This is a genomic window from Andreprevotia chitinilytica DSM 18519, from assembly GCF_000711875.1.
GTDB lineage: Bacteria > Pseudomonadota > Gammaproteobacteria > Burkholderiales > Chitinibacteraceae > Andreprevotia > Andreprevotia chitinilytica.
The window spans coordinates 1-42398 of record NZ_JONM01000028.1 but is presented as its reverse complement, the minus strand read 5'-3'; the positions used below and the strand labels follow the sequence as shown (position 1 = coordinate 42398).

Below are 42398 nucleotides of genomic sequence, written 5' to 3'. Positions count from 1 at the left end.
CACGGGCGGGAATCGAAAACTCGGGCCAAGGCCCTCAAACACTCGATCCCCGAAACCCCCGTGCCGGTCTGGCTGGCGGGGCGCTTTTGAAAGGGGGGCAGACCATCCGCACCCCGGCCCTCTCCTGTGAAGGAGAGGGTGACTTGGTGTGGTGCGGCAGTGTTTCTTCTTCAATTGCGCCGCGCTTTGGTTTTGCTCCCCTCGCCCACTTGTGGGAGAGGGGCCGGGGGAGAGGGCACTACCACGGGCCGCGTTCTTTTCACCACCCTCTCCCACCAGTCTGAGAGGGGATATGCGGCGCAATGCCCTGCGGATTGCGCCTGATGAAACAGCTCGTAGGATTGTTTGAGCTTGCGATACCCATCGCCCATGTCGAGCAAAACCGCATGGGTATCGCTTTGCTCAACCCATCCTACGAGTGCTGCAGCGTCAACATCCACTAACGCCGCATGAGAAAGAGAAAAAATGACCACCACCACCCTCGACCCCGCCCTCGGCGTAGCCCTCACCATCCGCACTCTGTCGAAACGCTTCGGCGATCAGACCGTGCTGAAAGCCCTCGACCTCGACATCCGCGCGGGTGAATTCGTCGCCATCGTCGGCCGTTCCGGCTGCGGCAAATCCACTTTGCTGCGACTGATCGCCGGGCTGGAAGCACCGTCCACCGGCACGATTCGCGCTGATGGCAGTCCGCTCGATACCGGGCATTTCGATACTCGTCTGATGTTCCAGGATGCGCGGCTTTTGCCGTGGAAGACCGTGCTGCAAAACGTCGGCCTTGGCCTCACAGGCAAATGGCATGACCGGGCGCAGGCCGCATTGGCCGAGGTGGGGCTGGCCGAGCACGCCGACAAATGGCCGAGCCAGCTCTCCGGCGGCCAACGCCAGCGTGTGGCCTTGGCGCGGGCGCTGATCCATGAGCCGCAGCTTCTGCTGCTGGATGAGCCACTTGGTGCGCTCGATGCCCTGACCCGGATCGAGATGCAGCAGCTGATCGAACGCGTCTGGCTGCGGCATCGTTTTACCGTGCTGCTGGTCACGCACGATGTGGAAGAAGCCGTTGCGCTGGGCGATCGGGTGTTGCTGGTTGAGGATGGGCAGGTCGGGCTGGATTTGCCGGTGCATCTGCTGCGCCCACGTTCGCGTAGCACCAGCGGGTTCGCTGCGCTGGAAGAACAAGTGCTGTCACGCGTGCTGTCGCATCCAGGTAAGGAGGTAGCGCCTGAGTTGCCGCCAATCGCGCCGGCTGCATTGCGCTGGGCGTTGTAACGCTAATATTAAAAAGTAATAACAAATAAATATCAAATTACTTTGAGAGATATTTGCGGCTTGTTAAGGTGGTCTCGTCATCACCCCCGGTGATTCAAACGTACCTACAGGAGCTTCAAATCATGGCGATCCAATCCATCAATGTTCGCAACCAGTTCCGCGGCACCATCAAGGAAATCATCGAAGGCCCGGTGTTGTCCGAAGTCGATGTCACCACACCGTCCGGCATTGTCACCTCGGTGATCACCACGCGTTCGGTCAAGGAGCTTGATCTCAAGCCGGGCCGCGAAGTGATCGCTTTCGTGAAGTCCACGGAAGTATCGATTGCCACGCTTTGATCACCATTAACAAAACCCTGCTGGCGTCGTTGTGCTTGCTTGCCGTACCAGTTGTACTGTCTGCGCTTCGCACGCCTAGCCAGCACCGCTACGCTGGGTTTTGTTGACGGTTCTTAAGGGTTTGTAATACCGAACAGGGGCGCATACCGCGCCCCTGTTTGTTTATGCAATTGGGCTTTAATGATCTAACCGGAACGTCTTTGTCGTTCTAAGCGCTTCCACCACAATCCAGCCATTGCTTACAGGATGTTCATCATGCCCAGATTGCTTGCCGCTCTCCTTGCCGCCGCGCTTTCATTGCCCGCTGTAGCTGATACCACGCTGCTGAATGTTTCCTACGATGTCATGCGTGATTTCTACAAGGACTACAACCCGGCCTTCACCAAGCACTACGAGCAAAGGTTCCGGGAGAAGGTCACGGTGCAGCAGTCGCATGGCGGGTCGTCCAAACAGGCGCGTTCGGTCATCGATGGGTTGGAGGCGGATGTGGTGACAATGAACCAGTCCACCGATATCGATGCCATCGTCGAGAAGGGCAAGCAGATCAATCCGGGTTGGGAGAAACGCCTGCCGAACGACTCGGCGCCGTTCTCCAGCCTGCAGGTGCTGATCGTGCGCAAGGGCAATCCGAAGGGCATCAAAGATTGGAGCGACCTGCTGAAGCCGGGGGTACAGGTGGTGGTGCCGAACCCGAAGACCTCCGGCAACGGCCGCTATACCTACCTCGCCGCGTGGGGCTATGCGCTGAAACAACCGGGCGGCAACGAGACCAAGGCGCGTGAGTTCGTCACTGGCCTGTTCAAGAACGTGCCGGTGCTCGATTCCGGCGGTCGCGCCGCGACGACGACCTTCATGCAACGCAATATCGGCGACGTGCTGGTGACGTTTGAAAACGAGGCCGAAATGATCGCCCGTGAATTCGGCCGTGGTGGTTTCGAAGTGGTGTATCCGTCCATCTCGATCGATGCCGATCTGCCGGTCGCCGTGGTCGACAAGGTGGTGGACAAGAAGGGCACCCGCAAGGTGGCCGAGGAATACCTCAAGTACCTGTGGAGCCCGGCCGGTCAGGACATCGCCGCGCAAAACTACCTGCGCCCGCGCGACCCGAAAGTGTTCGCCAAATACGCCAAGCAATTCCCGGATGTGAAGCTATTTGGCGTGAACGAATTCGGCGGTTTGCAGAAGGCACAGAAGGTGCACTTCGACGACGGCGGGGTGTACGACCAGATTGCGGCGAGCATTGCCAAGAAGTAAGAGCCACTAGCAAAACCCTCCTGGCGTTGTTGCGCCTCCTTGCCGTACCACTTGTACTGTCTGCGTCGGCGCGCCTAGCCAGGACCGCTTCGCTGGGTTTTGCTAGTGGCTCTGAACGGGGGTTTCCCGGCGGCAAAAAAAAGGGGCAGAACTGCCTTCCTCAGACTCCGCGGTCAGCACTGAATAGCAGTATTGAATAGCTAAAAAGGACTCTCTCTACACATGGCCTTCAAACAACACAGCGTGCTGCCGGGGTTCAACCTCGCGCTGGGCTACACGCTGCTTTATCTCTCGATCATCGTGCTACTGCCCTTGAGTGCGCTGGTGTTCAAGAGCAGTCACCTCGATCTGGCCGGCTTCTGGCATGCCGTGGCCGAGCCGCGCGTGGTCGCCAGTTACAAGTTGACGTTCGTCGCCTCCGCACTGGCGGCATCCATCAATCTGGTCGCCGGTCTGCTGATTGCCTGGGTGCTGGTGCGTTACCCGTTCCCCGGCAAGCGCTTCATCGATGCCTTGGTTGATCTTCCCTTTGCGCTGCCGACGGCGGTGGCGGGTATCGCCCTTGCGACGATCTACGCACCGAACGGCTGGATCGGCCAGTACTTCGAGCCATTTGGCATCAAGATCGCCTTCACGCCGATTGGCGTCGTGATCGCCTTGACCTTCATCACGCTGCCCTTTGTCGTCCGCACCGTGCAGCCGGTATTGCAGGAGCTGGAAAAGGAATTGGAAGAAGCTGCCGCGAGCCTTGGTGCCACACGCCTGCAGGTCTTCCAGCGCGTGATTCTGCCGACCTTGCTGCCGGCGTTGCTGACCGGTTTTGCGTTGGCCTTTGCGCGGGCGATTGGCGAATATGGCTCGGTGATCTTCATTGCCGGCAATATGCCCTACGTGTCGGAAATCACCCCGCTGATGATCATTTCCAAGCTGGAGCAATACGATTACCTTGGTGCAACCGCGATTGCGGTGGTGATGCTGGGCGTGTCCTTCCTGCTGCTGTTCGTGATCAACGGGCTGCAATGGTGGTCGGCAAAACGACTCGGACGGAGGCGCTGACATGGCGGGTGCATCCAATAACGTTCACCGTTCCATCGTCACCACCGAATCGCGGTCGGTGCGTTGGCTACTGACCGGGCTGGCGCTGCTGTTCATCGCGCTGTTCCTGGTGGTGCCGCTGGCCAGCGTGTTCTACGAGGCGCTGCGCAAGGGCTTCGGTCTGTATTTCCAGGCGCTGGTCGAGCCCGATGCCCTCTCGGCGGTCAAGCTCACGCTCATCGCCGCCTTGATCTCGGTGCCGCTCAACCTTGTGTTCGGCGTGGCCGCGGCGTGGGCGATTGCGAAGTTCGAGTTCCGCGGCAAGAGCGTGTTGATCACGCTGATCGACTTGCCGTTCTCGGTGTCGCCCGTCGTCGCCGGTCTGATCTACGTGTTGATGGTCGGCGCGCAAGGCTGGTGGGGGCCGTGGCTGATCGAGCACGACATCAAGATCATCTTCGCCATTCCCGGCATCGTGCTGGCCACCGTGTTCGTCACTTTCCCCTTCGTCGCGCGTGAATTGATCCCGCTGATGGAAGCGCAGGGCAGCGAGGAAGAACAGGCGGCGATGACCTTGGGCGCATCCGGCTGGCAAACCTTCTGGCGCGTGACGCTCCCCAACATCAAATGGGGCCTGCTGTATGGCGTGATCCTTGCCAATGCGAGGGCGATGGGGGAGTTCGGTGCCGTGTCGGTGGTCTCCGGCCACATTCGCGGCGAGACCAACACCATCCCGCTGCACGTCGAGATTCTTTACAACGAATACAACTTCGTCGGCGCTTTCGCCTGCGCCTCGCTGCTGGCCTTGCTGGCACTGGTGACACTGGCGTTGAAGTCCTTCGTCGAATGGCGCGCCGAAAAACAGGCCGAAGCCGCCCGCCGCGACGCTACTGAATGACCGGAGTGAGGCGAGGAGATGAGGCGTGGTTTTAACCCCTCACTCCTCCCGCCTCACCCCTCACAGGGGAACCCCATGAGTATCGAAATCAAGAACATCAACAAGCGATTCGGTGACTTTACCGCGCTGGACAATCTCAATCTCGACATCGCCTCTGGCGAGTTGCTGGCATTGCTCGGCCCGTCCGGCTGCGGCAAGACCACGCTGCTGCGCATCATCGCCGGGCTGGAAACGCCGGATCAGGGCCAGATTCTGTTCCACGGTGAAGATGCCACCGACACCCACGTGCGCGAGCGCCAGGTGGGCTTCGTGTTCCAGCATTACGCGCTGTTCCGCCACATGACCGTGTTCGAGAACGTGGCTTTTGGCCTGCGTGTACGCCCCAAGAAGACCCGCCCGACCGAAGCCGTGATCAAGAAGAAAGTGCACGATCTGCTCGGGCTGGTGCAGCTCGACTGGCTGGCCGACCGCTACCCGGCGCAACTATCCGGTGGCCAACGCCAACGCATCGCGCTTGCCCGTGCACTGGCGGTTGAACCGCGCGTGCTGTTGCTGGATGAGCCATTCGGCGCGCTGGATACCAAGGTGCGCAAGGAGCTACGCCGCTGGCTGCGCCGCCTGCATGACGAAATGCACATCACCTCCGTGTTCGTCACCCACGATCAGGAAGAAGCCCTCGAAGTCGCCGACCGAGTGGTGGTGATGAACAAGGGCAAGATCGAGCAGATCGGCACGCCCGAGCAGGTCTACGACACCCCGGAAACGCCGTTCGTGTACCAGTTCCTCGGCGACGTAAACCTGTTCCATTCCCGCGTGCACGAAGGCTGGGCGGAAATCGGCGGTGCTCGTATCGAAGCGCCGAATAGCCCGAACGAAACGACGGCAACCGTCTATGTGCGCCCGCATGAAATTGACTTGTCCCGCGATGCGAGCGACTCCGCCATTGCCGGCGTGATCACCCACATCCGCCTGCTGGGCGCGACGGTGCGGCTGGAGGTGGAAGTCGCCGGGCACGAAGCAGTGGAAGTCGAACTGACCCGCGAGCGCTATCAGGACGGTGCTTGGCGGGTGGGCGACCCGGTGTGGCTGAATCCGCGTGAGGCGCGGGTTTATACGGCGGGGTGATTGCTTGTTCTCGGTCGCTTGCACCAACAAAAAACCCAGCAAATGCCGGGTTTTTTGTTGGTGCTGATGCTGGTCAAGTCGATCAGATATTGCCGTACAGCACGCCGGAGCGAACGACACCGGTGGTGTCGCGCACCATCCCCATGTGCCAGTCCTTATAGCTACCGTTATTGCCGTCTTCCGAATAGCTTTGCCGCACGATGCCCAGAGTCGGGACTAGCCACTGCGTTTCACCGGTCGTTGTCGTATAGCCGGTGCGTGACTGGATCGTATTTGTCTGCAACTTGCACGCGCTGAACGTGCCGAGCGGCGTGGTGACGGTATCGCGTCCGGTATACGTAATCGTCATGTTCTGGCTGGTTGCCTGGGTACCGGTGATCCAGCTCGCTTCCGTATAGCGATCACTAATGTCATGTGCTGCCACACCCTTGCGCAGTCCGTTGTTCCAGAATGCAGGACGCGACGAGTTGATCGACGTATAGACGCGCTGGAAGTAGCTTGTACCCACATTCAGGTCGGCAGGGTTGGCGCCATCGCCATCTTCTTCCCAGCCCAGATAAGCACCCGTCGTCACATCATTGAAGAGCTTGCCATTGATGTACCAAGGGCGAGTATCGGTCGTACCGGCCAGATTGGTATTGCTGGTCACGGTCAGACGATAGGGCGTGGATTTGGCCGGCACAGTAGTGCGTACACCATTGCTCAGGTAAAAGCTATCGCCGGCGGTCTGGGTATCCTGCACCATGATTGTGGCATTGCGGTTCGATTGCCACGTTGCCTTGCCGGTTGCATCCAGACTTTGCTGCAGATACGTGGTGTAGATTTGCCGGTGCTCATCAGCTGCGGTGGAACTGCCCGTTGTCAGTGCTGGTAGCGTTGCGGTCTTCAGGCAAGAACCCAAAGTTTCGTCGCTCGGTACCAGCGAATCGCCATAGTTTACCGTGCCGACCAGTTTGCCGTAGAGCTCCCGGCTAGCTGCAGAGTCATAATTTTTTATGGTTGGACTGCTTGCTGGACGGCTGATTTCCGTATCGTCCCGACGGATCGTTCCGAGCGTTTTAACATCCCAATGTGTTTCGGTGAATGAGATTATGCTCCCCACTGAGTCAACTACCTTTGTGCCGATGATGGCAATCTTGCACGCATTGAAAGTACCGAGGTGTGTCGTGATTTGCTCCATTCCTTGGTAAGTGGTGGTGTATTGGACTGGCTCGGTGGTTTTTACCATCAAAGAACCTACCGAATAGCCATTCCAGCTGTATTTAACCCCCACGTTTTTTGCTAAACCGTCCAGGGCGGCATCTGACCCTTTCTTAGAGTTGTAATAGAAATTCCAGTTGTAATTGGACTGCGCAAACGAGTCGCTCGGATTGTCGTTACTGCCCACAATGGATTGTCCAAGATAGGCTCGCCCAACCGGTGAGTAATATTCGGTTTGAAGCAGATAATACGGTTTGTCATAAACAGTGTTATGAACGGTATCAGTTTGACGGTTGATCACTTTTTTCGACGGTAGGCCGATCGCAGTCTTAGTCCCGGTTTCATCAAGCCAACTTGTGCTGATTTCTTCTTGCTCGCGCAATTCGGAATCACTGCTAGTCCCATATACGCGCGTTGCGCCCCCTCCGTAGCTGTTGAAACTGTCTTGGGTGTAATGCCATAACGACAGCGTTTCCGGTAAATGGCTAGCTAAATCCGTTGCCGCTAGTCCCGAGGGAAGCGTGCTCAACGCCATACACCCTCCATAGGTTGCGTCGCTCAGCGTGTCAGTTGGGGCCTTGCCGTTGGTTGGCACCTTGCCATTGTTCTTGGCGATGGTATCGGTGGCCAGCGTCGTTGCGACATCAGTCACGCTGGAAAGCTTGGTGTTGAGCTTGTCGAGCAGTTGGTCGGTCGCATCCGTCGCGTCACCGGCCTTGATGGCAGTCTTGATCAGGTCTTTTAGCGCGGAAACATCGATGCCCAGCGCTTGCAGTTTGGCGAGCACGTTGGCCTGGGCGGCAGCAACGTTCTGGTCGGTTACGACCGTGGTCGAGGCACCATTGCCGATGGCGGCAAAGAAGTCAGCCGGCAATTGGCCGGTGAGCGATGCCAACAGCAGGTGGGAGAGCGGCGTGATATTGGCAATGCCGCCGGTGGTCGATACCGAATACAGCTCAACGCTGTTGGCTTGACCGCCAACCGTACCGCCGGAGACTTTGATGATCAGCGGCAGTTTGAGGGTCGACAGTGTTTTTGTATCAAACGTGTAGCTGCCATCGTTGCCGGTTTGGATGGTTGCTGTCGTGCCGGCTGCATCCTTGATCGTGACGGTCGCGCCAATGATCGGCAGGCCTGTTGCTGCTACACCGGACAAGGTGGACGCGCTGGGGGCTGAACTGCTAGTTGTGGACGAACCGCCACCGCCGCCGCACCCGGCAAGGGGCAAGGCCAGCGCGATCGCTACGGCGATCAGGCAGGCCACGAGAGGCTTGTTTTTGCTCATCGATGTGTTCTCTATTCAGGATGTTATTTAGTTAAAGCGGCGCAATTATGCCGGATGATTTCTGAATAAACACTTACAAGCCTTTCTTTTTTGCATGGAAAAAAGGGCGACTCATGCGAGTCGCCCTTTCTGCGGGAAATCATCAAAAGCGTGGCTGCCAGCGTGATTGGCTGCTGCTAGTCATGATGGATGTTTGTCAGTTTTTCGCTGTCTTTTCTCCAGCCACAGCCTTATCCCCCTCAACCTTGTACCCATCATTCAAGGTCTTCATAAACGCCACCACATCGCGAATCTCTGCCTCGGTCAGCGCCGGTTTACCGCCGGGCTTGCCACCGAACGGGGGCTCGTTGTTGATGTTCGCTTGATACTGAGCAGGCAGGTCGTCGTATTTCTGCACTTTGCCGTGTGCGTCTTTCGGATACCACTTGCCGGGGTTGGTGTCGCGGGTGACATAGAAGCGCACCACCTCTTCCAGTGAATGGAAGCTGCCGTTGTGGAAGAACGTCTGCCGCGTGGCGACGTTGCGCAGGCTTGGGGTGCGGAACAGGCCGCAGTATTCGGGGTGGTTTTTCAGGTCGGTGCGGTCTGGGCCGCACAGGCCGAGGTCGAAGTAGTGGGCGTCGGCGTTGACCGGCAGTTTGTGGTTGCGGGGTACGCCGACGGCGATGTGGCCGAAGTCGCTGAATTGCGGGAAGGCGCCGTCGTTGGTTTTCTGGCTGATGTGGCAGGAGGCGCAGTTGCCCTTGTCGCCATCGTTGAACAGCGCCAGGCCGTGCAGCTCCTGTTTGGAGAGCGGCACCTGACCGCGCAGGAAGGCGTCGTACTTGCTGGTGTAGGGGTAGAAGTCGGCCGGGTTCTGCTGGTAGACCTCCAGCGCCATGGTGGCCCAGCGGAAGGCGGTGTCGTTGTTGTTGAAGATGTCTTCGCCGAACACTTTGCGGAACTGCGTGGCATTCGGGCCGGCCTTGATCTTGGCAACGACATCGGCGGGTGAGGCATTAGCCATTTCGTTCTTGGAGAGCAGCGGCAGCCGGGCTTGTTCGTGTGCCGAGCGAGCGCGGCCGTCCCAGGTGTGGCCACCGGTCGGGCCGGCATCGACGCTGTCGTCGCCATCGTTATCGAAGAAGTGTTCGGTGAAGGCCGGTACGGTTTGCAGGTAGCGCAGCGATGGCGCGGCGCGGGTGCCGAATAACTTGCCGTCCGCGCCGCCGAATTGCACATCCAGCTTGTTGGGCGGGCCGAAGGCATGGTTCGGGTCGTGGCAGGTGGCACAGGCCATCTTGCCGGAGGCGGAGAGGGTGCGATCGAAGAACAGCGCGCGGCCAAGGTCGGTCATTTCTGCGGCGCTGGGCTGGCGTTTGAGCGTGGGGGCGTAGTCCGCATTGGCACCGGCCGGGACGCTGGCCGCCTGGGCCACTGATGTGGCGTGATCGTTGCAGCCGGCCAATCCGACGACCAAGGCGAGCGCTGCACCAGCCGCTAACAAGGTGGAAATGAGTGCCGGTTGATGCAGGCGGGAGGACGCAGGAAAAGGCAGGAAGGGCATGGCAGCTTCGATGGGAATCATTCTCAGCCAGCGAGTCTAGAGGTCGCAGATGAAGGAAAAGTGACAAGTCTCTACTTTCGTCCAAACAAAGCGCCATAAAAGCGAAATGCCCACGTAATAGTCGCACTTACATAATCACCGCGTTCTTCCAGACCAAAAGGTTTCTAAAAATGAAGCGCATGTTTACCCTGATTCCGCTGGCGACCGTGTTCGCGGGCGGGCTCTACGGCTGTGTTGGCGAAAGCTCGCCCACAGCGTCGGCGACGACCAATGGCGTTGTGACCGGTAGCTATTTCCGTCACGCCAAGGTGTGCCTGGATATCAACAACAACGGTCGTTGCGATGCCAATGAGCCGAGCACCTACACCGACAGCAATGGCGTCTATTCGCTGAGCGGCCAAGGCGCCATCGTGGTCGAAGTCGGTACCGATGCGACCCGTTACGACCCGGATACCAGCAAAGAAACGGCGATCACCGATCCGCTGGTGTTCCGTGCGCCGGCCGGTGCCAATGCCGTGGTGAGCGCGATTTCGACCGAACTCGCTGCCACCATGGAAGACAGCGGCCTTGATCTGAAAACCGCCCGCGCCGCGCTGGCTGCCAAGTTGGGCGTGACCGAAGATCAGTTGCTGTCCGATCACAACAAGCTGACCGACGCGAACGCCAAGAAGATCTTGAAGAACGAGATCGACCAAGCCATTGCCCGCATTACCGAGGCCGTTGCCGAAGCCGGCAAGGATGGCGATGTCACCAAGGCGCTGCGCAACCGTCTGGCGCTGGACAAGATCAACACCGTTGTCGTGATCTACGCCGAGAACCGTGGCTTCGATAACCTCTATGGCCTGTTCCCCGGCGCCAATGGTGTTCCGGGCGTAAACCCGACATCGTCGGCCAAGACGCCGGATGCGCAGAAAGACTTCGATGGCTCCACGCTGGCCGTCCTGCCGCCGACCTGGGGTGGCCTGACCGCCGCTGGCCAGACCGTGACCGTGACGCAAGCACAAACCGTGAACTGGCCGAACAAGCCGTTCCAGATCGATGCTGCTGCCGGCGTGAACGGCACCGGCATCGTTGTGCCGCAATCGGTGATCACGCGTGACCTGGTGCACCGTTTCTACAACGATCAAATGCAGATCAACGGTGGCAAGAACGACCAGTACGCCGCGTATTCGGATGCCGGTGGCCTGTCGATGGGCTACTACGACGGCAGCAAGATGGCGATGTGGAAGCTCGCCCAGCAATACACGCTGGCGGATAACTTCTTCATGGGCGCGTTCGGCGGTTCTTTCCTGAACCACCAATACCTGATCTGCGCTTGTGCGCCGACGTATCCGAACGCGGATGCCGCCAGCTCGCCGGCCAAGAACAGCATTTCGGCTATCGATGTCGATGCCAAGGGCAACTTTGTTCGCCTGACCGCCGGCACCGGCAACCCGACGTCAGTCCTGAATGGCGCGCCGGTCTACCTGAAGGACAGCACGATCACGCCGAAGGATGCTTCCGGCATGTTCTACGCGGTCAACACCATGCAGGCGCCGTATCAGCCGAGCGGTAACACGGCTGCTACCGGTGGCACAGCGACCTACGCCGATCCGAGCAAGGCGACGACCCTGCCGGCGCAAACGCAGACCACCGTCGGCGATCAGCTGACTGCCAAGGGCATCAACTGGGCTTGGTATGCCGGTTCGTGGAACGCTGCGGTTGCCGATGCACCGAACGCATCGCGTAGCGTGATCTACTCCGGCAAGATCCAGTTCCAGCCGCATCACCAGCCGTTCAACTACTACAGCCGCTTCGACCCGGCTTCGACGACTGGCGCTACGGAGCGTACTGCGCACTTGAAGGATTACGATGCTGCCTTCCTGCAAGACGCCGCCGCCGGCAAGCTGCCTGCTGTGACGTTCTACAAGCCGCAAGGCAACCTGAACCAGCACCCTGGTTATGCCAACGTGGCCGATGGCGACGCGCACATCGCCGACGTGATCGCCAAGCTGCAAGCCAGCCCGCAGTGGAAGAACATGCTGGTTGTGGTGACGTACGATGAAAACGGTGGCTTCTATGACCACGCCACGGTGCCGAAGGGCGACCGCTGGGGCCCGGGCACACGGATTCCGGCCATCGTGATCTCGCCGTATGCCAAGAAGGGCTTTATCGATCACACCCAGTACGATACGGCTTCGGTCCTGCGCTTCATCACCCACCGCTTCGGCCTGACGCCGCTGAATGGCTTGGTGGCACGTGATGCCGCACTGGTCGCCAATGGTTTCAAGCCGATGGGCGATTTGACTGCGACGCTGGATTTCACGCAGAAGTAATTGTTAGCCGTCTGGTTAACGCGCAATGCAAAACGGGCAGCTTAGGCTGCCCGTTTTTGTTTGGTTTTTGTAGGAGCGAGCTTGCTCGCGATTGCGACCTTGAATATCCAAACAGGGCCATCGCGAGCAAGCTCGCTCCTACATGTAGCCCGGACGGCTTGCTGGCCGGGGTTATATGGCCACCGAAGTCACCCCGGCCGGCAAGCCGTCCGGGCTACGAGGGGCTGGATTTCACGCAGAAGTAATTCCGGTCGTAAACGGTTTTACCGCAATGAAAAACGGGCAGCTCAGGCTGCCCGTTTGTGTAGACGCGTAGGGCGGGTTAGCAGCTTGCTGCGTAACCCGCCGCATGTGTGATGTCATGGCGTGGATCCGGCGGTTACGACACGATGTGTCTAACCCGCCCTACATGGCTTTGTCGGCGCTTGCTTCCTCAGCATACGGATCGGTGATGCCAAACGTTGCCAGAATCTTTGTTTCCAGCGCTTCCATCTCGTCGGCTTCGTCGTCCTCGATATGGTCGTAGCCCTGTAGGTGCAGTACGCCATGCACGATGAGGTGGCCGTAGTGGTTGGCGAGCGGCTTGCCTTGCTCGGCGGCCTCACGCTCGACCACGGGCGCGCACAGCACCAGATCGCCCAGCAACGGCATGCCTTCGATGGCCGGCATGTCCTCATCGAAGGTGAAGGTCAGTACGTTGGTGGCGTAATCCTTGCCCCGATAGTCGCGGTTGAGCGTCTGGCCTTCTTCGGCATCGACGATGCGGACGGTGATCTCGGCTTGCTTCACACCGGCTTGCAGCGCCGCTTCGGCCCAGGTTTTGAACTCGGATTTGGCGGGTAGACCTTTGGCATCGCTGGCGATTTGCAAGGATAGCTTCAGACGACGACTCATTCGTGGCTCCCTCTTTCAGCGGCACGGGCGGCATCCCGCTCGGCATCGCGAACCGCTTTTTTCTGCGCCGCTTCGACTTCGCGTTCCTTGGCCTTCTTGTCGTAGGCATCAACGATTTTTTGCACCAGCGGGTGGCGAACGACGTCGGCACTGGTGAAGTAATGCAGCGCGATGCCACGGATGCCTTGCAGCACTTCCTGCGCATCGACAATGCCGGACTTCTGGTTCTTCGGCAGGTCGATCTGGGTCGGGTCGCCGGTGATGACGGCCTTGGAGCCGAAGCCGATCCGGGTCAGGAACATCTTCATCTGCTCCGGCGAGCTGTTCTGCGCTTCATCCAGAATCACGAAAGAGTGGTTGAGCGTGCGGCCACGCATGAAGGCGAGGGGGGCGATCTCGATGATGCCTTTCTCGAACAGCTTGGTGACCTTGTCGAAGCCCATCAGGTCGTACAGCGCGTCGTACAGCGGGCGCAGGTAGGGGTCGACCTTTTGCACCAGATCGCCGGGCAGGAAACCGAGCTTCTCGCCAGCCTCGACGGCCGGGCGAACCAGTACCAGTCGCTTTACCGCATCCCGCTCCAGCGCATCGACCGCACAGGCGACGGCCAGATAGGTCTTGCCGGTGCCGGCCGGGCCGATGCCGAAGGTGATGTCGTGATCCATCACTGCCTTGATGTATTGCGTCTGCCGGGGCGTGCGGCCGCGCAGGTCAGCGCGACGGGTACGCAGCACCGGGGCATCCGGGTCGATCGGCTCGTCTTCCGGCGCGCGGGTCAGTTCGATGATGCCGAGCTGGATGTCGTCCAGCTCCAGCGGGTCTTGCGCCTGGTTGTAGAAGTATTCGAGTGCATCGAGTGCCAGCTGGATTTGTTTCGGTTTGCCGGCGACCCGGAAATGGACATCACGGCGAGCGATGTTCACGTCGAGCGCGTTCTCGATCTGCTTGAGGTTTTCATCGAGCGGGCCGCACAGGTTGGCCAGTCGGGTGTTATCGGCGGGGAGGAAGGAAATCGTATCGTTAGGCAAAGCGGAATCTCACTCAGAGGCAGACTTGACCAACGGCATCCGGCTGGCCAGATGCAACGCAGTCAGTTGGTGGCCGGTATATAGCCATTGCTCGCGGCTGGCAAAGGCTGATTCGGGCCAGAGATAGGTATAACCGAATTCGAGATGCACCAGCACGAACCCAGGCAGGCGGCCGGGTGGTTGCCGGAGTACGACGGATTCAATGGCAGACCAAGGATGGATATTGTGGCTGTTGCCGCGCAGTACATGCAGACCTTCCGCATCAAAGCGCACGGCCAATTTGTGGGGCTGCACCCCTTGCTGGGTTCGCTTGGCGAGGCGGGCGGCAAGCAGGACGAGCATAGGGAGTGTCGCACCGAATTCAATCAGGAGTGTGTTTCGGCCCAACGCATCCACGAAACCGGTATTGGCTAAGTCCGCGATGCTTGCAATCAGGTGCCGATAGGCTGGCAATGCCTGCAGCTGTCCGATCTCCGGCTGATCCAGCGCGGCTGAGATGGCCCGGAACGCCGTTCGGCTTCGCCACTCGATGGACATCATGCTGGTGGCGGCCCAGATGAGTGCACAGATTGATGCACAAATCGCAACCCAAGGCATGACCAGTGCGAAGGGCAGCCATTTATGGCGTTCAAAGGCGACTTGCAAATTTGCTTTGCGCAGCAGCTTCGGCGTGAGATTGATTTCGATCGTATCGAGAGTGGCAACGTCAGATTGCAAGTTTGAATTCCCCAATGCGCCGCCTATTTCAGCGTCAGGACCAGAAAACCGCCGACGATCAACGCGCCGCCGACTGCAACACGCCAAGAGAGCGGCTCGCCCAGCACCAGGAAAGACAGCAGTAGCGTGATTAGCACGCTGGATTTGTCGATCAGCGCCACGCCGGAAACCGGGCCGAGTTTCACGGCGCGGTAATAGAACAGCCAGGACAGCATGGTGGCCGCGCCGGAGAACACCAGGAAGCCCCATTCGCGGCCGCTGAGTTTGTCAGCCTCAACGTAGTGCCGACCGAGCACGGTATTGAAGGCGACCAGGATGAAGATCACCCCGGTGCGGATGCCGAGCGCCAGATCGCCACTGATATTGGCTAGCCCGATCTTGGCGGAGACCGCTACAAGGCCGGCAAAGCCGGCGGAGAGCAGGGCGTAGAGAACCCAGCTTTCCACGTGGCTTTACCGCCGGCGGCCGGGAGCGCGCTTCGGTGCGGGCGCGCGGTCGAGCCAGTAGGCGTGGATGGCCGGTACGATTTCCGGCAGCGCAGCGGCGAGGTCATGCTCGAACTGGGCGATGTCGTCGCCGGCTTCTTCCATGCTGGCGCGGGCTTCGTCGTCGGCACAGTCCAGAATCGGCGCGATCAGCTCGATGCCGTCATCGTCGTCCAGCATCTCTTGCCAGCCTTCGGCGTTGACCGAGGTGCCGAGCATGAAGCCATAGCACCACTGCTGGGCGATATCGAGCTGGCGTTCTTCGTCCTGATACACCATCGGTGTAAAGGTCGGCGGCTCGCTGCGCAGCTCGTCGGAGAGCTGGTTATAGAGGCGCAGGATCAGGTCGCCGATGTGTTCTTGCTGTGCGGGCGACTCCCACTTCGGGCGCTCGCCGTTCTCACCCCAGACCAGACCAAACCACGCATCCGGCAGCGGCTCTTCCGGGCCGACGAGTTGCGCGGTCAGGAAGCCTTGCAGCATCGATAGATCCATCGCTTGCTCTGGCGAAGCATCGGATTCAAGGAAGCTGGCCAGTTCGTCCAGTTCGGTTTCGGTCAGTGGCGCAATCAGTTCCTGGTCTTTAGCCATGCTTGGCGTCCCTTGGTGGCGCGGTAGCCGGCTCGCTCTTGGGCTTGTCGGCGGTCGCAGTATCGGAAATTTTTTCGACCAGCAGTTTTTCGCAGGTCTTGAACAACAGGTAGAACAGCAGTGCGGCGACGCCGCTGAACAGCAGGCCGATCAACTGCTCGAGCGCGCCAAGGCGCAGGGCAAACCAGCCGTGCTCCCAGATGAACGACAGATTGGCATGCAACACCATCAGCAGGTTGACCGAGAACGAGGCGAAGCCAATGAAGGCCACGGCCATGACGATCAGTGCAACGACGCCGTGGCGTTTCAGGTAGCTGATCGTGCGGCGTCGCATGGTGTTCGCTCCGGTTGGGCGGCTCAGGCGTGGACGGTTTCCCGCGTCACGATCTCGCCGCGCAGGCTGTGCGGATAGGCCTCGGTAATGACCACTTCGCAGAACTGGTTCAGCAAACGGGCCGGGCCGGCGAAGTTGACGATGCGGTTGTTATCGGTGCGGCCGGCGAGTTCTTCGGCGTTCTTACGCGCAAAGCCTTCGACCAGCACGCGCTGCACGGTGCCGACCATGCTGCGGTTCACTTCCTGCGCCAGCGCTTCAATGCGGGCTTGCAGGCGCATCAGGCGGCGGGTTTTGACTTCCGGCGGCACGTCGTCCGGCAGATCGGCGGCCGGGGTGCCGGGGCGCATGCTGTAGATGAAGCTGAAACTGGCATCGAATTGCACGTCTTCGATCAGCTTCATGGTGCGTTCGAAGTCGTCTTCGGTTTCGCCGGGGAAGCCGACGATGAAGTCGGACGACAGGCAGATGCCCGGCCGTGCTTCTTTCAGTTTGCGCACCAGCGATTTGTATTCCAGCGTGGTGTAGCCGCGCTTCATGTTGACCAGCGTGCGATCCGAGCCCGCCTGCACCGGCAAGTGCAGATGCGACACCAGCTTGGGCAGCTTCTTGTAGCAATCGACGATGCGCTGGGTCATTTCGCGCGGGTGGCTGGTGGTGTAGCGGATGCGCTCCACGCCGGGGATTTCGTGCACGTATTCGAGCAGCATGGCGAAGTCGGCGATGTCTTTTTCTTCGCCATCGAGGCCGCTATCGTGAATCACGCCGCGATAGGCGTTCACGTTCTGGCCCAGCAGCGTGATTTCCTTCACGCCTTGCTGGGCGAGGTCGGCGACTTCGGTCAGCACATCTTCGAACGGGCGGCTGACTTCCTGGCCGCGGGTGTACGGCACGATGCAGAACGAGCAGAACTTGGAGCAGCCTTCCATGATCGAGACAAACGCCGACGCGCCTTCGACCCGTGCCGGCGGCAGGTGGTCGAACTTTTCGATTTCAGGGAAGGAGATATCCACTTGGGCGAGGCCCGAGGCGCGCTTCTTGGCGATCAGGTCGGGCAGGCGGTGCAGCGTCTGCGGGCCGAACACGACATCCACATAGGGGGCGCGCTTGACGATTTCCGCGCCTTCTTGCGATGCCACGCAGCCGCCAACGCCGATCACGAGGTTGGGGTTGGCGAGCTTGAGCTCCTTGACGCGACCAAGATCGGAAAACACTTTTTCCTGCGCTTTCTCGCGCACCGAACAGGTGTTGAAGAGGATGACGTCCGCTTCTTCCACCTTGTCGGTCTTGGTGAAGCCTTCGGTAGCGTGCAGCAGGTCGACCATCTTGTCCGAGTCATACTCGTTCATCTGGCAACCGAAGGTCTTGATGAATACTTTCTTGCCCGCGTTCTCAACCACTTTGTTTCTCGCTTTTGCTGCTTATTGCGTCGTGACGACGTCTTTCAGACGCTGTTTGATACGAGCCGCTTCCTCATCGGACAGCAGCCAGAGTTTCCAGACGTAACCGTTTGGCTCCAGCTGGAACCACACCGAATTGGCCTGCGGCACAGTGCCGGGCTGGATGATCATGTTCTGGGTGTTGAAGACGCGTAAACCGGGGCCGCTGCCGTAGGTTTTGTCGTCGATCTTGATTTCGCCGGGGGCGAACGACTTCATCTCGCCGTAGATGCCGTTTGGTGGCAACGGGCGCTCGAAGCTCCAGGCAAAGCCGGAGACCAAGCACAACAGAATCAGTAACTTGCGCATCGTGATTTCTCCACGGAAAAGCGCGTTCGCATGGGCGGACGGGGACGAACCCCCATCGTAGCACGCCGGCATGGGGTCGCCGGGCAATGCAAAAAGCCCGAGTCCGGGGACTCGGGCTTCACATCTGGTGGCTATGACGGGACTCGAGCCTGTGACCCCAGCATTATGAGTGCTGTGCTCTAACCGACTGAGCTACATAGCCATGCACCAAATGCGTTAAGCAGGTGTTGATACCCGAGGCGCTACGCAATCCCTTGAATTTCAAGGGGTTCAAATTGTAGCCGAAATTGGCTAAAGAGGGTGACCGCTTGTCAATTATGGCTAGTGGGCATCGTGAGAGTGAGGCCGTCCTTGGGCTGGGTGGTGCAGCGCCGGCCTTCGCTGAGTGCCGATTCGTATCCGGCGACTCCTGAGGCATCGTTGAACCTATGCTTCAAGCCTTTCACTACCAAGGACAATATGCCCTTAACCACCGCATAATTCGCGACTTGTCTCATTGCTGTTGTCATTAAAAGATCCCATGGCCATCAAGAAATCCGAACTGTATTCATCCCTCTGGAAAAGCTGCGACGAGCTGCGCGGCGGGATGGATGCTTCGCAATACAAGGACTATGTGCTGGTCCTGCTGTTCATGAAATACGTGTCGGACAAATACGCCGGCAAGCGGGATGCACTGATCGACGTGCCTGCAGGCGGCAGTTTTGCCGACATGGTCGCGCTCAAGGGCGACAAGGAGATCGGTGACCATATCAACAAGATCATCGCCCGGCTCGCTGAAGCCAACGAGCTCAAGGGCGTATCGACGTTGCCGACTTCAACGACCCGGAAAAGCTCGGCAAGGGCAAGGAGATGGTTGATCGCCTCTCCAATCTGATTTCTATCTTCGATACGCCCGGGCTCGATTTCAGCGGCAACCGCGCCGAGGGTGACGACATCCTCGGTGATGCCTACGAATACCTGATGCGCCACTTCGCCACTGAGTCGGGCAAGAGCAAGGGGCAGTTCTATACTCCGGCCGAGGTCTCGCGCATCATGGCGAAGGTCATCGGCGTCGGCGATGCCAACTCGCCCGACCAGACCATTTATGATCCGACTTGTGGGTCGGGTTCGCTGTTGCTCAAGGCCCACGATGAAGCCAAGCATGGCGCGCGGCGCCTCGACCTCGCCATTTACGGCCAGGAAATGGACAACGCTACTAGCGCGCTGGCCAAGATGAACATGATTCTGCACGACTGCACTGCTGCCGTGCACGATATATACAAAGACAACACGCTCTCTACGCCTCGCCTCAAGCAGCCAAACGGCGCCCTCAAAACCTTTGATTTTGTCGTTGCCAACCCGCCGTTCTCGACCAAAGCATGGAGCAACGGTTTCGACCCGGCCAACGACGAATTCGGCCGTTTTGAATACGGTATTCCACCGGAAAAGAATGGCGATTATGCCTTCCTGCTACACATCCTCACGTCGCTCAAAAGCACCGGCAAGGGTGCGGTGATTCTGCCGCACGGCGTGCTGTTCCGTGGCGGAGCCGAAGGCGCGATTCGCAAGCGCATCGTTGAGCAGGGTTACATCAAAGGCATCATCGGTCTGCCCGCCAACCTGTTTTTCGGCACCGGTATCCCTGCCTGCATCATCGTGCTCGATAAGGCGCACTCAGCGGTGCGCAAAGGCATCTTTATGATTGATGCCAGTCGTGGCTTTGCGAAAGACGGCAACAAGAACCGCTTGCGTGAGCAAGACATCCACAAGATTGTCGATACCTTCATCAACGAGATTGAGTGCGACAAATATTCCAAACGCGCATCGTTGGCCGATATCGAAGCCAATGACTTCAACCTCAACCTGCCGCGCTACATCGACGCTAGCGAGCCAGAAGACCTGCAAGACATCGAAGCCCACCTAAAGGGTGGCATCCCCAATGCCGACATCGATGCGCTCGATGCCTACTGGCAGGTTTTTCCCAACCTCAAGGCAGCGCTGTTCGCACCAGACCGCGCTGGTTACAGCCGTAGTCGCAATACGGCCAGCGAAATCAGGCCGGTGATCTTTCAGCACCCGGAATTCGTCGTGTTCCAGTCGCAAGTGAACGATCACTTCAATGCATGGGCTGATATGGCGTGCATCCATTTGAAAGCGATCGTTATCGGCAGCCACCCCAAGACCCTGATCAACACGATCTCCGAGGCGATCCTGCGCCAGTTTGAGCCAGCGCCACTGATTGACGCCTACGACGTTTACCAGCACCTGATGAGCTACTGGGCGGAAACGATGCAGGACGATGCCTATATGGTCGCATCGGACGGCTGGCAAGCCTGGACCAACGGCCAACCCAATACCGACTTGCTGCCCGATGCACTGTTGGTCGCTCGGTATTTCCAGACAGAGGTGGCGCACATAGAGGTCCTGGAGGCAAAACGTGACGCCATTAGCCGCGAACTGGAAGCGCTGATGGAAGAGCATGGCGGCGAGGACGGCCTGCTGGAGGAAGCCAAAACCGACAAGGGCAGGTTCACCTTGAAGAGCATGAAGGATTGGACCAAGGCCATGCAGCGTGAAATGAACGCAAACCCGGACTTGGCCGAGCTGGCCATTCGGGTGCTGCTCGTGCTCAATGACGAAGCCGAGGCCAGCCGTGCCGTAAAGACCGCCCAAACTCTGCTTGCCACCCAAGTCAAGGCTAAGTACCAGGCGCTGACCGAGTTGGAGGTCATGGATTTATTGGTCAACGACAAATGGCTAGCGACGCTGCGCGCCGACGCGCAGAGCGAACTCGATCGCGTGTCGCAAGCCTTGGCGGGGCGGGTCAAACAGCTGGCGGAGCGCTATTCGACGCCATTGCCGCAATTGATGAATGAGGTTGATGCGCTATCGGCTCGGGTTGACGAACATCTGAAGACGATGGGGTTCGTATGGGGCTGAAGCCAGTGCTGAAAAATCATAAGTCGGCTGATTATCCTGCGGAGTGGAGGCTCTCAAGAGTTGGGGTCGAATTTGAAATCCAACTCGGGAAAATGCTCGATTCAGAAAAGAACGTAGGTGTCAGTAAGCCTTATTTGGGTAACAAGTCTGTGCAATGGGGCTCGATTGACGTCGATGCATTGCCAACAATGTCTATGAGCAATGAAGATCTTGTGCGCTTTCGTTTGAAAGCCGGAGATTTGCTCGTTTGCGAAGGTGGCGAGGTCGGTCGAGCTGCAATTTGGAATGAGCCGATTGACGAATGTTATTACCAGAAGGCGTTGCATCGCCTTCGTCCTCTAAAGGGATTTAGCTCTCGTTTACTCTTGCAGTATTTCGGTTATTGGACTGAGCATGGACTGCTTGCTAATTATGTAACGCAGACGAGTATTGCTCACCTGGCAAAGGAGAAATTGGCCGTGGTCCCGCTGCCTGTGCCGGATGAATTAGAGCAGGAGGCGATTGCTACCGTGCTCTCCGACATTGATGCGCTGATTAGCGGGCTGGATCAGCTCATCGCCAAGAAGCGCGACATCAAGCAAGCCGCGATGCAGCAACTGCTGACTGGCAAGACGCGATTGCCGGGGTTTGATGGTGAGTGGCAGACGATGCGGCTGGGAGACGTGGCCTTATTCCATAAAGGGAAAGGGTTGCCGAAAAGTGCACTTAACGAATTTGGGTCGGAATCATGTATTCATTATGGTGAATTGTTTACAAAATACTCGGAAACGATTCAGTATGTGAATGGCCGCACTGATTTCTTAGGCGACTGTTTCCGCTCTATTGCAAATGATGTGTTAATGCCTACGTCGGATGTCACTCCGCGAGGGTTGGCTAAGGCAAGCTGCCTTTTAATAGATGATGTTGTTCTCGGTGGTGATATCCTCATTGTCCGAGTAGATGCAGGTCGCGTTTGTGGCACTTTTTTGAGCTATGTAATTCGCTATGAGGAGGGCCAGATTCTTCAATTGGTTTCCGGTTCAACGGTCTTCCATCTTTATGCAGTCGATATGAAAGAATTTATTTTCTCATCTCCGTCACTTGCTGAACAGCAAGCAATTGTCGATTTTTTGTCCGACATGGATGCCGAAATCACCATTCTCGAACAGCGCCGCAACAAAGCCCGCCAGCTCAAACAGGGGATGATGCAGCAATTACTGACCGGCCAAATTCGATTGATCTGAATTCGCAATGAAAAACTACTATCGCGTGATGTTGGGCCGTGGCAGTAGCCACGCTTCGGTGTGCTTTGCCGGCAATTTCATCGGCACCGATTTCGATATCCAGCAAGATCTGAGCGCGGCGCTGCCGGAAGACCGGCTCACGTTCAACCATGCCTTTATTCCGGTCTGGCTTGCCGCCAACTCTGGCAAGACCCGTATTGGCGCCGGGCTGGCGTGCGGCGCATTGTGGACGGTGTCGAAAGGCATTCGGGTCGGCGACATCGTGCTGTGTCCGGATGGCGCCGGCACTTATCGCGTTGGTGAGGTGTGTAGCGAATACAGCTACGTGCCGGGGGCCGTGCTGCCGCATCGTCGCGCGGTGCGTTGGTTGCCGGTGACGATTGCCCGTGCTGACATGAGCGAGCCATTGCGTAACTCGACCGGGTCGATCGGCACGGTGAGCGATGTGTCGCGTTACCACGATGAGATCGAGCGGTTGCTTGGCGGCGCAACTCAGCCGGCGGTCGTCGCGACGGATGCCGAGGTCGAGGATGCGATTGCCTTCGTGATGGAGAAGCACCTCGAAGACTTTCTGGTGGCGAACTGGGCCAGCACCGACCTCGGTCGTGACTACGACATCTATCAGGAAGATGGCGAATTCGTTGGCCAGCAATACCCGACCGATACCGGCCCGCTCGATATCCTGGCGATCAGCAAGGACAAATCGCAGTTGCTGGTGGTCGAGTTGAAGAAGGGCCGCGCCAGCGATGCGGTGGTTGGGCAGGTGCTGCGTTATATGGGCTATGTACAACAAGAACTGGCCGAGCCGGGCCAGAGCGTGCGCGGTGTGATCATTGCGCTTGATGATGATCAGCGTATTCGGCGTGCATTGGCGGTAACGCGGCACGTTGAGTTTTATCGATACCAAGTCAGTTTCAAACTTTTGAAGGTCTGAGATGAGCGAAGTCGGTGCGGTTGAGAAGGCAACACAAGAACGGGTGATTGCGCTGTTCCGCGATCAACTCGGTTACGACTATCTGGGCAACTGGATCGACCGGGCCGGTAACGCGAATATCGAACCTGAGCTATTGCGGGCGTGGCTGGTAAAGCAAGGTGCCGATGAAGCGCTGATCAGCCGCGCGCTTTCAAAATTCGACAAAACGGCGGATGACCGCAGCAAGTCGCTGTATGACCGTATCCGCCCAACGGGAAGGTGCGTGTTGCTGCGCCGCTGTTGGTGAGTGACGATGCGATTCGTTTGGCTGTCATTGGCAAGCTGGGCTGGATCAAACGGCAGAAAGCGAGGTTTGCTGCTCAACCACGTCAATCACGGCGTGAAATGGTCAGCGGTGAAAGCCATTACTTTCTGGGGCAGCGCTATCGCCTTCGCGTTCATGAGCAGCCGGGCCGTAGTCGTGTCGCATTGAAGGGTAAGGCCACGTTGGATTTGTTTGTGAGTCCGGGATTGACCGCAGGTCAGCGTGAGCTGGTGCTGAATAAGTGGTATCGGGCGCAGTTGCGCACGTTAATCCCTTCATTGCTGGAAAAATGGCAGGCAGAGCTTGGTGTGGTGCTGGCTGCGTGGGGTATCAAAAAGATGAAAACCAAGTGGGGGAGCTGCAACACTGAAGCTCGCCGTGTTTGGTTCAATCTGGAGTTGGCCAAAAAGCCTGTGCAATGTCTTGAATACATCGTGGTGCACGAACTGACGCACCTGCTGGAGCGGCACCATAATGACCGGATGGTGGCTTTATTGGATCGACACCTGCCGCAGTGGCGAGCACACCGAGACCGCCTGAACGAGATGCCGCTGGCTCATGAGGACTGGATGTAGCCAACCCAAATCAGCGGCAACGGCTTGTGCCTTGCTTCCTCGATTCGCGAGTGACCTTGACGTGAATTCGGGTCGTGATGATGAGGCATGTGGCTGTTGCTTTCTGGCCCATTTACTTTATTTGGCCAGATATTGAACGAGGGGGGCTAAATCCAGCCTTGGCTAGCCAGGTGATTCCAGGCAGAGCGGATATGTTCCGGGCGCATTACGCGTGCTTTGCGATCATTCCAGGCATGCACTGCGGTAATCGCCTCGTCGGCAGATTTTGCGTGCGCGTCGTTGCGTGCAACCCAATGCACTGTAGCGAGCAGCTCCATGCCATATGGCGTTTGATACCCGCTGATTAGCTCCGCAAGGCTCTCGATCTTTGCTCTGTGTTCTGATTCATCCGATGAAGACAGGAAGGCATCTGCATCGCTCAATGCTTCTGGCAACGGTCGGATTTCTGCGGGGCTGTCGTGGTCTCCCAAGCCTTGGATATAGTGGCTTTCCATGCGTTCAAGCACATGACGCAATTGGTCGGAATAAGGGCCGAACTTTCCCTTTACGTAGCCGAGGTCGGGTAATACGCCTGCCACATGCAAGAAGTAGCCGAGCTTCTGCACTTCAATTTTGCTCAGGCTGTAATCAAGTTCGCTATAAGCTGCCATCAGCTTCACCAATGCCGCACGTCCGCGCGTCATTTTGGGGCGAGATGTATGCGCTATCATTTTTTGCGGAGGCGGCGCCCCTGCAGGTTCAAAAAGGCGCACATCGATATCGTCGAGATCGGCAAATGCGGATTCGATGCGAGGGCGTACCTCATTCCAGTCCAGCCCTCCATTGCCGCATCCAAGTGGAGGTATGGCAATCGAGCGAATCCCGAGCGCACGGATCTGTTGAACCAAGTCTTGTAGCCCGTCGTCGATGTAGCTCATTTTCGAACGAGCTCGCCAGTGGTCCTTGGTCGGAAAATTGATGATGAAGTGCGGCTGAGCCAACGGGCCGGCGTCAAACACGAACATATGGCCAACCCGCACCATGCCTTCCTTGCTGGCGTGCTGGTAGGCTTTCAGGTTTTCCGGCGATCTGCGGGCAAATTGTAAGGCGATACCTTTGCCCATTACGCCGACGCAGTTGACCGTGTTGACGATAGCGTCCACCTGTTGTTCCAAGAGGTCGCCCGTCATGAGCGTGATGCTCACGATAATTCCTTTTTCATTTAGAAATACCAACCCGGCTTAGCAATCACTTTTATCTCTGTAAGCCCGGCTTGGCTCAGTAATGCACTTACTTCTTGCCGTTTTTGCTCATTATGTGTCGCGATCCCAAGCAGGCTCCCAAGGGGAACTCGCTGGTGAACAAGGAACTCAGCTTGGCGGACTTCCATGCGGCGAAACCAGCGTTCATGGTCTGGCACATTATTGAAGTATTTACAGTATTCGCTGCCATCAGCCAAATGAGGTCGCTCTGTGATCAACGTCCAGTCGATCTGATCCAGTCTAGCAAGATCGTCGTAGCAAGTGCTGTAATCAACTGCCGCATGCAGATCGTAAAATACAAATGGCAATCCGGACCGGGCGACATTCTGCGGGCTGCTTACCAGATACACAATGTCTGCCTGATTTGTTGTGCATCCCACCACTTTGCCACCGTGGATTGCCATCAGCATCGGCGACCGAGGGGCGAAGTAGAACGGCACGTAGTCATGGAGATTGCCTCCCGGTGGCAGCACAACCTTTTTGGCGGCACGGCGCCCCTGAATATGGCCATGCGCAATGTTGTCATACGCAACATCGCGTTCAGCGAGAACATTCTTGGCCAGTATCGCGCCGTCCGCAAAAATAGCGGGGAGGTTGGTGATCGCGGTCATATGAAACAAAAAAATACGCTCGGGCACTTGGCTCATGCGGATGTTTCCTCAATGACTTTTTGGTTTCATGCTTCCGACTCGATTTCGTTGAGCGCCGTCATGTTTAAGGTCGCAGCCTGGTTGGGCGTGGGGCCTGAAAAGATTCCGCAGGTTTCAATACCAGTGGGCTCAGGGCTCCTCATTTCGCTATGAGCTTAACCGACTTGAGTTGTGCATGTTTGCTGGCGGTCGTTGTTCGTGGCTGGATTGGCGCGGGCCTGGATGATGATCACTGACTCGTGTGGCGGTGATCAAATGGTGTTCGCTAGTGGTGTACCAACGGTCTCCTTTGGTCGATGATCGATGATTGGTGAACAGAACGCAAAAAAGCCGCTGATTCGGAATTTTCATTCAAAATCAACGGCTTTTCTGCAGCGCTTGTACGCAAATCTGGTGGCTATGACGGGACTCGAACCTGTGACCCCAGCATTATGAGTGCTGTGCTCTAACCGACTGAGCTACATAGCCATGAGAACGCGAGATTCTGCCGTCCGCTCATCAAGCTGTCAAGTGTGCTCACAAGCGATACGACTCATCCGCCTGCCGGAATCCCGGCAGTAACGCCGGCAGCACGAGGTTTTTCGAGAATACGATGGCCTTGAACAGCTCACCCATTTCGGCCGGGCTACTGAGTTTTTGCACTGCGGCTACGGCGGGCAGATAAAGCGCAGTGTTGTCCGCGCCTAGTGCTTCGAGCCGGCTCAACAGCCCGGCATCCAGCAGGTATTGCGCTTGCGACACATAGCCTTCCAGCAGCATGCCGGCTTCGGTGCCTGCTTCGAAAATGGCCGAGAAATCCACGTGGCAGGTCAGGTCAGTCAGGCCGGGCAGGAAGAAGGGATCGTGGATGGTGTGGTGTCGGTAATGGCCCAGCAGCGTGCCCATGTGGCGCTCCGGGTGGTAGTACTCGCGGGCCGGGAAGCCGTAATCGATCAGCAGCGCCGTGCCGGCTTCGAGCAGGCCGGCGATGCTGGCGGTAAAGCCGCGTGCTTCCAGGCTGATTTCGGTGATGTAACCGGGCGGCAGGTCGAGTTCTTCGGCGGCATCCAGCAGGGGGCCAGCGGGGAGCGGCCGGTCTTGCCACTGGAAACCATCCTGCCAGACTACGCCGCGCTGCCGTGGCGTGCCGTCATCGTCGGTGGCGATCAGCGCGCACGGAATCGCATCGAGCACTTCGTTGGCGACCACGAAACCACGGAAATTTTCCGGCAGCGCATCCAGCCAGACGACGCGCTCAAGTAAGTGCGGCACGCGAGTAGCGAGCGTGGCGTGCTGGCGTTCCTTCAGTTCACCGGATAAATCGACGATGCAATAACGCGTTGGCAATTGGCCGAGTCGTTCCAGCTCGGCGAGGATTTGCGCTGCGAGTACGCCAGTGCCTGCGCCGAACTCCAGAACGTCGCCACCATCTAGTGCCGCTAGCGTCGCCGCCGCCGTTTCCGCTACACAAGCGCCGAACAATGGCGACATCTCTGGCGCGGTAACGAAGTCGCCCGCTTCACCGAACTTGGTCGCGCCGCCGCTGTAGTAACCAAGGCCCGGTTCGTACAGCGCCATGCGCATATAGGCATCGAATGGCAGCCAGCCACCGGCGGATTCGATGGCGGCGCGGATGCGCTCGATCAGTTGCTGGCTGGCGGCAGCGGCTTCGGGAGTGGGGGCGGGGAGTTGCGGGGTCGTCACGATGCAATGAAAATCGGTCAAAACTCGATTGTAACTGGTGGAGCAGGTATGGGCGGCACGGCAACGAATGGCAAGGTGGCATTGGTCACCGGCGGAGCGAAGCGGGTGGGGGCGACGATTGTGCGCCGGCTGCATGCGGCGGGGTGGCGAGTTTTGCTGCATTACCGCGCCAGCCGCGATGAGGCGCAGGCATTGGCGGACGAACTCAACGCCGTCCGGCCGGATTCAATTGCGCTGGCGCAGCTTGATCTGGTGAACGTGGCGCGCTTGCCGGAGCTGGTCGCAGCCGCCGTCACGCATTTCGGCCGGCTTGATGCAGTAATCAACAACGCCTCGTCCTTCTTTGCCACGCCGGTGGGCACATTCACCGATACAGCGTGGGATGACCTGGTGGGTTCCAACCTGAAAGCGCCGCTGTTCCTCGCGCAGGCTGCCGCGCCGGAATTGACCAAGACGGGTGGCTGCATCGTCAGCATCGCAGATATCCATGTCGATCGACCCTATCCAGGCTTCATGCTCTACACCGTCGCCAAGGCGGGTTTGGTGGCGATGACGAAGGGGCTGGCCCGCGAATTGGCTCCCGCCGTGCGGGTGAACGCCATCGCGCCGGGCAGCAATCTGTGGCCGGACGACGGCCGTGCGTTCGACGAGGCGGAGCGGGAGCGGATTCGGGCCAGCATTCCGCTGGGCCGCACCGGCGAGCCGGGCGATCTGGCGCAGGCGATTCTGTTTTTGCTGGAGGCGCCGTATCTGACGGGGGTGGTGTTGCCGGTGGATGGGGGGAGGAGTGTGGTGTTGTAGGGGAAGCGTGGGCTGGATGCTCACGCTGCATAATTTAAGGTTTAGCGCCGTTGGCGCGAGTAAAGGCATTACAGCGCGTTCCGTCGCGCGGCCGGGTTAAGGGGCTTGTCTCGCCAAGCCCCTTAACAATCCCAAGGCGACCCTGCAAAAGCGTCTGTCGCAAGCGCCAGATACCCCCGCCAGCCAGCCCGTCACGGGCGGGAATCGAAAACTCGGGCCAAGGCCCTCAAACACTCGATCCCCGAAACCCCCGTGCCGGACTGGCTGGAGGGGCGCTTTTGAAAGGGGGGCAGACCATCTACTCCCCAGCCCTCTCCTGTGAAGGAGAGGGGGACTTGGGTTGATCCATCGCGGTCCTTTTTGACTGGCGCGTAGGATGGGTTGAGCTTGCGATACCCATCGCTCACGTTGACGAAACCGCATGGGTATCGCTTGTGCTCCACCCATCCTACGAAAGCGCTGCGTTTTTCTCCCCTCGCCCGTTTACGGGAGAGGGGCCGGGGGTGAGGGCACTACCACAGGCCGCGTTCTTCATCACCACCCTAACCGCTTCCCACTTTCCCTGAGCAAGGCAAAGCCTTGCACGAGATGTGAGAGGGAACAAAAGCATCGCGAGCAAGCTCGCTCCTAGAGGCGGCTCAGGCTTTTATTGGCAACTCAAGAAAACCCCAACTCCCGCCGCTGCCCCGCACTCTCTATCGCCAATTCCAGAATCTTCATCACCACAATTGCTTCGCTCGCCGGCACCGGGTTGGCGGCTTCGTTGCCGATCGCAGCGGCGATGGCGGCGTAGTACTGGCGATAGTCGCCAGCCATGGTCGGGACGGTTTCCGCATTGGGATGACCGGCCGTGCCGACAAACAACGTGCCGTCATTGCTGTCCTCGCCCCAGCCATCGCAGCCCGGCATCTCGCCGGCTTTCATCACGTCTTCCTGCGTATCCAGCCCGTATTTGACGAAACTGGCGCGTTTGCCGTGGATCGAGAAGCGCGGCAGGCCGCCGGCGACGAGCATGCTGGCGTGCAGCACCACGCGATGCGTTGGGTAGCGCAGCAGCACGTGGGCGTCGTCGACGTTCTCGCTGCCGTCGCGGCGGGTGGCGAGGTCGGCGAAGACGGCTTCTGGTGGGCCGAACAGCTGCAGCGCCTGATCGATCAAATGCGGGCCGAGGTCGTACCACAGGCCGGCGCCGGGGGCGGCGGATTCGCGCCAGCGTTGGCGCACTTCCGGGCGGAAGCGATCGAAGTGCGATTCGAAGTGCACGATATCGCCCAGCTCGCCGGTGCCGAGCAAGCGTTTGACGGTGAGGAAGTCGGCATCCCAGCGGCGGTTATGGAATACCGACAGCACCCGTTGTTGCTCGTGGGCGAGGGCATCCAGCTCGCGTGCTTCGGCGACGGTGACGGTGAACGGTTTGTCGACGACGACATGCTTGCCAGCCAGCAGCGCACGCTTGGCGATGTCGAAATGGGTGTCGTTCGGCGTGGCGACAACGACCAGCTCGATCTCCGGATCGGCAAGCACGCTATCGAGGTCAGTGACGGCTACATCCGGCCAATCGGCGTGTACCTTGGCTTCGTCGCTGGAGACGACCGTGGAGAGATAGATGGCCGGTACGCTGACCAGTAGCGGCGCGTGAAAGGTCTTGCCGGCATAGCCATAGCCGACGAGGGCGGTGCGGATCGCTTGGTTCATGTCTGCTCGCTTGATTTCGGGCTGCAACGAAGGTCGTAAATCGTACTGCGCGCGTGGTCGGCGAACGATCAGGTTTATTGTGGATCGGCCAGCGGGACGGGTTGTGCGACCGCTTGAGCTGCCGGCTGAACGGCCGGTGCGGTGTTGACTGCATGCACGGCGTTATTCGCTACCGGGGCCGCGTTGGGCGCGGCGTGGGCAGCATCTGCGGCCCAGCCAGCAACCGTTGTCGCGCCTTGTACGCCCGCCTTGCCGGCATCCCACGCCATGCCGGCCGCCGTGGTCGTCACGTTGACCGCGGTCACGCCGACGTTGACAGCGGTGAGGCCGACGCTCGCCACCGTGCTGACCACGCCGCAACCGCTCAATATCAACGCCGTCGCCAGCAAGATGGGGATGGATTTCAGTAGACGCTTCATCGCCCCATCCCCCCGACTTGCTGCGCCAGATAGGTCGCATAGTTGTCGGTCATGCCGCCGATGAAATCGAGCACGCGGTGGTAGGTTTCGTACATCGGCCATTCCTTTTTCGGGGCGTTGTATTCCATCAGGTCGAGCACGCGTCGCATGCGGAACGGCATCTCGGCGCTGATTTTCTGCTGATAGGCGGCGTTGCAGAAGGCATCGAGCAGGATATCGAGGCAGGTGAACGAGCCGACTTCGATTTCGATCTTGCGCCGCTCGTTGAAGATGCGTTCGCGTGCCAGTTGCTTGGCGTCGTGGATGCCCAGCCGCATGCCGGTCGGGCAGTCGTTCAACAGGTCGCCCTGATAGCGGCCTTCCATCAAGCGGTCGTATTGAGTGATGAAGGTGGTGGCAACGTCGCGCACGCAACGGTCGATGGCCTTGCCGCGCAATAGCGAAATCTTGCGTCGCACCGATGGCGCGGCGGCGACTTCGAGCGCCAGCAGTTCATGATCGCCGCCGCAGATTTTCATCAGGATCGGCTCGACTGATTCATACGGCAGCATGCCGATTTCGATGCCGTCCTCCAGATCGAGGATGGCGTAGCAGATGTCGTCAGCGGCTTCCATCAAGTAGGACAGCGGATGCCGCGCCCAGCGGCCCGCTTCCAGCTCGGGCAGGCCCAGCTCGGTGGCGACCTGGGCCAGCAGTTTTTTCTCGCTCTCGTAACAGCTGAATTTGCCCTTGTCTCCGGCGTATTCGCTGGTCCACGGGTACTTGAGCGTGGTGCCGAGCGTGGCGTAGGTGAGGCGCAGGCCACCTTCGAAACGGTGGTTTTCCAGCTGGGTGATGATGCGGAAGCCCTGCGCGTTGCCCTCGAAGGTCATCAGGTCGCGGCGTTCGTCGCCGGTTACGTTCTGCAGCAGATAGGCGTGTTCATCGCGGCGGAACCAGTCGCGGATCGCGTATTCGCCGGCGTGGCCGAACGGCGGGTTGCCGATATCGTGGGCGAGGCACGCCGCTTGCACGATCGCGCCCAGGTCATACGGATTGATGTGGGCGGGCAGTTTGTCGCGCAGCGCTTCGCCGACCAGCACGCCGAGCGAGCGGCCGACGCAGGCGACTTCGATGCTGTGCGTCAGCCGCGTGTGCACGTGGTCGTTCTCCGTCATCGGGTGCACTTGCGTCTTGCGGCCCATACGGCGGAACGGCGAGCAGAACACGATGCGATCGTGATCCTTGTGATAGTTGCTGCGGCCGCCTTCATTGCCCGCGCTTGCGCCGCGTTCGGCCCCCAATCGTTCCGACGACAGCAGCCGGTTCCAGTCCATCATCGCGACCTGTACTCCTGATTTCTTTGTCATCGGATTATACGGGCCGGGAAGGAGTATCGTCGCATGGGGCGAACCCGCGCCCGAATCCGCGCCAATCCCTTGTACCGATTGGCGAAAGTGGCGGTAAAAGAGCCGGAAATACGGTCTATCTGACGCCTCTTATTTTGTTAGAATGCCCCGCAATTTTTGGAGCGGCTGACAAACCCCTGCTGGCGTTGTTGTGCTCACTTGCCGTACGCACGTACTGCCTGCGTTTCGCACGCCTAGCCAGCACCGCTACGCTGGGGTTTGTCAGCCGCTCTGTATCTGGAATCAACTGGGACGAATGCTGCAATGGCGCTGCTCGAAATCCGTGACGTGGTGAAGCGATTTGGCGACTTCACCGCCGTCAATCATGTGAGCCTCTCGGTCGAGGCTGGCGAGTTTTTCACGCTGCTCGGGCCGTCTGGTTGTGGCAAGACCACGCTGCTGCGGATGCTGGCCGGGTTCGAGCAACCGAACGAGGGCCAGATCCTGCTGGATGGCAAGGACATGAGCCAGGTGCCGCCTGAAAAACGGCCGGTGCATACCGTGTTCCAGAGCTACGCGCTATTCCCGCACATGACGGTGGCGCAGAACATCGCCTTCCCCCTGCAAATGGCCGGCGTCCCCAAGGCCGATATTCCCACGCGACTGGATGAAGTGCTGGAAGACGTACAGCTGCAGCAGTTCGCCAAACGCTACCCGCATGAGTTGTCTGGCGGCCAGCGCCAGCGCGTCGCCATTGCCCGCGCGCTGGTGAACCGGCCACGCGTGCTGCTGCTGGATGAGCCGCTCTCCGCCCTCGATGCCAAGCTGCGCGAGGAAATGCAGCTGGAGCTGATCAATCTGCAGAAGGAAGTCGGCATCACCTTCGTGTACGTCACCCACGATCAGGGCGAGGCACTGGCGCTGAGCCATCGCATCGCGGTGATGAACAAGGGCGAAGTGGCGCAGCTCGATGCGCCGGAAACCATCTACAGCTACCCCAAGAATCGTTTCGTGGCCGACTTCATCGGCCAGTGCAATCTGCTCGATGCCAAGGTGGCGGAAGTGGGCGGCGCACGCATGAAAGTGGAAATCCCTGGTGTCGGCCTGTGCGAAACGCTACCGGTGGAAGGCGCGAAGGTGGGCCAGTCCGGCACGCTCACGCTGCGGCCGGAGAAAATCCGCCTCGCCGCCAGCCTGACCCACGATGGCGACGAAGTGCACTTCAAGGGCAAGGTGCATGACTGCCTGTATCTGGGCGACGTGACCATCTACATCGTCGAGCTGGAAAACGGCACGCTGGTCGAAACCATGCTGCCCAACTCGGCACCGGGCCGTGCGCGGTTCTTCGACGACAACGATCTGGTCGAACTGGCATGGCGTTTCGATGCCGGCCATTTCCTGCTGGACTGAGGATCGGCACCCATGCAAAACCGAATCCAACGGGCGGCCAAGTGGTTGATTTCCGGCCCGCCGCTGCTCTATCTGCTGATCTTCTTCGCCGCGCCCTCGCTGATCATGGGCTTCGCCGCGTTCCGCTTTGGCGGCGACTACGGCGGCCTGATGCCGCTGACGCAGACGGATGATGCCGGCAAGACCACGCTCCTGATCAATCTGCACAACTGGCACGATTTCCTCACGCTCGAGAGCTTTGGGCGCTTTTTCGAAGATTCGATCTATGCCGGTCTGTTCCTCAAATCGTTCTGGTATGCCGGGCTGACCACGATTATCTGCATCGTCATGGCCTATCCGCTGGCGTGGTTGATCGCCCGCAGCCCGAAAAAGACCCGCGATCTGCTGGTGCTGCTGGTGATCCTGCCGTTCTGGAGCAACTTCCTGATCCGCGTGTACGCCTGGATGATCATCCTCGGGCCGCAGAGCTACTTCAGCAAGGTGCTGAACAGCGTGTTGGCCGTGTTTGGTGTGGAACCAGTGTCGATGCTGTTCTCGCAGTTCGCGGTCATCGTCGGCTTGGTCTACGTGCACCTGCCGTTCATGGTGCTGCCGCTGTACGCCAACCTTGAAAAGCACGACATGGCCTTGCTGGATGCCGCGCAGGACTTGGGTGCGAACGCGTGGCAACGCTTCTGGAAAGTGACGTGGCCGCTGTCCTTGCCCGGCATCTGGGCCGGTACGGCGCTGGTGTTCATCCCCGCCTTGGGCATGTTCGCGATCCCCGATTTGCTGGGCGGCACCAATAGCATCATGGTCGGCAACCTGATCAAGCAGCAGTTCCTTGATAGCCGCGACTGGCCGTTCGGCTCGGTGCTGTCGATCATGCTGACGCTGGCGGTGCTGTTGCTCGCGGCTTTCGCGGCGTGGGCGGGCAGCCGAGGCAAGGAAAAGCAATGAAGAAAGTCTCGAAATGGATCTGGGGCGCGGCAACGCTGGTGTACGCGTTCCTCTACCTGCCGCTCGCCATCGTGGTGGCGTTCTCGTTCAACGATTCCAACCTCAACGCCGAATGGGTCGGCTTCACGCTCGACTGGTACAAACTGTTGTTCCATGACGACGTGATGATCGAAGCCGCCACGCACACGCTGGCCATCGGCGCGATCACTTGCCTGGTCTCGACCGTGCTCGGCACGCTGGCCGGCTACGCCATGTACAAGTACCGGCTGCGTTTGTTGCCGGTGCTGGTGCTCACGCCGATTGCGATTCCCGAAATCCTGATGGGCGTCTCGCTGCTGATCTTCTTCGTCATGCTCAATATGACCTTGGGGCTGGTGTCGATCACGCTGTCGCACATCGCCTTCTGCATCGGCTTTGTCGCCATCGTGGTGCGTTCACGCCTGCAAGGCATGGATGAAACGCTGGTCGAAGCGGCGCGAGATCTGGGCGCGAGCCCGGTGATGGCGTTTCGCCGCATCACGCTGCCGCTGATCATGCCCGGCATCATTGCCGGTGCGCTGATGGCGTTCACGCTGTCGATCGATGACTTCGTGATCTCGTTCTTCACCGCCGGCGTTGGCTCCAATACCTTGCCGCTGGAAATCTATTCGCGCGTAAAGGTGCCGATCAAGCTCAACCCGGAGGTCAACGCGGTCTCCACCTTGTTGATGCTGCTGACGCTGTCGTTGATCCTGATCGTGAGCAAGGTGGCGCCGTCGGCATTGCGGACGAATGATTAAGAGGCTGTTCTCAAAATCGCCGGTGTGACACCCCCCTTTTTGAAGGGGGGCTAGGGGGGATTTCTGCGGCATCCCAATTTGCAGCGACGCCAAAATCCCCCTCGATCCCCCTTCAAAAAGGGGGAAGTAAACCACCTCGGGGCATTCATCCAGCGCTTACTTCCGATTTGAGGCCAGCCTCAAACCGCTTTCTGCACGCATTCGCGGCCCAGCCGCCGATTTTGCAAATAGCCGCCAACGCCTAGAATTGTTTGCATGGGCGCGGGACCACGATCCCGCGTCTGTTTATTTGGTGCTTTTGTTCAACTTGTGAGGATGGATCGAGCGATGAAAAAACTGCTGCTGGCCTTGTGTCTGACTGCTGGCTTCGCGCAAGCCGAAGACGTGTTGCACATTTACAACTGGAATAACTATATCGCCCCGGAAACGGTCAAGCGTTTTGAAACCGAATGTAAATGCAAGGTCGTTCAGGATTACTACGGTGCCATGGACGAAATGCTGGCCAAGCTGCAAGCCGGCGCCAAGGGTTACGACGTGGTGGTGCCGACCGGTTTCGCGATTCCGCCGCTCATCAAGCAAGGTCTGGTGCAGCCGCTCGACAAATCCAAGCTGCCGAACTTCAAGAACGTCAATCCGTCGTTCACCAACGGCTGGTATGACCCGGGCAACAAGTTCTCCGTGCCGTACGCCTTCACCACCACGCTGGTCGGCTTCAACGACAAGAAGGTCAAGGAACTCAATCTCGATACCAGCAACTGGTCGGTGATTTTCGATCCGAAGGTGCTAGAGAAGATCAAGGGCAAGATCACGGTGCTGGACGACAGCCGCGAGCTGTTCGCCGCCGCGCTGATGTACAACGGCTACCAAGCCAATTCGACCAAGCGCGACGAGTGGAAGAAAGCCGCCGAGACGATCAAGAAGGCCAAGCCGTACTGGGCCGCCTTCAATACCCAGAGCTACATCAAGGAACTGACGCTGGGCAACATCTGGGTCGTGCACGGTTACTCCAGCGACTTCTTCCAGGCCAATATCGATGCCAAGACCGCCAAGCGCCCGTTCGGCATTGCCTATGGTCTGCAGAAGGAAGGCAACACCTTGTCGGTGGACAACATGATGATCCTGAAGAACGCGCCGCGTCCTGACCTGGCGCTCAAGTTCATCAACTTCATGCTCGACGGCAAGAATTCTTCCGAACTCACCAACATGATCGGCTCGGGTAACCCGAACGCCGCCGCTGCCAAGTTCGTGCAGCCGGATATCCAGAAGATCAGCGCGGTGTTCCCGGATGCCACGGCCATGAAGAAGCTGCAACAGCTCAACGCGCTGGAAGGCAAGGATCTGCGTGATCTGGGCAAGCTGTGGACGGAAGTGAAGACCGCTAAGTAATCGCAGTCTCGCCAGCTCGATGCAGCTGGTTCGATGCAGGTAGAATCGGGGCAGCCTTGGCTGCCCCTTTCTATTTGAAACCGGACCGCAGTTCACAACGAATCCAGACGATGCGCGCCTTCCCGCCAATTGCCTACCTTGCCCGCAATATCGCGCCGTCTAGCGTCTCGCGCTATTTCTTCGCCTGCTATCTGCTGCTGGTCCTGATTGTCAGCTGGTATCCGTTTTCCGGCTGGCGCTTCACCGGCGAGCCGGTCTTCGCCTTCTATACCTACCCGCTGCCGTATTACTTCACCTTTTTCGACAACCTGATCAACGTGCTGGCCTACATCCCGCTGGGCGCCAGTGTCGCCCTGATGGTGCGCCGCCGGGCGTGGTCATGGCTGGTCGGGACGCTGGCCGGGTTCCTGTTGTCGTGCGTGGTCGAGTTCGTCCAGCAATTCATCCCCGGCCGGATCGCCGACAATCTCGACATCATGTCCAACACCTTCGGGGCGTTCATCGGTGGCGTGTTCGCCCTATTCCTGGCCAGCCGGCGCTGGCAGCGGCGTTGGCACGTGTTCCGCTACAGCCATTTCCGCGAGGGCGGCATCATCGAATGCGGCATGGTCTGGATGGGGCTGTGGTTCGTGACCCAGTTCGACCCGACAGTGCCGTTCCTTGGCGTGGTGGTCGAGGCGCGCGGTTTGCCGCAGCCCTTCGATTCGCCGATCGAAAACGCCGCCTTGTTCCTGCGTCTGCTGGAAGGCGGCGGCATGATGCTGCACATGATCGGCGTGGCCTTGTTCGTGGCAGGCCTGATGCGCCACCTGCGAGAGATTCCCACCGCGATCCGCATTACCTTGCTGGTGGCGTTGGTGCTCAAGCTGACCTTTGCCGGCATGCTGTTGAAGCCGGTGCAGTTCTTCGTCTGGGTGAATAGCAGCATCGTCCTGGGTGGGTTGGCTGGTGTGTTACTGCTGTGGTTGTTATGGCGGCTGCAGCGCCGTTGGCGTGCGTTTGTCGGTGCGTTGGCGCTGGCAGCGGCGCAGGTGGTGAGCTGGATCTGGCCGCTATCGCCGCAGTTGTCCGCCACCTTGCCTCTGTTCCGCTGGCATTACGGTCACCTGATGCACTTCTCGGGCCTGGCCGCCGCCATCGGCGATATCTGGCCGTATGGCGCGATCCTGATTCTGTTGTGGATGGCGGTGATGCGGGGGCGGGAGAGCTGGTGAACCGTAGCCCGGACGGCTTCGCCGGCCGGGGAGCTTGCGTCTCAACACTCGCCGTGGTGGATGCTTGGCATGGCGCAACCCCGGCCGGCGAAGCCGTCCGGGCTACGGTGTTAACAAAAACAAATGGCCCTCGTTGTGAGGGCCATTTGCTTTGGGTGGCGCTGACGGTCAGGACTTAAACCTTGATCTGCAACGCCACTTCCGGGTTCACCAGTGGCGTGCCGGCCAGCAGCTTGTCATACAGCTGCGGGTCGCTCCACTCGGCGCAGACCTGTTCCGAGAACACGATGTCCTGCAGATGGATATCGCCCATGCGCGGGTTATAGGCATCGTCGCGGAAGGCTTGCGCGTAGCCGGTATCGGTTTCGTGGGCGATGACCGAATGCAGGGTGACATCGCCTTCACCGTTCTTCATCACCGTGAGCTTGAGAATCGCGTCGATCAGCACGAAGAACAGGCGGGCGAATTGCTCGGCAGAGGGTGATACCGGCAGGGCGATCCAGCGGGCGGAGAACTGCTGGCTGAGCCGGATGTACTCCGGATCGTCCTTGTCCCAATAACAGATGGTGTGATCGAAGGCATCGATCACGTCCTTGATCGTGCCCTTCATCAGGCCGAAGTCATAAACCATCTGCCCGTGATCGAGCGTGTGGGCTTCCAGCAGCACTTCCACCTTATAGCTATGGCCGTGAATCGAACGCCGGCAGCGGTCGCTGGAACAGTTGCGCACGATATGGGCGCTTTCAAACTTGAATAACTTGCGAATCAACATGGCATTTTCCTTGGATAGGCGGTTTTAACAGATGCAGGACCGGGCTTCAAGGCAGCTGCTCGGTGAATTTGAGAAGACCACATGCTGACAGCGCATTCGGGATGTGCCCCACGCTGGCGCACCCGATTGGTGCAATATTCACCAAATTTCGCCAAAATTTATGTCGGCAAAATGTAATGAAACGGAAAGATTTTTCAGGAAATAAACAACACGTTCGGTTTGAAAACCGGGCCGGTTGTCGGGAAAAGTGCATCCAGCTACAAAATTTTTTACGAAAAAACTACATGGACTACATTGAACTACTTACATCAGACCCGGCTAATGATGTGTTGCAAGGTGAAATATTGTGCAAAAAGTACATTGAATATCAATGGGTTGATAAATATTTGCTGCAATGCAATATGTGATTTGGCTGATGTTGATGTAGTCGAAATCATGTAGCGCCGATGACAAAGGTACGGAGTCCAGCGGCAGGGGCTCGGGGTGTCTTGACAAGGTGGGTGGCCTGCTTGCTAATCAATCATCCAAGGCCGGAGTGTGAATATTTTGGCCGGATCGAGCGCCGTGGAAGTTATCGATGCTTACGCAGAAATAACGAATCGGTGACCAGCACCAGACCACTTTCGGTGCACAAATAATGCCAATCTCGAGGTTGGAGGAGATTTTTGATGAAGCATCGTTTCGCCTTCGCGGTGATTCCGGCTGCGCTGTATGCCGTCCATGCTTTTGCCGCTTATCCGGCATGGGCGCCCGACGTGTATTACACCGCCGGCACCATCGTGTCCTATCAAGGGCACGACTATAAAGCCCTGGTCAATCAGACCGACTACACCAGCACCGGCTGGAACCCGACCAACACCAGCCTGTGGACCGATCTGGGTGTGAGCGCTGGTGGCGCCACCCCGACGCCAACACCGGTTCCGGTTACCGCCACACCGACACCGACGCCGGTCCCTGTCACCGCAACGCCGACGCCGAAACCGGCTACTCCGACACCGACTCCTACGCCGGTTCCGGTCACTGCAACGCCGACGCCGGTTCCTGTTACCGCCACCCCGACCCCGTCCGGCACCTGTTACGCCGCTTGGGATTCGACCAAGGCTAACTACAACCAAGGCGACAAGGTCACCCTGAACGGCGTCAACTACGTCGCCAACTGGTGGACCAGCTCCAACCCGTCCACCAACAGCGGCCCGTCCGGTTCCGGCAAGGACTGGACTGTGCTCGGCACCTGCGGCGGCACGACTGCTACCCCGGTTCCGGTCACTGCGACCCCAGTTCCGGTAACCGCTACCCCGACACCGAAGCCGGCCACGCCGACTCCGACGCCGGTTCCGGTTACAGCTACCCCGACACCGACTCCGGTCCCGGTCACTGCAACACCGACACCGAAGCCCGTCACACCGACTCCGACGCCAGTTCCGGTCACAGCAACACCGACACCGGTGCCTGTTACCGCCACGCCGACCCCAGCGCCGGCTACCCCGACGCCGACCCCCACACCGACACCGTCGTCTGGCGCAGCTTGCCAGCCGGATGGCCTGACCACCTCCGTCGCCAACGTGCCGTATTGCGGCGTGTATGACACCAACGGTCGTGAAATCCTCGCCAACGGCCTGAACCGTCGTATCGTCGGCTACTTCGCCAGCTGGCGTACCGGCGTGGATGGCTCCCCGGCTTACCTGGTGAACAACCTGCCGTGGGATAAGATCACCCACTTGAACTACGCGTTCGGCTCGGTCGATCAAAACACCTACAAGGTCAGCATCGGCTCTGGCGCCACCAACCCGGATACCGGCCTCACCTGGCCGACCATCGCGGGCGCGGCCATGGATACCTCGCTGCCGTACAACGGCCACTTCAACCTGCTCGCTCAGTACAAGAAGAAGTACCCGGGCGTGAAGGTGATGATGTCGATCGGCGGTTGGGCTGGCGGCACTGGCTTCTACACCATGACCACCAATGCGGACGGTTCGACGAACACGGCCGGCATCAACACCTTCGCGGATTCTGTCGTGGCGTTCCTGCGTCAATACAGCTTCTTCGACGGCGTGGATATCGACTACGAACACCCGACCACCAACAGCAAGGCCGGCAACCCGCTGGACTTCACCATCTCGCAACCGCGTCTGTCGGGCCTGATGACCAGCTACAACCTCCTGCTGAAGACGATCCGTCAGAAGCTGGATGCTGCTGCAGTTCAAGACAACAAGTACTACATGCTCACCATCGCTGGCTCGGCTTCTGGCTGGATCCTGCGTGGCGAAGAAAACATGTCGGCGCTCCAGTACCTGGATTACGCCAGCTTGATGTCCTACGACTTGCACGGTGGCTGGAACCAGTACGTTGGTCCGAACGCCGCGCTGTATGACGACGGCAACGATGCTGAACTGAAGGCCGGTAGCGCCTACCAGTTCCAGAACATCGGTTACCTGAACGTTGACTGGGCCTACCACTACTACCGCGGTGCACTGCAAGCCGGCCGGATCAACATCGGCGTGCCGTACTACACCCGCGGCTGGAAGGGCGTGACTGGCGGCACCAACGGTCTGTGGGGCACCTCTGGCGTGACCAACTCCACCGTGACCTGCAACGGCGTCGCAACCTGCGGCACCGGCGCAACCGGCATCGACAACATCTGGTATGACCTCGACAGCACCGGCGCACCGGTTCCTGGCGGCGGCAACCCGTTGTGGCACGCGCTGAACCTGCAGAACGGCATCGTTCCGGACTATCTGGACGCCTACAAGGTGACCGACAAGACCATCACCGGTACGTACTCGCCGAACTACAGCGCAACGCTGGTCGCACCGTGGCTGTGGAATGCCACCAAGCAAGTCTTCCTGTCGGTTGAAACCGAACAGTCCATCAACGCCAAGGCCGACTACATCGTGAACAACGGTATCGGCGGCGTGATGATCTGGGAAATGGCAGGCGACTACGCTTGGGATGCAACCAAGAACGGCGGCAAGGGTGAGTACTTCATGGGCACCACGCTGACGACTGATCTGTACAACAAGCTCAAAGCCGCTGCGCCGTATGGCAACAAGCGCGCCGAGACCACGTTGCCGCAGACCACCGCCAATGTGAGCATCACCCTGGGTGGCTGGAAGATGGGCGACAGCAACTATCCGATCAACCCGGTCCTGACGGTGACGAACAATTCCGCCACCACCATCCCGGGCGGCTCGCTGGTTGAGTTCGACTACCCGGTGTCGGCCCCGTCCAACATGAGCGACCAATCCGGCTACGGCCTGAAGGTGGTGACTGCTGGTTACAACGGCCCGAACAACATCGGCGGCTTCAAGGCGGACTTCAACCATGCGCAGTTCACCGTACCGACCTGGCAATCACTGGCACCGGGCGCATCGGTTGCCATCACGCTGAACTACCAACTGCCGATCTCCGGTCCGTCCAACTACGTGTTGACGGTTGGCACGAGCAAGTACTCGCTCAGCCAGGAATACCCGAATCTGCCGGTGGGTCTGAAGTAATCAAGGCCATACCGAAAAATTTGAAGTTGTAACCCCTCCGGTTTCGGCCGGAATTGAGACGGGCAAGCTGAAAAGCTTGCCCGTTTTTTTATGGGCCACGCAGTCGCATGTGCCGCCCCGTAGCCCGGACGGCTTGCCGGCCGGGGCCGCGGAACCCCTGCCGGAGCAACGGCGGCCATCCAACGGGCCGGGTAGGCCGCATCTGTAGGTTGGGTTGAGCGCAGTGTTCAGCCGGGAGACATAGGTAACACTTGTCGGGAGACATGGGTAACACCTTTTATGATCATCGCCTTACCATTCACAGGAGCAGGCGATGCCTTGGAAGGAGTATTCCACCATGTCCTCACGCCACGAATTCGTCTTGCTGGCCCAAGCCCCTGGCGCCAATGTCCGTGCGCTGTGCCACGCCTTCAACATCAGCCCCAAGACCGGCTACAAATGGCTGGCCCGCTTCGCTGAACACGGCGCCGCCGGGTTGCAGGATCGCTCCCGCCGACCCCTGCACTCTCCGGCACGCAGCAGCAGCGCGCTGGAAGCCCTGCTGTTGGCGCTGCATGACGCCTATCCCTG

Annotated in this window: 38 protein-coding genes and 2 tRNA genes; 21 read left to right on the top strand and 19 right to left on the bottom strand. The window is 59.1% G+C overall.

Going from position 1 to position 42398, the window contains the following annotated elements:
• Positions 1-465: 465 nt before the first annotated feature.
• From BR41_RS19715 to BR41_RS19690, 6 genes are all read left to right on the top strand, one after another.
• Positions 466-1269, top strand: a complete 804-nt coding sequence (locus tag BR41_RS19715) for an ATP-binding cassette domain-containing protein (RefSeq protein WP_035060535.1) — start codon at positions 466-468, stop codon at positions 1267-1269.
• A gap of 122 nt (positions 1270-1391) precedes the next feature.
• A complete protein-coding gene (locus BR41_RS19710; protein ID WP_035060534.1) occupies positions 1392-1607 on the top strand; it encodes a TOBE domain-containing protein in 216 nt (71 codons plus the stop codon).
• 255 nt (positions 1608-1862) lie between these two features.
• On the top strand, positions 1863-2861 hold the full coding sequence (locus BR41_RS19705) for a sulfate ABC transporter substrate-binding protein (RefSeq protein ID WP_035060547.1): 999 nt from the start codon (positions 1863-1865) through the stop codon (positions 2859-2861).
• 222 nt (positions 2862-3083) lie between these two features.
• On the top strand, positions 3084-3917 hold the full coding sequence (cysT, locus tag BR41_RS19700) for a sulfate ABC transporter permease subunit CysT (protein WP_035060533.1): 834 nt from the start codon (positions 3084-3086) through the stop codon (positions 3915-3917).
• Between the two features lies 1 nt (position 3918).
• Positions 3919-4794: a sulfate ABC transporter permease subunit CysW gene (cysW, locus tag BR41_RS19695; protein ID WP_035060531.1), complete on the top strand. Its 876-nt coding sequence runs from the start codon at positions 3919-3921 to the stop codon at positions 4792-4794.
• Positions 4795-4869: 75 nt separating this feature from the next.
• Positions 4870-5919: a sulfate/molybdate ABC transporter ATP-binding protein gene (locus tag BR41_RS19690; protein WP_035060529.1), complete on the top strand. Its 1050-nt coding sequence runs from the start codon at positions 4870-4872 to the stop codon at positions 5917-5919.
• A gap of 82 nt (positions 5920-6001) precedes the next feature.
• Here BR41_RS19690 and BR41_RS19685 read toward each other — a convergent pair whose 3' ends face one another.
• On the bottom strand, positions 6002-8404 hold the full coding sequence (locus tag BR41_RS19685; RefSeq protein ID WP_035060527.1) for a hypothetical protein: 2403 nt from the start codon (positions 8402-8404) through the stop codon (positions 6002-6004).
• A 196-nt stretch (positions 8405-8600) separates the two neighbouring features.
• On the bottom strand, positions 8601-9950 hold the full coding sequence (locus BR41_RS19680; protein ID WP_084187445.1) for a cytochrome-c peroxidase: 1350 nt from the start codon (positions 9948-9950) through the stop codon (positions 8601-8603).
• Positions 9951-10120: 170 nt separating this feature from the next.
• On the opposite strand from BR41_RS19680, the gene acpA reads away from it, so the two are divergent.
• A complete protein-coding gene (gene acpA, locus BR41_RS19675; RefSeq protein ID WP_035060525.1) occupies positions 10121-12265 on the top strand; it encodes an acid phosphatase in 2145 nt (714 codons plus the stop codon).
• Positions 12266-12670: 405 nt separating this feature from the next.
• Here acpA and ybeY read toward each other — a convergent pair whose 3' ends face one another.
• The 9 genes from ybeY to BR41_RS19630 form a co-directional block, all read right to left on the bottom strand.
• Positions 12671-13159 carry an rRNA maturation RNase YbeY gene (ybeY, locus tag BR41_RS19670; protein ID WP_035060523.1) on the bottom strand — a complete coding sequence of 163 codons (489 nt, stop codon included), beginning with the start codon at positions 13157-13159 and terminating at the stop codon, positions 12671-12673.
• Positions 13156-14187, bottom strand: coding sequence for a PhoH family protein (locus BR41_RS19665; RefSeq protein ID WP_035060521.1), 1032 nt, complete (start codon positions 14185-14187; stop codon positions 13156-13158). Before BR41_RS19665 ends, ybeY begins: the two co-directional genes overlap by 4 nt.
• A gap of 9 nt (positions 14188-14196) precedes the next feature.
• Entirely contained in the window at positions 14197-14904 is a 708-nt protein-coding gene (locus BR41_RS19660; protein ID WP_035060519.1) for a YcxB family protein, read from the bottom strand.
• A 23-nt stretch (positions 14905-14927) separates the two neighbouring features.
• Positions 14928-15350: an EamA family transporter gene (locus BR41_RS19655; RefSeq protein ID WP_035060518.1), complete on the bottom strand. Its 423-nt coding sequence runs from the start codon at positions 15348-15350 to the stop codon at positions 14928-14930.
• Positions 15351-15356: 6 nt separating this feature from the next.
• A complete protein-coding gene (locus BR41_RS19650) occupies positions 15357-15980 on the bottom strand; it encodes a YecA/YgfB family protein (RefSeq protein ID WP_035060517.1) in 624 nt (207 codons plus the stop codon).
• The gene (locus BR41_RS19645; RefSeq protein WP_035060515.1) at positions 15973-16314 is read right to left on the bottom strand and encodes a hypothetical protein; all 342 of its coding nucleotides are present in this window, start codon (positions 16312-16314) and stop codon (positions 15973-15975) included. The genes BR41_RS19650 and BR41_RS19645 overlap by 8 nt, the downstream gene beginning before the upstream one ends.
• A gap of 23 nt (positions 16315-16337) precedes the next feature.
• Entirely contained in the window at positions 16338-17714 is a 1377-nt protein-coding gene (gene miaB / locus BR41_RS19640; RefSeq protein WP_035060513.1) for a tRNA (N6-isopentenyl adenosine(37)-C2)-methylthiotransferase MiaB, read from the bottom strand.
• 21 nt (positions 17715-17735) lie between these two features.
• A complete protein-coding gene (locus BR41_RS19635) occupies positions 17736-18062 on the bottom strand; it encodes a hypothetical protein (protein WP_035060511.1) in 327 nt (108 codons plus the stop codon).
• Between the two features lie 125 nt (positions 18063-18187).
• Positions 18188-18264, bottom strand: a tRNA-Met gene (locus BR41_RS19630).
• A gap of 318 nt (positions 18265-18582) precedes the next feature.
• Between BR41_RS19630 and BR41_RS25305 the strand changes: the two genes are divergently transcribed.
• The 6 genes from BR41_RS25305 to BR41_RS19600 are packed head-to-tail and all read left to right on the top strand — an operon-like array spanning position 18583 to position 24017.
• Positions 18583-18936, top strand: coding sequence for a type I restriction-modification system subunit M N-terminal domain-containing protein (locus BR41_RS25305; protein ID WP_245616010.1), 354 nt, complete (start codon positions 18583-18585; stop codon positions 18934-18936).
• Positions 18912-20981 carry a type I restriction-modification system subunit M gene (locus BR41_RS19620; RefSeq protein WP_245616008.1) on the top strand — a complete coding sequence of 690 codons (2070 nt, stop codon included), beginning with the start codon at positions 18912-18914 and terminating at the stop codon, positions 20979-20981. Before BR41_RS25305 ends, BR41_RS19620 begins: the two co-directional genes overlap by 25 nt.
• Positions 20972-22204 carry a restriction endonuclease subunit S gene (locus tag BR41_RS23225; protein ID WP_051711415.1) on the top strand — a complete coding sequence of 411 codons (1233 nt, stop codon included), beginning with the start codon at positions 20972-20974 and terminating at the stop codon, positions 22202-22204. Before BR41_RS19620 ends, BR41_RS23225 begins: the two co-directional genes overlap by 10 nt.
• Positions 22205-22211: 7 nt before the next feature.
• Positions 22212-23138: an endonuclease NucS domain-containing protein gene (locus BR41_RS19610; protein WP_035060507.1), complete on the top strand. Its 927-nt coding sequence runs from the start codon at positions 22212-22214 to the stop codon at positions 23136-23138.
• 1 nt (position 23139) lies between these two features.
• Complete coding sequence (locus tag BR41_RS19605; RefSeq protein ID WP_035060505.1) at positions 23140-23424, top strand: hypothetical protein; 285 nt, start codon at positions 23140-23142, stop codon at positions 23422-23424.
• Positions 23421-24017, top strand: coding sequence for a M48 family metallopeptidase (locus BR41_RS19600; RefSeq protein WP_211251815.1), 597 nt, complete (start codon positions 23421-23423; stop codon positions 24015-24017). Before BR41_RS19605 ends, BR41_RS19600 begins: the two co-directional genes overlap by 4 nt.
• 146 nt (positions 24018-24163) lie before the next feature.
• Here the strand turns inward: BR41_RS19600 and darG are convergent, their stop codons facing one another.
• The 4 genes from darG to BR41_RS19580 form a co-directional block, all read right to left on the bottom strand.
• Positions 24164-25201, bottom strand: coding sequence for a type II toxin-antitoxin system antitoxin DNA ADP-ribosyl glycohydrolase DarG (gene darG / locus BR41_RS19595; RefSeq protein WP_211251814.1), 1038 nt, complete (start codon positions 25199-25201; stop codon positions 24164-24166).
• A 17-nt stretch (positions 25202-25218) separates the two neighbouring features.
• The gene (gene darT, locus BR41_RS19590; RefSeq protein WP_035060499.1) at positions 25219-25905 is read right to left on the bottom strand and encodes a type II toxin-antitoxin system toxin DNA ADP-ribosyl transferase DarT; all 687 of its coding nucleotides are present in this window, start codon (positions 25903-25905) and stop codon (positions 25219-25221) included.
• Positions 25906-26299: 394 nt separating this feature from the next.
• Positions 26300-26376: transfer RNA gene (locus tag BR41_RS19585), tRNA-Met, on the bottom strand.
• Positions 26377-26424: 48 nt separating this feature from the next.
• Positions 26425-27591, bottom strand: a complete 1167-nt coding sequence (locus BR41_RS19580; protein ID WP_245616006.1) for a class I SAM-dependent methyltransferase — start codon at positions 27589-27591, stop codon at positions 26425-26427.
• 48 nt (positions 27592-27639) lie between these two features.
• On the opposite strand from BR41_RS19580, the gene BR41_RS19575 reads away from it, so the two are divergent.
• A complete protein-coding gene (locus tag BR41_RS19575) occupies positions 27640-28392 on the top strand; it encodes a pteridine reductase (RefSeq protein WP_035060497.1) in 753 nt (250 codons plus the stop codon).
• A 657-nt stretch (positions 28393-29049) separates the two neighbouring features.
• Here BR41_RS19575 and BR41_RS19570 read toward each other — a convergent pair.
• The 3 genes from BR41_RS19570 to BR41_RS19560 form a co-directional block, all read right to left on the bottom strand.
• Positions 29050-30087, bottom strand: a complete 1038-nt coding sequence (locus tag BR41_RS19570) for an oxidoreductase (RefSeq protein WP_035060495.1) — start codon at positions 30085-30087, stop codon at positions 29050-29052.
• 74 nt (positions 30088-30161) lie between these two features.
• Positions 30162-30506, bottom strand: a complete 345-nt coding sequence (locus BR41_RS19565; protein WP_035060493.1) for a hypothetical protein — start codon at positions 30504-30506, stop codon at positions 30162-30164.
• Complete coding sequence (locus BR41_RS19560) at positions 30503-31855, bottom strand: deoxyguanosinetriphosphate triphosphohydrolase (RefSeq protein WP_245616004.1); 1353 nt, start codon at positions 31853-31855, stop codon at positions 30503-30505. The genes BR41_RS19565 and BR41_RS19560 overlap by 4 nt, the downstream gene beginning before the upstream one ends.
• Before the next feature lie 303 nt (positions 31856-32158).
• Between BR41_RS19560 and BR41_RS19555 the strand changes: the two genes are divergently transcribed.
• From BR41_RS19555 to BR41_RS19535, 5 genes are all read left to right on the top strand, one after another.
• Entirely contained in the window at positions 32159-33244 is a 1086-nt protein-coding gene (locus BR41_RS19555) for an ABC transporter ATP-binding protein (protein WP_035060490.1), read from the top strand.
• 12 nt (positions 33245-33256) lie between these two features.
• Positions 33257-34183: an ABC transporter permease gene (locus BR41_RS19550; RefSeq protein WP_035060488.1), complete on the top strand. Its 927-nt coding sequence runs from the start codon at positions 33257-33259 to the stop codon at positions 34181-34183.
• Positions 34180-34962: an ABC transporter permease gene (locus BR41_RS19545; RefSeq protein WP_035060486.1), complete on the top strand. Its 783-nt coding sequence runs from the start codon at positions 34180-34182 to the stop codon at positions 34960-34962. The genes BR41_RS19550 and BR41_RS19545 overlap by 4 nt, the downstream gene beginning before the upstream one ends.
• A gap of 327 nt (positions 34963-35289) precedes the next feature.
• Positions 35290-36348: an ABC transporter substrate-binding protein gene (locus BR41_RS19540; protein WP_035060485.1), complete on the top strand. Its 1059-nt coding sequence runs from the start codon at positions 35290-35292 to the stop codon at positions 36346-36348.
• A gap of 110 nt (positions 36349-36458) precedes the next feature.
• Positions 36459-37562, top strand: a complete 1104-nt coding sequence (locus tag BR41_RS19535) for a VanZ family protein (RefSeq protein ID WP_051711413.1) — start codon at positions 36459-36461, stop codon at positions 37560-37562.
• A gap of 175 nt (positions 37563-37737) precedes the next feature.
• On the opposite strand, the gene BR41_RS19530 is transcribed toward BR41_RS19535, so the two are convergent.
• Complete coding sequence (locus BR41_RS19530; protein WP_035060483.1) at positions 37738-38334, bottom strand: 6-pyruvoyl trahydropterin synthase family protein; 597 nt, start codon at positions 38332-38334, stop codon at positions 37738-37740.
• A gap of 668 nt (positions 38335-39002) precedes the next feature.
• Here BR41_RS19530 and BR41_RS19525 point away from each other — a divergent pair.
• Both BR41_RS19525 and BR41_RS19520 read left to right on the top strand, forming a co-directional pair.
• Entirely contained in the window at positions 39003-41828 is a 2826-nt protein-coding gene (locus BR41_RS19525; protein ID WP_245616002.1) for a chitinase C-terminal domain-containing protein, read from the top strand.
• Positions 41829-42141: 313 nt separating this feature from the next.
• On the top strand, positions 42142-42398 hold a 257-nt coding region (locus BR41_RS19520; protein ID WP_156970809.1), incomplete at its 3' end, for a helix-turn-helix domain-containing protein.

What these genes read in the sequence shown, in the direction of transcription:
- BR41_RS19685 (WP_035060527.1), bottom strand. Translation starts at nt 8,404, where the DNA reads ATGAGCAAAAACAAGCCTCTCGTGGCCTGCCTGATCGCCGTAGCGATC.
- BR41_RS19565 (WP_035060493.1), bottom strand. Translation starts at nt 30,506, where the DNA reads ATGAAGCGTCTACTGAAATCCATCCCCATCTTGCTGGCGACGGCGTTG.
- BR41_RS19690 (WP_035060529.1), top strand. Translation starts at nt 4,870, where the DNA reads ATGAGTATCGAAATCAAGAACATCAACAAGCGATTCGGTGACTTTACC.
- BR41_RS19530 (WP_035060483.1), bottom strand. Translation starts at nt 38,334, where the DNA reads ATGTTGATTCGCAAGTTATTCAAGTTTGAAAGCGCCCATATCGTGCGC.
- BR41_RS19540 (WP_035060485.1), top strand. Translation starts at nt 35,290, where the DNA reads ATGAAAAAACTGCTGCTGGCCTTGTGTCTGACTGCTGGCTTCGCGCAA.
- BR41_RS19620 (WP_245616008.1), top strand. Translation starts at nt 18,912, where the DNA reads ATGGTTGATCGCCTCTCCAATCTGATTTCTATCTTCGATACGCCCGGG.
- BR41_RS19545 (WP_035060486.1), top strand. Translation starts at nt 34,180, where the DNA reads ATGAAGAAAGTCTCGAAATGGATCTGGGGCGCGGCAACGCTGGTGTAC.
- BR41_RS19610 (WP_035060507.1), top strand. Translation starts at nt 22,212, where the DNA reads ATGAAAAACTACTATCGCGTGATGTTGGGCCGTGGCAGTAGCCACGCT.
- BR41_RS19680 (WP_084187445.1), bottom strand. Translation starts at nt 9,950, where the DNA reads ATGCCCTTCCTGCCTTTTCCTGCGTCCTCCCGCCTGCATCAACCGGCA.
- BR41_RS25305 (WP_245616010.1), top strand. Translation starts at nt 18,583, where the DNA reads ATGGCCATCAAGAAATCCGAACTGTATTCATCCCTCTGGAAAAGCTGC.
- BR41_RS19555 (WP_035060490.1), top strand. Translation starts at nt 32,159, where the DNA reads ATGGCGCTGCTCGAAATCCGTGACGTGGTGAAGCGATTTGGCGACTTC.
- cysT (WP_035060533.1), top strand. Translation starts at nt 3,084, where the DNA reads ATGGCCTTCAAACAACACAGCGTGCTGCCGGGGTTCAACCTCGCGCTG.
- acpA (WP_035060525.1), top strand. Translation starts at nt 10,121, where the DNA reads ATGAAGCGCATGTTTACCCTGATTCCGCTGGCGACCGTGTTCGCGGGC.
- BR41_RS19635 (WP_035060511.1), bottom strand. Translation starts at nt 18,062, where the DNA reads ATGCGCAAGTTACTGATTCTGTTGTGCTTGGTCTCCGGCTTTGCCTGG.
- BR41_RS19535 (WP_051711413.1), top strand. Translation starts at nt 36,459, where the DNA reads ATGCGCGCCTTCCCGCCAATTGCCTACCTTGCCCGCAATATCGCGCCG.
- BR41_RS19715 (WP_035060535.1), top strand. Translation starts at nt 466, where the DNA reads ATGACCACCACCACCCTCGACCCCGCCCTCGGCGTAGCCCTCACCATC.
- darT (WP_035060499.1), bottom strand. Translation starts at nt 25,905, where the DNA reads ATGAGCCAAGTGCCCGAGCGTATTTTTTTGTTTCATATGACCGCGATC.
- BR41_RS19570 (WP_035060495.1), bottom strand. Translation starts at nt 30,087, where the DNA reads ATGAACCAAGCGATCCGCACCGCCCTCGTCGGCTATGGCTATGCCGGC.
- BR41_RS19645 (WP_035060515.1), bottom strand. Translation starts at nt 16,314, where the DNA reads ATGCGACGCCGCACGATCAGCTACCTGAAACGCCACGGCGTCGTTGCA.
- BR41_RS23225 (WP_051711415.1), top strand. Translation starts at nt 20,972, where the DNA reads ATGGGGCTGAAGCCAGTGCTGAAAAATCATAAGTCGGCTGATTATCCT.
- BR41_RS19550 (WP_035060488.1), top strand. Translation starts at nt 33,257, where the DNA reads ATGCAAAACCGAATCCAACGGGCGGCCAAGTGGTTGATTTCCGGCCCG.
- cysW (WP_035060531.1), top strand. Translation starts at nt 3,919, where the DNA reads ATGGCGGGTGCATCCAATAACGTTCACCGTTCCATCGTCACCACCGAA.
- BR41_RS19605 (WP_035060505.1), top strand. Translation starts at nt 23,140, where the DNA reads ATGAGCGAAGTCGGTGCGGTTGAGAAGGCAACACAAGAACGGGTGATT.
- BR41_RS19575 (WP_035060497.1), top strand. Translation starts at nt 27,640, where the DNA reads ATGGGCGGCACGGCAACGAATGGCAAGGTGGCATTGGTCACCGGCGGA.
- BR41_RS19710 (WP_035060534.1), top strand. Translation starts at nt 1,392, where the DNA reads ATGGCGATCCAATCCATCAATGTTCGCAACCAGTTCCGCGGCACCATC.
- BR41_RS19705 (WP_035060547.1), top strand. Translation starts at nt 1,863, where the DNA reads ATGCCCAGATTGCTTGCCGCTCTCCTTGCCGCCGCGCTTTCATTGCCC.
- BR41_RS19560 (WP_245616004.1), bottom strand. Translation starts at nt 31,855, where the DNA reads ATGACAAAGAAATCAGGAGTACAGGTCGCGATGATGGACTGGAACCGG.
- BR41_RS19650 (WP_035060517.1), bottom strand. Translation starts at nt 15,980, where the DNA reads ATGGCTAAAGACCAGGAACTGATTGCGCCACTGACCGAAACCGAACTG.
- ybeY (WP_035060523.1), bottom strand. Translation starts at nt 13,159, where the DNA reads ATGAGTCGTCGTCTGAAGCTATCCTTGCAAATCGCCAGCGATGCCAAA.
- BR41_RS19525 (WP_245616002.1), top strand. Translation starts at nt 39,003, where the DNA reads ATGAAGCATCGTTTCGCCTTCGCGGTGATTCCGGCTGCGCTGTATGCC.